This is a genomic window from Pseudohaliea sp., from assembly GCF_054552115.1.
Genome location: NZ_JBTOLW010000002.1, coordinates 57672 through 113272 on the forward strand (window position 1 = coordinate 57672; position 55601 = coordinate 113272).

Below are 55601 nucleotides of genomic sequence, written 5' to 3' on the forward strand. Positions count from 1 at the left end.
CAGAGCGGAAGCCCTGGCTGTACATGGCATAGGTGGAGAGATTCTGCTGTGGCGTGAAGCGCACCCCGGCGCGGTACAGGACATCGTCGACATCCGTTTCGACCGCGGAGGCGTTGCTCAGGAAGGAAAGGAATCCGCCTACGAGGAGCTCCTGCTCCAGCGTGAGATCCTCCTGGAACCAGCGCACACCGCCGATCAGCTCGAGGGTCGGGGTGAGCGCGTAGGTAAAGTCGCCATAGAGTGCGAGCTGCTCGAACCCTTCCTCCGTATCCCGGTAGGACGTGAACGCCGTCCGCGACAGGGGGCAGGGTCTCGCCGCAAACGGCTCTGCACCGATGGCCTCTGCCGCGCCGGGCGCATCGAATTCCCCGCAGGTCGCCGCATCCCGATCGCGATAGAAAGCGCCAAGGATCCAGCTCAGGTCACCGCTCGTCGTGGAGACAAGCCGGAGCTCCTGGGTGAAGGTATCCTGGTCAACTTCGGTGGGAAAGGTCTCCTCCGGCATGCCGAGGAAGAAGAACTTGGGTCTCAGGTAGCGGCTCGAATCAACCAGGGAGCTGACCGAGGTCAGCGTCGCTGCGCCGAACTCGATATTGGCGGTAAGCGCATAAACCTCGAATTCCAGCTCCGCCTCTCGGTCTTCCAGCAGGCTCTGCTGGTAATCGTCCAGCGACTCATCAACGTCGGAATAGCCGTCAACCTGCGAATCGTTGCGGAGATAGAGCAGGTCAATATCCACCCGGTCACTCAGCTGCCACCCGAAGTTGATACGGAGCGCGCTGGAATCCCGGGAATTGACTTCGTCTTCGCCGGTCACGACATTGTCGATGAAGCCGTCGCGCTCACTGTAGGAGCCGACAACACGCAGACCGGCGCGTCCGCCAGCCAGCGGTACGTTGACCACGCCGCGGGTGCGTTGGCGCAGTCCACCGCCCTCAAAGCTGCCGACCATGGCTTCGACACGGCCCGAGAACGCTTCGTAATCGACGGGGTTGGTAAGCAGGCGCACTGCGCCGCCCATGGCACCCTCACCGTAAAGCGTACCCTGCGGGCCCTTGAGCACCTCGACCCGCTGCAGGTCATAGATATCGAGGTCTGGCAACGGTCCCGCGCCGGAGATCGGGACGTCGTTCAGATACAGGCCTACCGTTGCAACCGAGTCGGCCGAGCCGTACTTCCCCCCGGTCAGGTTCGAAACACCGCGGATACCGAGCCGCGAGGCGCCGCTGCCACCGACGGTGGTGAGGCCCACAGCCGGAACGCCGGCGAGGTAGTCCTGGAAATTCTCGGCCCCCGTCTGCTCGAGCATCGCGCCGCCGAGAACATCGATCGTCGACGGCACTTCCAGCACGGAGGACTCGCGCCGCGCCGCGGTCACGATCACTTCTTCCAGAACCCCGGCACGACTCTCGGTCTGCGCCGTGATTGTCTGGGAGAAACAGCCCAGTCCCGCTCCCGCGACAAGCGCGGCAGCGATCGGCGTCATCCTGCCTGTGTTTTCCATGGTTCCCCTCCGGCTATGCCTTTTCCCACTGTTTTCTCGCTATTTTCTCGCCCGCCTTGCAGGCGACCGATCGTGTTAGGGCAGCATAGCAACGCCGCCGGCAGGAAGAATGACGGAAAAACACTGATTCAATGACCTTTCGGCACTGCGCCCGGCACTACGCCCGGCAGTGGGCCCCGCCCATGCGTTGAGGGACGAGTGACAGCGGAAAGGGGGGACGGGCTAGCCGCGGGCGCCGCGATCGCGACCGGGAGACGTGCCCGTGATCCGCTTGTAAGCGCGGCTGAAGCTGCTGGCGTCGCCATAGCCCACCTGCTCCGCCACGGCTGCGACGGAGAGGCCCTCGCCCAGCAGCGCCTGCGCCCGCGCCACCCGCTGCCGCACGAGGTACTCGTGGATAGTGAACCCATAGAGAAGGCGAAAACCCTCGTTAAGCTTGCGCCGGTTGATCGAGGCCCAGGCGCTCAGGCTGCTGATACTGTGTTCTTCGTCCACGTTCTCCTCCAGTCGCCGCTTCAACTCGGAAAGCACCCGGAGCTCGCGGGAACGCAGCCTTATGGAATACTCGTCGGGGTCATCCACAACCACCGGGCTTCGAAGGCATTCTGCGAGCACCTGATAGACAGCGCCCGTCATCATCAGGCGAGCCATCGGCAACGTCACGTCGAGATTCATCAGCTTTCGAAGAACGACCGTCAGCTCCGACGGTGGCTCGAAAGAGGCGAGGTTGACCCGGTCGGCGGCCGACAGATGCTCGCCCTCGTTACCGAACAGGCGCGCAGAGGCGCCACGGGCGCCGAAGCTCTCGAGAAGGGAAGGCTTGAAGTAAATCGCTGCGGCGGACAGCGTGGTTCCCGAGCGGGCGACGAAGCTCACGTCCACGCCATCCGCGAAATCGATCAGCGAACAGTTGATCCCCGTGGCCTTGTGTACCTGCTCGCCGACGCGTTCCTCGACGCTGCCGTCGCAGCGAAGCCGGAGCGCATGCCAGTTGCGTGCGCGGTAATGCATGGAAAAACCCGCCCCGATCACATCCCTTACAACAATCAGAGCACACTCCGGGTGCAGCCGGTAAAAGTCGAGACTGCCCCCCCGGGGGATCAGGTAACGGGCACCGAAGCAATCTCCGCTGCCGACGCCGAGGACCTCGAAGCATTGCATCAACTCGTCGAGATCAAAATGCGAGGCCCTCGGAAAGGGCGCTCCGCTGGCAGCCGGATCCTGCTCCAGCAGCTGGCCGACCTGCCGGTGTGGGGCGCTGCGCAAGAAATCGGCAAGGCTGATCGGCGCCGCTTCCCGCGCGGTCATCGCCCCTGCCCCCCTGTGACTCGCGGCTGCGCGCACAGTGGCAGAACGCACAGTGGCAGAAATAGCAGCGAGAGGTTGCTGCGTGCCGTTTTCACATAGCTTCCGTGCGCAATGGTCATTTACAAACCGTCTCCCCGGCAACAATCTTCCTTGATTTGGATGCGCTTGCCAATACAACGGCGGCGCCCGTCGGAGTCACTATGCGCTACCTCCTGATTGCCGCCACATTCACGATAACAGCGTCCAGTCTCGCCGCCCCGGACCTTGAGGAGCGCTACCTTGCCGCGGCGCGCTTCGAGAGCTGGAACCGCGACCATTACGTGCGCAACGACGCCATCGAGCCACGCTGGACCGGCAACGGTGACGCGTTCTGGTACCGCAGAGAAACGCGGGAGGGCCATGACTTCCTGCTGGTCGACCCGCGGACGGCCACCCGTCGGAAGGCCTTCGACCACGCGCAGGTCGCACACTTCCTCGGCAACGTATTGAAAGAGGACGTGAGCGAAGCGGCACTGCCCTTCGACACCTTTTCCGTGGACGGCGATGGCATCGCCTTCGAGGTCGGTGGCAACCGCTACCGCTGTGCCGGCGATGGCTGCCGCGCCGCCCCGCGCGAGAACACTCCCGACGGCAGCGTGAGATCGCCGGGCGGCGCCTGGTCGGTTTTTTTCCGCGGGCACGATCTCTGGGCCCGGGAAACAGCCAGCGGAAGCGCCTATCCGCTCACCCGGGGAAGCACTGCCGACAGCGCCTTCGGCATTTCGACCGGCACTGACATAAGCACTATCACCCGCCGGCGCCAGGGTTTGGCACCGAAGCCACTTGTCGTCTTCTCGCCCTGCGGTGAACGCTTCGCCGTGCAACACGTGCAGCAGTCGCAGGTCGGTGAACTCAGCCTCATCGACCAGGCACCGGCCGGCAGGAGCCGGCGGCCCACCCGCTACACGATGCGCTATGCCATGGCCGGTGACCGCAACAAGCCGCTGGCGACGCTGGCGGTCTTTGAACTCGCCGAACGCACACGGACAGACGTCGATGCCGAGCCGATGGAGCTGGTCTTCTCCACCCTGACCCATCCGTTGGCAGTGGATCTGCGCTGGGAGAACAACTGCGATTACTTCCAGTACATCCACCGTTATCAGGGCGGCAAGGGCTTCAGCATCCGTCGCGTTCACGCCGCCTCCGGCAGCGTGACAACGCTCGTGGACAGGCCCGGGGCAGCGACCACCTTTCCCGGGCCCACCATGGCGATGGGCGCCGTGTTCCGCCCCGTCGGAGACGGCGGTGTCATCTACTTTTCTGACGACGACGGCTGGGGCCACCTTTATTTCCGCGCAAAAAGCGGTGAGGAACGCCAGCTGACCCGTGGCGCCTGGAGTGTTCACGACATCCTGCACCTGGATGAGGAACGGGGCGAGGTCGTGTATCTCAGGGGACGAGCCGAGGCCGACGGCAACCCCTACGAAACGGTGGCCGCCCGCGTCTCCCTGCGTGGAGGCGACAGCCGGGTACTGACCCCGGAAAGCGGCGTGCATCAGGTCAGCGCGACGGATTTCTCGCCTTCCGGCTCTCACTTCATCGACCGTGTCGGCAGCATGAAAGATGCGGGAGAGACGCTGCTGCGCAATCGCGACGGCACGGTGGTCATGAGCCTCGCGAAAACGGACATCAGCCGCCTCGCGCTGGACGAGAGTACCTATCCCCAGGTATTCACGGTGACGGCGGCCGATGGCGAGACGGCTCTCTGGGGCCACCTGTTCCGCCCCTCGCACTTCGATCCGGACGCTCATTACCCGGTCATCGACTCAATCTACCCCGGGCCACAGCACGGACGTCTTAAACACACCCTCATCGATGCGCTCTACCGGCCCTTCGGCAGCCCCCAGGCCCTCGCAGAGCTTGGTTTCATCGTGCTGACGATCGAGGGGCGCGGCACCCCCGGCCGTTCCCGCGCCTTCAATTACCCGGAGGGCGTGAACCTCCTGGCAAAGGCAGGCTTTCTTGAAGACCATGTGGCGGCAATCAGGCAGCTGGCGGCGAGCCGCCCCTGGCTGGACCTGGACCGCATCGGCATCTATGGCCACTCCGGCGGAGGTTATGCGTCCACCCGAGCGCTGCTGACCTATCCCGACGTCTACCAAGTGGCCGTAGCTTCCGCAGGCAATCACGAGCAACGCTCCTATATCCCTGTCTGGGCCGAGAGCTACCTCGGAACGGCGGACCCGGCGCGCTACGCGGCGGCATCAAACGTCGCGCTGGCGGGGCAGCTGGAGGGGAAACTGCTTCTTGTCATAGGCAACATGGATGACAACGTGCATCCGACGCAGAGCTATCAGCTGGCCCAGGCGCTCATCGATGCCGACAAGGACTTCGACATGCTGGTGCTGCCGAGGGCCAACCATCGTTTCGAGGCGGAAATGCCCTACTTTGTCAAGCGACTCTGGGGCTACTTTGTCGAGCACCTCATGGGAGAAAAGCCACCGGCACACTTCTCTTTCCGCCCCGACCAACCGGCAACTGCCGCTGCAGACGACCAGCCGGAGCCTGCTCCCGGCACAAGCCCTAGCGCGAGGCCAAACCGATGAAACAGTACAGACAAGGCATCCCCTGCGCGTTTACGCGCGCGTTCACGCTGACGATGTTTTTCGCCCTGGCGCTGCTGCCGCCCGCGGTCACTGCCGACGTTCTTCCCGGCGACGAGATGGCCGAACTCATCGGCGGCAAGGACATACTGCCGCGCAAAGCTCCCCCGCGGGACGAGGGCAGCGGCCCCTATGAGCGACTGGTGATCCGGGGCGCCACCGTGATCGATGGCACCGGAGCACCGCCGATCGGTCCGGCGGACATCGTGATAGAAGGCGACCGCATCACGGATGTCCGCCTGGTCGGCTACCCGGGCCTACCGATCGAGGACCGGCGGCGTCCAGAAGGCGGTGATCGGGAGCTGGATGCCAGTGGCATGTACGTGCTCCCGGGCCTCATCGACTCCCACGCGCATATCAGCTCGAGCCAGCAGGCCGCCTACGGTGAAGCGTCCCCCGCGGAATACGTGTACAAACTCTGGCTGGGCCACGGGATCACCACCGTGCGCGAGATCGGCTCCAGCAATGGGCTGGGCTGGACCATCGACCAGCGGCGGAAGAGTGCGCGCAACGAAATTACCGCACCGCGTATCTATGCCTACGCCATGTTTCCGATCAAGGAATACATGGATATTTCCGTCGATGCGGGCGTGGCCTGGGTCCAGGCGGTCAAAGACGCCGGTGCCGATGGCGTGAAGTTCCTGAATGCAGCCCCGGCGGTAATGGAAGCGGCGCTGGCAGAAGCCGAGCGCCAGGGCCTTCGCACCGCTTTCCACCATGCACAGATGGCGGTCACCCGCATGGACGTACTGGACACGGCGCGCTGGGGCCTGACGAGCATGGAGCATTGGTACGGCCTGCCGGAGGCACTCTTCGATGACAGGACCGTGCAGGACTATCCCGGTGACTACAACTATGCCAACGAACAGGACCGCTTCGGCCAGGCCGGCCGACTCTGGGAACAGGCCGCCGAACCGGGCAGTCCTCACTGGAACGCGGTCAGGGATGAGCTCCTCGAGCTCGACTTCACCCTGGTTCCCACGTTCACCATCTACGAGGCAAGCCGCGACCTGATGCGCGCGCGGACTGCCGAGTGGCATGAGGACTACACCTGGCCGACACTATGGCGGTTCTTCCAGCCAAACCGGGCCGCGCACGGCTCTTACTGGTTCTACTGGACCACGGCCGACGAGATCGCCTGGAAGCGCAATTACACCCGCTGGATGACCTTCGTCAACGACTACAAGAACCAGGGGGGCCGCGTTGCCGCGGGCAGCGACGCAGGCTTTATCTACAAGGTTTACGGCTTTGCCTTCATCCGGGAACTCGAGCTGCTGCAGGAGGCCGGTTTTCACCCCCTCGAGGCATTGCGCGCGGCCACGCTGGATGGTGCCGAACTCCTTGGCGCGGCAGACGAACTGGGCACGGTCGAGGTCGGGAAGAAGGCCGACCTGGTGCTCGTCGAGGAGAATCCGCTTGAAAACTTCAAGGTCCTTTACGGGACCGGCACCACCCGTCTCAACGAGCAGAACCAGCCCGAGCGCGTTGGCGGCGTTCGCTGGACCATCAAGGACGGGATCATCTATGACGCGAAACGCCTGTTGAGGGACGTCAGGGACATGGTCGCCGCTGAAAAGGCCCGGGAGCAGCAAGATGGCTAGGCTGACCTATCCCGGGCCCGCGAAGGGGCAGGCACCTCGACGGGGTGCTCTCCGCGGGGCGGAGACCGCAGGTGACCCGGCGGCTCATGCCGCGTTCCACCGGGCGACGCTTCCCGCCCTGTACGTTGCGCAGCTCTTCCTTGTTCTGCTGCTCTTGCCGGCTGCCACTGAAAGCGCCGGCGGTCAGCGGCCGGCGCATGACGTGATTCTGAAAAACGGGCTGATCGTCGATGGCAGCGGCAACCCGCCCTATCGCGCGGACCTCGCCATCCGCGAGGACCGTATCGCCGCTATCGGCGACCTCGACGGGGCAACGGCACCGCTGCAGATAAACGCGGCCGGCAAGGTGATAGCGCCCGGATTCATCAACATGATGAGCCAGGGGGGAACGTCCCTGATCAGGGACGGGAGGGGCCTGTCAGATCTCCACCAGGGTATCACCACCGAAATACTCGGTGAGGGTTTCTCCCTCGGGCCGTTGAGCGAGCCCATGAAACAGATTTTTCCGCGCTACTGGGATGGCATAGAGCCGGAGTGGACGAGCCTGGATGACTATCTCCAGTTCCTCGTACACCGTGGGGTCTCTGCCAACGTGGCGTCCTTCGTGGGTGCTGCCACGGTGCGGGTGCATGTCCTTGGGCTGAGTGGCGCGCAACCGGATGCCTCGCAGCTTGAGGAAATGCAGGCGCTGGTGCGCGATGCCATGCGCGATGGCGCCCTGGGCCTTTCGAGCGCGCTGATCTACACCCCCGGCAAGGAGGCGCGCACGCCGGAACTCGTCGCGCTGGCGCGCGCCGCGGGTGAATACGGGGGAATCTACGCCTCGCACATACGCAACGAGGGCAAAGGCGTGTTCACCGCCCTTGACGAGTTCTTCACCATCCTGCGGGAAGCCGACGTGCCGGGTGAGATCTTTCACCTGAAGCTGGCCCACCCGGAGGTCTGGTCACGGGTGGACGAACTGGAGGCCCGGCTGCGCAAGGCCCGGGACAGCGGCCTGCGCGTCACCGCCGACATGTACCCCTACGCGGCGGGCTCCACGGGGCTGGATGCCATCATGCCCTCCTGGGCCCTTCAAGGTGACATGGAAAGCTGGGTGGAGCGGATGCAGGATCCGGCAAGCCGCAGACGTATCCGCGAAGCCATGCGCGAGGATACCCCGGAACGGGAAAACATGCTCGCGAGTGCTGGCGCCGACGGTATCCTCCTCGTTGGCTTTCGCACCGCTGAACTCAGGAAGTACCGCGGTATGACCCTGGCGGAGGTCGCAAAGCAGCGGGGAACGAGCCCGGAAGATACCGCCATGGATCTGATTGCCGCGGATCGATCGCGGGTCATGGCCGTCTACTTCACCCAGTCCGAAGACGTGGTGGAGCGCATCCTCCAGCTGTCCTACGTCAGCTTCTGTACCGACGGCGCAGCCGTGGCCGCCGAGGAGCCTTTCCTTGCCGGGGCACCCCATCCGCGGAGCTATGGCACCTTCCCGCGAGTCTTCGGCCGTTATGTGCGTGAAAAAAAGACGCTGAACCTGCCGCAGGCCGTGCGCAAAGCCAGCGGTCTGCCCGCAGACACACTCTCGCTGAGCGAGCGTGGCTATCTGAAGCCGGGCTTCTTCGCCGACGTCATTGTGTTCGACCCGGATGAGATTATCGACAAAGCAACCTACGAGCAGCCACACCAGTATGCCCGCGGCGTCAAGCAGGTTTTCGTCAACGGCAAGCAGGTCATCGCGGACGGCGAACACACCGGCGCCACGCCGGGCCGGGTCCTTCGCGGCCCCGGCTGGCAGCGCTGACCCTGGGCTGAGACCCTCGTGCACTGGCGCCCCTACCTGCTGCCCGGGCTAGTTTTCCAGTCGGTGATCATCGGTGGTGGCTACGCCACCGGCCGGGAACTGGTCGAGTTCTTCATGCCGCTGGGGCCGCTCGGCGGTGTCCTCGGTCTGCTCACCGCCGGCGGCGTCTTCGCCGTTGTCATGGGCACGGCTTACGAATTTGCACGCACCACCGGCGCCCACGATTATCGAACGTTCTGCAAGCGCCTGCTCGGCCGGGGCTGGGTGCTGTATGAGCTCGCCTACCTCGCCCTGGTCGTACTCATCCTCGCCGTACTCGGATCAGCCGCGGGCGAACTGGCGAGCGCCGCGTTCGGCCTGCCGTCGGCCGGGGGGACCCTGGTCATGATGACCCTCGTGGGCCTGCTGACCTTCTACGGCTCCAAGCTCATCGGCAATGTGCTGGCCCTGTGGTCCGTGTTGCTCTACGCGGTCTACTGCCTGCTCTTCGTCGACACCTTCACATCCTACGGAGACGATATCACCCGTCACCTGGCCGAAGCGGGTGAACCCGGCGCATGGCCGCTGGCCGGCCTGCGCTATGCCGGCTACAACATCAACCTGCCTGCCGTCCTGTTCTGCATGACGATTCTCACGACACGACGCCAGGCACTGGGGGCGGGGCTGCTGACAGGGGTCATCGCCATCGTGCCGGCCCTGCTCTTCTACCTGGCCATGCTTTCCCAGTACCCCGAGATTGCTCGCGAGCCGGTGCCGGCGCTGTACCTCATGGCGCAGCTGGACCGCCCGTGGCTGGAAAACCTGTTCCAACTGGTAGTTTTCGGTACCTTCGTGGAAACCGGCGCCGGTCTGCTCCACTCCATCAACGAGCGCATCGACGTGCAGGTGCACGAGGGCGGACACTCCCTGCCGCGGTGGGCACGCCCGGCCATCGCCGCGCTGTTATTGACCCTGTCTATCTACGGGGCAACGGCCGTCGGTATCGTCGACCTGATCGCGCGGGGCTATGGCCTGCTCAGCTGGGTCTTCATCATCATTCTCATCCTGCCCCTGCTCACGATTGGCCTGTGGCAGCTCCTGCGTGCCAACGACTGAGGGGCTGCCACGCGGCGCCTGACTCACCGTATCTCCAACCTGGTACGGTGAGTCAGATGTTACCTCCCTGACGCTCCCGCGCGTCCGACCGCCTATCCTCCGGCCCGAGGATCATCTCCCGGTAACTGCCGCCGGCAGGGATCATCGGGTAAACGTTCTCCTCTGCCGCCACGATGACGTCGAGAAGATAGGGCTCGTCCGGGTCAGCCAGCAGCCGTCCCAGCGCGGCGTCGAGGTCTTCAGGACGGCTGACTCGCTCCCCCTTGACGCGGTAGCCAGCAGCAATGGTCGGGAAGTCCGGGTAGATGTCCCCCTCCCCCTCGGCCTTCACCGCCATCGGGTCAGCCAGGCCCGATTCCGCCCGGTGCCCGTCGTAGATCATGTCCTGCCACTGGCGCACCATACCCAGCCACTGGTTGTTGATCACCATCACCTTGACCCCGATGCCGTAGCGCCGGCAGGTGGCCAGCTCGTGCACGGTCATGTTCAGGGAGCCGTCGCCGTCGATGTCGATCACCGTCGCCTCCGGGCAGGCGACCTTGGCGCCGATGGCCGCGGGCAGGCCGTAGCCCATGGTGCCAAAGCCGGAGCTGGAGAGGAAACCCCGCGATCGGCGGCTCCGGTAGTGCTGCATGGCCCACATCTGGTGCTGGCCGACGCCGAGGCTGACGATGGCATTGCCGTCGGTCAGCTCACTGATACGGGCTATCGCCTGCTGCGGGCTGATGCGGTCGGCATGCCGGGGCAGCGGGTACGGGAAGTCCCGGCGCAGGCCGTCGAGATAACCGAGCCAGTCGCCGCGCGCCGCTGTCCGCGCGCAGGCCACCAGCTGCGGCAGGGCCACGGCCAGGTCCGCGCACAGCGGCAGCGTTACCGTCTTGTTCTTGTTGAGCTCGGTGCGGTCGATGTCGATATGGATGATCTTCCCGTCGGCTATAAACGCATCGACGCGGCCGGTCACCCGGTCGTCGAAGCGCACGCCGAGCGCAAGCACCAGGTCGGCCTCGTTGACCGCGACGTTCGCCACCTTCGATCCATGCATGCCGAGGCAGCCCAGCGCCAGCGGATGCTCCGGCGGGAACACGCCGTGCCCCATCACCGTGGTGGTCACCGGGCAGGCGAGCGCCTCCGCCAGCTGCCGGAGCGCCTCACTGCAGCCGGCCGCCACGATGCCGCCGCCGGCGTAGATCACCGGCCGCCTGGCCTCGCCGATCAGTCGGCAGGCCTTGGCGAGCTGGTTCTCGCCCAGCCCGCCTGCTTCCGGTTCCGGCGGCTCGATAACGGCGGGGATCGGTGGCGGTGTGTAGTTGCCCGCGGCGTCCTTGGGGTAGTGCTGCTGGATATCCTTGGGAAGGTCGATGAGTACCGGCCCGGGCCGGTTGCCGCCGGCGAGGGCAAAGGCCTCGCGCACCACCGCCGGGATCTCGCTCACCCGGCGCACCAGTGTGCTCTTCTTGGTGATCGGCCGGGTGATGGCGACGATATCGACTTCCTGGAAGGCGTTCTTGCCGAGCAGCGGCGTCGGTACGTTGCCGGTGATGGCAACCACCGGGGTCGAATCGCTGTTGGCGTCGGCGAGCCCGGTGACCAGGTTGGTGGCGCCGGGGCCGGACGTGGCCAGGCAGACCCCCACCCGCCCGCTCGCGCGGGCGTAGCCCTGGGCGGCGTGCACGGCCCCCTGCTCGTGCTCGGTGCGCACGCAGCGGATGCCGGCACCGGCGAGCACGTCGAAGATCTCGAGGTTGGCCCCGCCGGGGTAACCGAAGAGCAGGTCGACGCCCTCGGCTCTGAGCGCCCGGGCCAGCAGCTCCGCACCGCGGGCTGCACCGGCCCGCTGCCCGGGCTGGATATCGGACAGGCGGCCCCCGGTCACGGACGCCTGGTCCCCGTAGGTGATGTTGTCGACGCCCATGGTGCCCCTGTCCTCCCATCGCAATAAGGCACAGCTTAGCCCGGGAATCGCGTCGGCGTAATTTGTTTGCTGCCCTGCGGGTCACGTTATGAGTATGATTGCTGCATCTTCGAGACCATAAGAGTAATTTTCATGCAGTCAGACCCCGTGAAACTCGACAAGCTCGACCGCCGCATCCTCGCCCTCCTCCAGCGCGATGCGGGCCTCAGCGCCGCCGAGATCGCCGAGCGGGTGGGCCTCACCCAGCCGCCTTGCTGGCGCCGCATCCGCCGCCTGGAGGAGAACGGCATCATCGAGCGCCGCGTCGCCCTCCTCGACCAGCGCAAGCTCGGCCTCTCGGTCACGGTCTTTGCCAGGGTGAAGCTCTCCGCCCACGGCAAGCGCTCCCTGCCCGAGTTCGAGGAGCAGATCCGCGACCTGCCGGAGGTGCTCGAGTGCCACACGATCATGGGCGATTACGACTTCCTGCTGAAGATCGTCACCCGCGATATCGACAGTTACGAGACGCTGTTCCGCAAGAAGCTGTCGCAGATGCCCACAGTGCAGGAAATTCACTCGAATGCGGCGCTTTCAAGGGTGAAGATCACGACGGAACTGCCGATCGATCAGGGAGAGCTGACGATTTAGGGCAACAGCGGCGGTTACAGCGTGCGTTCCTGGCAAAACGCCCGCCGCGACTCATGCGTTGGCATAGGCCTCCCGGCCCGCTCAGCCAGACACCCCGCTGGCTGGCCGCGGCCATCAAAGGAGGCGGCGGGTTGTGATAGCATCACGTCATGGCCACGTCACAAGCAAAGCGCAAGGCATCGCGACGGCAACTGGAAGCGGCCCTGGCGGGCGCAGAGCGCCTCTGCCGTGATTCGGACATCCGCCTTACAAGCAAGCGCAGGCGCCTGCTCGTGTCGCTGGTACAGGCGACAGGACCTCTATCGGCCTACGAACTGGCGCAGGCTTACCGCGACGAGAACGGAGAGGAACTGCCGGTCATGACGGTCTACCGCATGCTGGACGTTTTCATGGAAGCGGGCGTTGTCCACAAGCTGCGCTCAACCAACCAGTACATGCCTTGCAGCCATATTGCCTGTGACCACCCGCATGCCCGGGCCCAGTTCCTGATCTGTGACGGCTGCGGCCTCGTCCGGGAAATGGACTTCGCGGAGAAAGAGCTGCGTCAGCTCGACCGCAAGGCGCGCTCCTCGGGCTTCCACCTTTTCCGCGATCAGCTCGAGCTGCACGGCCTTTGCGACACCTGCCAGGGCGGGGCGAGCTGAAGGCGAAGCAGCGCCAGCCCTACCGCCGCGCCAGCGTTGCCCCCAGCGCCGAGCGGTAGGCACCAAGGGCCGGCGCAAGCGCACACAGCAGTGCCAGCGCCAGCACCACGCCCGCCAGGGTCATTGCGGTTCCGCCCGGCATGTAGATCGGCAGTAGCAGGCCGTAGCTTTCCCTCAGCCAGTCGCGGCTCACGAGGCTGGCGGCACTCACCAGGGCCATACCCCCGGCAAGTCCCAGCACGCAGAGCAGCAGCGCCTCGGCTTCCAGCAGCAGGAAGATGAAGGACGGTGTCGCCCCGATCGTGCGCAGCACAGCGAGCTCACCCCGCCGCTCGCGCAGCGACGCCAGCAGCATCGTGCTCATGCCCAGCAGCGCGGACAGCAGCACGAGGCCGGAGATCACGCGCAACACGTTCTCCACGGAACCGAGCACCCGCCACAGCTGCGACAGGGCTACCCCGGGAAGAATGGCCTGCAGCGGCTCTGCGCCGTAGTCGTTGATCTGGCGCTGCAGGCGAAAGGCCAGCATGCGCGACTTCAGGCCCACGAGCAACGCCGTAATCGTGCGCTCGGAGGCCGCGGCCTGCAGCGACGTTGCGTTGAAGCCCTCGTGGATCAGGTCGATGGCTTCGAGCGACACATGCACCGTATCGTCCACCGGCGTGCCCGTCCGCTCGAGGATGCCGGTGACGGTGAAGGGATGATCGTCGTGCTTGACGAAGCCCACGCCCCCGGTGCCGTGGGCGAGCACGATGGCCCGCCCGACGCCGTAGCCGAGCTTGTCAGCCACGTTGGCGCCGAGCACCGTACCCAGGGTGCCGAGCTCGGCTTCCCCGGCCGCGAGGGCCAGCGCGCGGTCGCTGCCGTAGCGGTAGTGGTCGAAGTAGGCCGCGTTCGTGCCAAGCACGCGAAAGCCCCGGTGGCTGTCGCCCAGGGACAACGGCACTGTCCAGGCGACTGCTGGATCGGCGGCAATCGCCTGGTAACTGTCCCAGCGTATGTTGTTGGTCGGCTCACCGATGCGAAAGACGCTGTAGAGCAGAAGGTTGAGCTGACCGCCGCGGGCACCGACGATGAGGTCGGCCCCCGACAGCGTGCGGCCAAAGGACTCCCGTGCCTCCTGGCGGATGAACTCGACCCCGAGCAGGACGAACACGCTGATCGAGATAGAAAGCACGCACAGCGCCGCGGTGCCACGCCGACTCCAGAGGCTCGTTCGAGCCAGCTTAAGCAGCATCGGGTGCGACCGCAGGCTCCGCCGCATTCAGCTCGGTAAGATCTGCCGTATGCTCGAAGTGCGGCGCGAGCGAGGCATCGTGACTGACGAACAGCACCGTCGTCCGACCCTGCCCTGCCAGCGCCAACAACAGGTCGACAAAGGCATCGCGCGCATCGGCATCCAGCGCCGACGTGGGTTCGTCGGCGATGAGCAGGGCAGGCCGGTTGATAAGGGCCCGCGCGATGGCCACCCGCTGCTGCTGGCCGACGCTCAGGGCCCCCGCCTGCCTGGCCAGCAGCCCTTGCGGCAGCCGCAGCTGGGCGAGGAGCTCTGCGGGGTCCAGCGGGTCGCCGGTGCGACCGAAGCGCACCGCGAGTGCCAGGTTGTCGGCCACCGGCAGGTACGGCAGCAGGTTGAACTGCTGGAACACGACGCCGATGTGCCTGGCGCGGAAGCGATCGCGGCCGTGGCCCCGCAGCGAAGCGAGATCCTGGCCGCAGACCGACAGGCGCCCTGCGCTCGGAACAAGCAGCCCGCAGACGAGGTGCAGGAGCGTCGACTTGCCACTGCCCGACGGGCCGCGCAGGAAGGTCGAGGAGCCCTCCGGGACACACCACTGATCAATGGCGAGAACCGTCGGCCCTCCGCGATAAGCGAAGCGGAGGTCGGCGATGTCAATGGCAGAGCCCTGCATGGCGCACCTGCGTGGGGGTAAAGTGGCGGCGGCAAGGCCGGCCGACTCGATTGGTATGGATAGACGACGTTTGCTACGCTGTAAGATAACAATCGAGACCAGAGATAGAAAGCCATGGCCACGAAGCCTAAATCGGCCCGCAGTACCGGCCGCGAGCGCGCGCAACCCTGGTGGTTGCTGCCTGTCCTGCTCGTGCTCACGGGCCCGGCAGCCGCCTGCGGCATGCACGGTTTCGGCTTCAGCCCGTTTGCTTCCGCTCAGGTCGCCCAGCGCGGGCCGGCGCTCCCCCCGGGCACCCGCCTCGACGTGGAAGGCTTTGTCGCCGTTGTTCCCGGGGCCAGCGCCGAGCTGAAGGTGTCTTTCGCGACCCCGGAGGCGTTCCGTGACCCCGCGCTCACCCTCGACGTCCCGGAGCGCGTCCACTTCGAAGGGTCCCGCGAGCCGCCGTTGCCGCCGATCGAGGGAACGCTCTCCATGCCCTTCGTCGCCGAAGCGGGCTACCACTGGCTGACCCTGACGCTGCACGGCACCGTCGATGGCGAAGCCGTGAGCCTGGTCCGCCGCGTCTACGTCACCGCCCGGTCGCCGGGGGACATCGCCGCCCGATGATCCGCAGCGCTTCCTTCGCAGTGCCGCTGCGCCGCAGCGGCACTCTCGCCCCCTGGCCGGCGCTCACTGCCCTGCTCTGGCTGCTGGCCTGGTGTACAGGCACAACACCGGCGCAGGCCGCGGACGAGTACCGCACCATCGAGTGGATCGACCTCATACCCGAGGCAGACCTGGACGCCCTGATGAATCCGCCCGATGCGCTGGCCGCGATTGCAGACGGCTCGGCGCAGGACCAGCTGCCCGCGGAGGGTGGCGCCGTACCGGGCCTGGGCGACAGCGAAAAGGCGCAGCGCTACCGGGCGGCGCTGGAATCGACCGCGGTCAAGCCGGAATTCGACGGACAGCAGGTGCGCATTCCGGGCTTCATCGTGCCCCTGGCTTTCGACGAGACGCGGATGATCACCGAGTTCTTCCTGGTCCCCTATTTCGGTGCCTGCCTGCACTCGCCGCCGCCGCCACCCAACCAGATCATTCACAGCCGCTTCGGGGGCGGCCTGTCTCTCGACGATATCTACGACCCCTACTGGCTGGAAGGCACGCTCTCGGTCGGCATCGAGGCGACGGACCTCGGCACCGCCGCCTACCGCATCGAGGTCGACCGGGTCACCCTCTTCGACGAAAGCTACTGATTTTAAGACACCTGCTGAGCAGGGTCGTAAAGCTTGTTCAGGGTAACTCCAGCGAGAGTCGTGTCGCCTCGCGGCTCAATGCTGCACTGCCGGCAGCGCTGTCACTGATCCAGGCGGCTTCCACCCGTTCCAGTGCCGGGAAAGCGCTGAAGGCAGTCAGCGTCAGGCTCTCAGGGCCACCCTCCGTACAGGCGAACCCGTAAGCTACCTCCAGGTCCGAATGGCCGCCGTGCTCCGGCGCCCCGGCTTCTTCGTCGTCATCGTGGTGTGCACCGGCATGGTGTTCCTCGTGTTCGTGATGTTCCTCGTGTTCGTGCTCCTCGTGGGCTTCGCCGTGGCTGTCTTCCACAGCCATCGCGTCCCGGGGCAGCTCGGCGGAGAAGGGGGCATCGACAGCCACGCTCTCGAGCTCGCAGGTCGGGGACAGCTGCAGCACCGACGCCTCCGGCGTCCGCAGGGCATCCAGGGCCGCCTGCACGACCTGCGCCTCCTCTTCGGAGGTCGGCGGGTGCTCGAAACCGAAAAAGACCTGGGCGGGCCCACGGAGCACCACCGACAGGCTGGGGCCGGCCAGGCTGACCTCCAGCACGGCCTTGCCGTGGACATGGGCCTCCGCGGCCAGGGCCGGCGTAGCCCCCGCTATCGCGGCAGCGAGGAGCACCTGCGCCGATCGAGCAGTGGCGGCAAGCGGGAGCAGCCGCAAGGGACGTAAAACGGACATCTCAAACCTCCTGCGCAGTGCGCGTGGCGGCGGGAGCCGAGCGCAGCCAATGACGGTTGAGCGCATGCGCGACGAGCATGAACAGCCCGCCCGCGATGGAGAGCGGCGCCTCCAGCTCGTGCCCGAGAACCACGGCGGAGACGAGCAGCGGCAAGCCGACACCCGCCAGCACCAGGGGCTCGATTCTGCCATGCACCCGCCGCGAAGGCAGCAGGCTCCAGAGTGCAATGGCGGGTACCAGCAGCAACAGCAGGTAGTGCAACCACTCCTCACCGAACAGCGCGAGCCCCGCCAGCGAGCTGCCGAAGAATGCCAGCAGCAACGGCGCCGCGCAGTGGATGATACAGAGACCGGAGCAACCGATCCCGAGCCAGTCCCGGCGGGACGGCGCGACGGGCAGCTCACCGCTCACGGCTGAGCCCATCGATGCAGAGCATCAACCGTGGGCCGGCGCCCGGGTCCGGCGAACGGTGCACGAAACCCCGGCCCTCATTTCCCGGCCAGCTTTCGCCCTTGCACAGGAGCACCCCGCCTGCCGGCAGCTGGTGCACCGTCGCCTCCCCGCCACGCACGGGCAGCTGGCGCAGGTCCGTTACCGGCCGCCCGAGCTGGCTGCGATCGACATCCTCATTGGCGAGGTACTCGGTGCCCGGCCCCGCGTAGGTGGTGAGCAGCCGGCAGACCACCCGGTCGACGTGAAAACGCGGACACATGGCACGGTCGAGGGCCCGCAGGCGGATACCGAGGAGGTCGACCTCGAACAGGCAGGCATACATCGCCGCGAGCTCGGCGATGTCATCGCGCAGCGACGGCAGATCGTCGGGGATTTCACTCAGCAGCCACTCCTCCAGCGCTGTCGTCCGCACACTGGCCTCGCTATCGATGGCATCGAGACGCCGCTTCGTCTCGCCGCTCGAAGTGAGCTGGACGGGAGGACGTTCCCATACCGCGGCGTTCACATCCTCATCATAGATGGCGGCGAGCGTCTCCGCGGTCGCACCGGCAACGACCCTCGCCGGCAGGCGCTCCTGGAGAACGGCGGCCTCGGGGCGGCTCATGACGGCACCTCCGAACGCGGGGCACGGTTGCCCCTCGAACTCACCGGGACGTCACTCGAGCGCTGACTTTGAAACACTGGCACCTCCACCGTGGTGATCGCTTCGCAGTATGTTATGTTGTAGCATATAGCCTTGCAAGGAAAGCTGCTTGCGATCATCCCGACGAAGGCAATACGCATGGACCGACGAGACTTTCTTCGCGCCACGGCCACAGCCTTTGCGGCGCTCGCCGCGAGCGGGGCCAGGGCGCGGGGCGCAACTGGGAGGCCCGGCGCTGGCGGCTATGGACCGCTGGTTGAGGACCCCCACGGCCTCCTCTCGCTGCCCCGCGGGTTTCACTACCGTGTGCTGTCCCGTCTCGGCGACGCCATGAGCGACGGCGGTACGGTGCCGGACAAGGCGGACGGCATGGGTTGCTTTACGCTGACGCCCGACGAACTCGTGCTCGTTCGCAACCACGAACTTGTTCCCGAGGATGACGGCGGCGGCGTCCTTGTGGAGGGCTTCGACCACCGGGACGGGAAGGTGCTCCCCGGGGGAACTACCCACGTGGTCCTGGATTCGCGGACCCTGGCGGTCAGACGGCAGTTCCGTTCCCTCGCCGGCACGATACGCAACTGCGCCGGGGGCGCCACCCCGTGGGGCTCATGGCTGAGCTGCGAGGAGGCCCCCACTGGGCCGGGACTGCGCTACGGTGAGGGCCTCGCGCGCAACCACGGCTGGGTCTTCGAGGTGCCGGCGGGCGCGACCGGGCCGGTTCCCGCGGAGCCGCTCAGGTCCATGGGGCGCTTCAACCACGAAGCGGCCTGCGTCGACCCTGCCACGGGTGCTGTCTACCTGACCGAAGATCGCGACGACGGCGTGCTCTACCGTTTCCTGCCGTCAGAGCCGGGCCATCTCTCCGCGGGCGGACGGCTGCAGGCGATGGCTATCGAGGGTCTCGCGGACACGCGCAACTGGTCCTCCAGGGACATGCCCGTCGGCGAAAGCTACCAGGTACGGTGGATCGATCTCGACGGCACCGATGCGCCTGCCGACGACCTTCGGCACCGGGCTGCCGCCGCGGGCGCTGCCCTCCTCGCCCGCGGCGAAGGCATCCACATGGGGCGGGAGGAGGTGTTCGTCTGCAGTACCAGCGGCGGCGTAGCAGGCCTTGGCCAGGTGTTCCGCCTTGCTCCCGGGCGCGGCAACGATCCCGACAGGGTCGAACTCTTCTTCGAGAGCGAGTCCGAAGAGCAGTTCAACTACGGCGACAACCTCACCGTAGCACCGGACGGTCAGCTCATCGTCTGCGAGGACCAGTACACGGAGGTAGTCGACAATCACCTGCGGGGCATCACCCGGGACGGCCGCGCCTATGCCCTGGCCCGGCTCAACCTGCAGACCGAGCTAGCAGGCGCCTGTTTTTCCCCCGACGGCCGCTGGCTGTTCGTCAATGTTTACGCGCCGACCCACACGATCGCCATCACCGGCCCCTGGCACCACGCTCGCCTGGCGCGCCCGGACGAGGGCAGAATTTGAGCGTGACAACGGAGCTTGACCGATCGCCGATCACCGCGGTCCCAACGAATGTCATCACCGGCTTCCTCGGCGCCGGCAAGACTTCCACCATTCTCAACCTGCTCAGCCAAAGGCCCGCCGGCGAACGCTGGGCGGTCCTGGTTAACGAGTTCGGCGAGATTGGCATCGATGGAAGTCTGTTCCGTGGGGAGACGAGCGAGGCCGACGGTGTCTTCGTGGCCGAGGTCCCGGGCGGCTGTATGTGCTGCGCCGCCGGTCTGCCCATGCAGATCGCCCTCAACCGGCTGCTCCGTCGCGCGAGACCCCACCGCCTCCTGATCGAACCCACGGGGCTCGGTCACCCCGCCGAGGTGCTGCAGTCGCTGTCTTCGGCGCACTACCGGGGCGTCCTCCTGCTGCAAAAGACGCTGACCGTGCTTGATGCACGACACCTTTCCATGGAGCGCTACGCTTCGCACCCCACCTTCCGCCAGCAACTGGCCATCGCGGACGTCATCGTCGCCAACAAGCAGGACCTCTATGCGGCGGCAGACTACGAGGCGCTGTCGGATTACCTGAAACAGTGCGGGGAAGCCAACGTCTCGACACGCATCACGCGGGAGGGCCAGGTGGCACTCGAGGACCTTGCGGGCGCAGCCGGGGAAAGCTTCGAGCCGCGTGCACAGCACACGCCGAAGGACAATCCGATACTGGCATCAGAGCTGCCCATCCCCGGCTGCGGCTATGTGACCGCAGTCAATGGCGCCGAGGGCTTTGAGAGCATCGGCTGGCGCTTCAGCCCCCAGCGGGTCTTCAATCACCGGCGACTGCTGCGATTCCTGCAAAGCCTGAAGGCTGAACGGGTAAAGGCCGTGTTTATTACCGATGCAGGGATCTTCGGCTACAACCGCACGGCGGACAGCCTCCTGGAGCATCCGCTCGATGATTGTGTGGAAAGTCGGATTGAAGTCATTGCCGAGCGGGTTGAACTCGACTGGGAGGAGCGGCTTGTGTCCTGCCTGGCGTCCGGCTGATGGGCAGCTGCGCGCCCGACGGCGGCCTCGAGTTGACCCTACTTTGTTATGCTGTAACATTTTAATTAAGAACACAATGAAACCAGCAATGACAAGCGGAGCTATAAACATGCCGATGCGAGCACTAACACTAGTCGCGACGACGGTCGCCTCCCTGGGTACCTGGGCACAGGACACAACACCTGGCGCTGAGGACGGACAGCGGATGATTATCGAGCACGTGTACGTGAGCGCCGGCGCACCCGCGCCCGGCGATAAAATGGTGCAGGCGGCACGGATCGACGTGCTCGAGGGCCTCGAGAAGGAGCTCCGCCAGGCGACAAGCCTCGGACAGACGCTCGAGCACCTCGCCGGTGTTCGCGTACTCGATACCGGTAATAATGCGGGCATCCCCGTGATTCGCGGCCTGACCGGCAACCGGATTCGAATCCTCTCCAATGGCGTGGGCGTCGACCACCAGCAGTTCGGCATCCGCCACCAGCCGAACATCGACCCCTTCCTCAGTGACCGTATCGAGGTCGCCCGCGGTGCCGCCAGCCTGCTCTACGGCTCCGATGCCATCGGCGGCGTGATCGACGTGCACGGCCTGCCCCTCGACTACACCGATGACGGCAGCCGTCACAATACGCTCGACCTTCGCGGAGACTATGCCAGCAATAATGATCAACGCGATCTGGCAGTGCGGGGCAGCAGCAGCGGGGACCGCTTCACGGTCAGCGCGGGCTATGCCTGGCGCGAGGGGGACGACATCGAAGCCCCGGACAGCGCCAGCGCTTTCGAGAGCGGCAACGGCAACGACCCGGCCTTCACGGGCACCTTGCCCTTCACGGACTTCGAGCAGCAGAACGGCCAGGTCGCCCTGGGCTGGCGGGGCGATCGGGCGACGAGCTCCCTGCGGCTGTCCACCTGGAAGACCGAGCAGAACTACCTCCTGCCGGCGCCACCGGCGGGGGCCGGCATCGGTATCGACCTGGAGAACACCGAGCTCCAGCTGCGCACCGACTACTTGCTTGACGCGGGCGACACGCAATGGACCCTCCGTCCAACCCTGGCCTGGCAGAACAACCTGCGCCGGGCGAACGAACCGGGCAATCCGCGCAGCGGTCTCTTCGACGGGGATATCGAGATCGAGTTTGACCAGTACGTGGCCCGTTTCGAGGCCTTGCACGAGGGCGAGGGCCTCTTCGACCGCGGCACCATCGGCTTCGAGTTCCGCCAGCGGGACCAGGAATCCCGCGGCCGCACCGTTCTGTCACCGGGCGGGGAAGTCAGCTCCTTCGGCGTGTTCGCCTACGAAGAGCGCCAGTTCCGGCTGCTGCTGCTGCAGGCCGGCCTGCGCTACGATCACATCGAGACCGAGGGCGACGCGGGCAAGACGACCGCAACGCCGAGCTTCACAGGCACCGTCGGCAACAGTTACGACGTGGTCACCGGCGCCCTTGGCGGCTCCTACCCCCTCGGTGACCATTTCACCCTCGCCGCAAATGCGGCCCGGGGCTTCCGCGCGCCCACGCTCTTCGAGCAGTTTGCCCAGGGCGTGCACGGCGGGGTCGCTGCAGTCCAGCTCGGCAACCCCGACCTAGACCCGGAGGAATCGCTGAACCTGGACCTCTCGCTGCGCTGGCGCTTCGACAGGATCAGCGGCGACCTGACGGCCTACCAGAACCGCATCGACGACTACATCTTCCTCACTGACACAGGGAATCAGGCTGCCAACGGCCTGCCGATCTTCGTGCACGAACAGACCGACGCGACGCTGCAGGGCGTCGAGGCCGAAGTCTCCATCGACCTCGCCACGGACTGGTCCCTGCGCGTGGTGCTCGACTTCATCGACACCGAGAACGATGACACCGGCGAGGACCTTCCCCTGACCCCGGCCAACGAGGTGCTGACGGAATTGACCTGGCAACCTGCCGCCTTCCTGGGCCTTGATCGCCCCTACGCGCGCGCCAGCGTGCGCTACGCCGATGCCAAAGACGCGGCGCCCGGCGAACCGTTTCAGCAGTTCGACCGCAACCCGGTGTTCGGCAGCGCCTCGACCGAGAGCTACTGGCTCGTCAACTTTGCCGCCGGCGCCTTCGTGCCAGGCCCGGGCGAACGGGATATCCGCGTGAATCTCGAGCTGCGCAACGCCTTCGACGAGAGCTACCGGGACTTTCTCAACACCTACAAAGGCTATGCGCTGAACCCCGGCCGCGATCTTCGGCTCACCGTCGAGATCCCGCTTGGATGAGCATCGGAGCGACAGCATGAGAGAAGAATCCGCCGCGGCACGCCTTCCGGTCACGGTCCTTTCCGGCTTTCTTGGAGCCGGCAAGACCACCGTGCTCAATCACATCCTCAGCAACCGCGACCAGCTCCGGGTTGCCGTTATCGTCAACGACATGAGCGAGGTGAACATCGATGCCGCGCTGGTCGGCAACGAGGTGGCGCTCAATCGCAGCGAGGAAAAGCTGGTCGAGATGAGCAACGGGTGTATCTGCTGCACACTGCGCGAAGATCTGCTCGAAGAGGTCGGCAAGCTGGCCCGGGAGGGCCGCTTCGACTACCTCGTGGTGGAATCCACGGGCATTTCCGAGCCCCTGCCGGTTGCCGAGACGTTCACCTTTGCCGACGAGACCGGGAAGTCCCTGTCCGACCTTGCCCGGCTGGATACGATGGTGACCGTGGTCGACGGGGTCAACTTCCTGGAAGACTACGAGCGCGCGCAGGACCTGGCGGAGACAGGCGAATCGCTGGGCGAAGACGACGAGCGCTGCGTCAGCGACCTGCTGGTCGAACAGGTCGAGTTCTGTGACGTCATCCTCGTCAGCAAGACAGACCTCATCGATGAGGAACGGCTCGGTACCCTGACCGCCGTGCTGCACTCACTCAACCCGGAAGCGGAGATCATCCCGACCCGGGAGGGCGCGGTACCCCTGGCGCAGGTGCTCGCCACGGGCCGTTTCAGCTTCGAGCGCGCCCAGCGCGCACCGGGCTGGCTGAAGGAGCTGCGCGGCGAGCACGTGCCGGAAAGCGAAGAGTACGGCATCGGCAGCTTCGTTTACCGGGCGCGGCGGCCCTTCCACCCCCAGCGCTTTCACGATTTCCTCAGCTCGCCGGACCGCAGTGGCCGCCTGCTACGGTCAAAGGGCTTCTTCTGGCTGGCAACGCGCCCGCGCTGGGCGGGCCAGTGGAGCCAGGCTGGCGGTATTGCGCGCCACGGCGTCGCCGGGCTGTTCTGGAAGGCCGTGCCGCCGGAGCAGTGGCCGGAAGACGAAGACTGGCGCGATAGCATCATGGCGCAGTGGGAAGAGCCCTTCGGCGACATGCGCCAGGAACTGGTATTTATCGGGCAGGGGCTGGACGAAGCGGAAATCCGGTCGGGGCTCGATCGCTGCCTGCTAGACGACGAAGAGCTGGCGCTGGGTCACGTGGGGTGGCAACGGTTCCCCGATCCCTTCCCACCCTGGACGACAGAGTGAAGGACTGCTCGGCGGGCAACGTGCCCGCCGGCTCCCCGGCGACGCCCGGCGCTCAGTGGAAGGCGAAGATCACGAAGCGCGCCGTGTCGTCCCCGGTGTTCTCCACCGCATGCGGGCCCGCATCGTGCCAGTGCATCTCGCCGCTCTCGAGTTCCGCTTCCGCGACTTCCCCATCGGCGGTGATGAACGACACGCTGTAATCGTTCAGCGAATAGACCAGCCGCGGCGCTCCAGCGTGCAGAGGCTGGCGGGCGCCTGCGGGCAGGGCGACGCGCAGGACCCGCGCATCCGCCGGCTCCGCGATCAACGTGGCGTAGCCACCGGCCACTGCCGAAGCATCACCATCGCTCTCCACCGCCGGCAGCGGTGTATCCGTGCGGGCGACCACGAGGAAATCGGCAATCGTATTGCCGGTGTTTTCTGCGGCATGCTCGAGGGCCTCGTGGTAGTGGACCTCCCCCTCGCGCCAGCGCTTCGACGTTGTTTCGCCGTCCTCGGTCCAGCGGATCGTATAGTCCGACAGCGAGTAGACGATCCTCTGCGTGCCGGCATGCAGGGGCTGAGCCTCCCCCGGCGCCAGGGTGATGCGGTACGCTTCCACGTAGGGGTTGGAGAAGAGGGTTTCCCTGTGCATCGTTGCATCTTCCGCGGAAGCGCTAACAGAACTCATCGCCACTGCAGAGGCGAGAATGACGGGAATTGTGCATCGCATTGAAACGCTCCTTACGCTGAGGTCATCATGTTACTTTATAGCACATCGTGAAGACTGGTGTGGCATCCTCGGCGAGTTATGCGGTCGTCCTCATCGGCGCCATCAATGCCTTTGCGCCCCATTACCAGGAAGCGCTGATCCGCCGCCTGGCGACGGTCACGACCGGGACGCTCTACGTCACTGGCCTGGAACCTTACGTACCGGTCGTCTCAGATGAAGAAGTCGGCCAGTTCGTTGGCGACCTGGGACGCCTGCGCGATGCCTGCCAGCTGCTCGCACGAGACCGCCCGTACCGGGAGTTCCCGGCCGACTGGGTCGCTGCAACGCTGCGCCGGGCGGGGCTTGCGGTGATACACCGGCAATTCTATCCGATTCGCTATAGAAGACGCTTCCTGGATAGCCAGCTGGAGATCTGCGAAGCACGCGTTCAACAGTTCCGCGATCGGGCACTCGCTGCGGCGATGACGGACCATATCGCTCAGATGCGTCGCCGGGGCGAAGCGCTCATCGAACGCCACGATGGTCTGCCCTACGGCCGCGACTACCTGTTGAAGGCTGTGCGTAACGCACAGGCGGGCTAAAGAAGGTCTGCCTCTAACAGTCAGCCACGCTGGAGCTGAATGAAAAAAAGCCCCACGCCGCACGCTGCGGCCTGGGGCCGGCTTAGGATCAGAACATCAGGCGAATACCCGCCTCGATGCTCTCCCCCGGCTGCGGCGCATAGTTGCGCAGGAAGGAGGTGCTCAGGCGGATCTCCTCGTCGGCGATGTTCTTCCACTTGACGAAGGCCAGCAGCCGGGTGTCACCGGCAAACTCGACGTTGTAATCGATGCCGGCGTCCCAGCGGGTGTAGCCGTCGGTCTCCGTTTCGAAGTCGCCCGGATCCTCCTGGTCATCGGCGTTCAGCACCCTGACATAGGCACCCAGCCGGTCGCTGCGCCAGGCCAGCTCGCTGCCGATGCGCATCGGGGGCAGGCGGGGCACGTCGCCGGCCGAGTCGAACTCGCCGGTGACCATGTCGCCAAAAACACCCAGCGACACATTGCCGCCCGCCAGGCTGGCCAGGTCAATGTTCGACTCGAACTCCACACCGTAGAAGTCGGCATCATCCTGTTCATAGACGTAGACGGGCGTCTCATCGACCTCGGTCCCGGTATTCAACAGAAAGATGTAGTCGCTGAAGGTGTTGTAGAACAGCGTCACCTCGGCATAGGAGCGCTCGCCCTGCCAGTTGAGCGAGAGATCGGCGTTCAGGGACACTTCCTCATCCATGTCCGGGTCGCCGATCTCGATGATCCCCGTGGCCGCGTGGGTCACCAGCTCCTCACCCGAGTTGTTCAGGTTGGAGAACAGCTCCTCGGTGGAGGGCGCGCGCTCGGAACGCGACAGGGAGAGCCCCACGCTCCAGTTGGAGCTGATCGTGTACAGCGCCGACCCCGAGACGCTGAAGCTGGTGAAATCCTCCGAGGAACCCGCGGCCGGATCGCGTTCGACGTAGTCGGCGCGACCGCCGACTTCGAACAGCCAGTCGTTGCTGTGGAAGTCCTGGACGTAGAAGACGCCCCACTCGGTGGAATCCGTCTCGGGCACGTAGGCCTCTTCGCCTACCGCTTCGAATTCATCGGCACGCCACTGCAGGCCGAGAACGCCGTGGTTGTTGCCCTCACGCACCAGTTCCAGACGGCCCTCGTAGGTTTGCCGGTCGAACCGTGTTCCCACTTCGACACCCTCGAGCTCCACGTGCTCGTAATCAGTGTAGGTAAGGAAGCCGCGCGCCACGTCGATCAGCCCGGGCACGACGTCATGCAGGTGCAGTTGCGTGTCGTAGCGCTCCTGCTTGAGGTCGATGCGGATGTTCTCTTCTTCCCCGTGCGCGTGCTCTTCGTGCTCTTCGTGGTCGTGGTCTTCTCCCTCGTGCTCTTCGTGTTCCTCGTGGTCTTCGTGGTCGTGGTCTTCGTCCTCGTGTTCGTCGCCGTGCCCATGGCCGTGGTCGTGCGCGCCCGGCGGGATACCGTAGTTGGTCTCGAAGCTGTTATAGGAAAAGCCGACGAAGTTACGCTCACCGAAGTGGTAGCTGCCGCCGATGGTGTAGACGTCCGCATCGCCATCGGTGTTGGCGATGAAACCATCGGAGTTCTCGAGTTCCTCCTCGTGCTCGTGCTCGTCGTGCTCGTCGTGACCGTGCTCGTCGTGATCCTCGTGCTCTTCATGCTCGTGATCGTGGTCCTCGTCGTGCCCGAGCCCGAGCAGCTCTTCCTGGCGCTCCACCGCCGCCTCGTCGATGGCGAGGCCCGGAATCTCCAGGTCTTCGAATTCGCGGAAGGTGCCGCTGACGTGGAACGCGAAGTTGCCGCCACCGCCCTCCAGCTTGACGACACCGGTGTCCATGTCGGCCGCCTCGTCGTAGCGGTATTCAACGGCGCCCTCGAATCCGTCGATGCGCTGCGCCGGAATGCGGTTATCCCGAGTGTTGATCACGCCACCGATCGCGCCGCCGCCATAGAGCAGCGTCCCCGGGCCACGCAGCACTTCAACCGATTCCGCCAGCATCGGCTCGATGCTGACCGCGTGGTCGGGGCTGAGGCTGGAGACGTCTGCGGCGGCGATGCCGTTGGACAGGTTCACGGTTCTCGGCCCTGCCTGCCCGCGAATCACGGGGCGGCCGACACCCGGGCCGAAGGAGGAATTGGAAATGCCGGGCCGGTCGCCGAGCGTTTCGCCGAGGGTGCTGGTTGCGAGGCGCTGGAGCTCCTCCGCGGTGAGCACGGTTATCGGCAATGCGGTTTCAGCGGCTTTCTTGTGGATGGGCACAGTCACGATGACGTGCTCCATGCGCGATTCCGGTATCTCGGCCATGGCATGGCTGGCGGCGCCTACGCAGACCGCAAGGATAGTGCGTTTCATGACGTTCTCCTGCTAGGGGATAGGGGTTGTGATCTATCAGGAGAGCGCCGGGGGTCCTCGCGCCTGCAGGCGGTAGTGGGTAACGCCGGGAGTGTGTACCAGCGGCTGGTCCGGGGCGCTGCGGCGAGCCGCCGGAAGCGCGACTTCGCCGGCGCTGGTGACGACAGCGGGACTGCTGTAGTGCTGACACTGGGCGCAGTCGCCGAGGGCGTCATCGACAGCGTGCTGGTGCCCCGCCGCATCCACCTGCGCCGCCAGGAACACGACCAGCACGGCGGCCGGCAGTGTTCCGAAGGCGTGGAAAACTTGGCGAAGCCTATCCATCAGGTTGAGAAACTCGAGCCGCTTGTCATCAAGAATGCCGGCGGCCGCACGGGCCCGCTGGCCAAGGCGGCGATTGTTATGCTTACGCTTCCCGTTTGCAACCGTCCATTTTTCGCACGCGCTTCTTCACCATCAGCGCGCTTCCGTGCCCGGAAGACGGCACGCCCCGGAACTGTGAGACGTTACAGGTACTGCCCGCAGCACCAGCCGGAGGCCCAGGCCCACTGGAAGTTGTAGCCGCCCAGCCAGCCGGTAACGTCCAGCGCCTCACCGATCACGTGCACGCCGGGCAGCTTTCTCAGCTCAAAGGTCTTTGACGAGACCTCGCTGGTCGCGATGCCGCCAAGGGTCACCTCTGCCGTGCGATAACCCTCCGTGCCATTGGGCTGGAATGGCCAGGCATTGAGCCGCTCGCCCACCGCTTGCAGCACGGCAGCGGGCACACTGCCGAGCCGGTCATCGGGGAATACGGTCTCACAGAGCACCTCCACCAGCCGGCGCGGCAGCGCGGTCCGGAGTACCGTGGACAGGTACTGCCGGGGCGTTTCCTGCTGCGCCGACCGCAGCCAGGCCGCCGCGTCACGCGCCGGCAGCAGGTTGATCAGGACCGGCTCACCCTCCCGCCAGTAGGAGGATGCCTGCAGGATCGCCGGGCCGCTGAGGCCGCGGTGCGTAAACAGGATGTTCTCCCGGAAGCTCACCCCGCCCACCGTGACCACCGCATCCAGCGAGATGCCGGAAAGCGTCGCGTAACGGGCCTTGTCGTCGGCCCGCCAGGTCAACGGCACCAGGGCCGCCCGGGTCGGCACCCGCGCGAGCCCCTGGCGGTCGGCGACGCGGAAGGCGAGGTCACTGGCGATCTTGGGCATCGACAGCCCGCCGGAGGCGAGCACCACCCGGGGCGCCCGGTGGCGGCCCGTTTCCGTCTCCACGAGGTAGCCGCCCTCCCCCGCGGCGCTGAGGCCGGTCACCCGCTGCCGGAGGCAGATCTCCACCCCCGCCCATTCGCAGTGCTGCAGCAGCATGGCGACGATGTCGCGGGCGCTGTCATTGCAGAACAGCTGCCCGAGCTTTTTCTCGTGGTAGGCAATACCCGCCGCATCCACCATGGCGATGAAATCCTCGGGGGTATAGCGCCTGAGGGCGGAAATGCAGAAGTGGGGGTTTTCGGAGAGGAAATGCTCGCGCGGGTCCGCCCGCCGGTTGGTGAAGTTGCAGCGCCCGCCGCCAGAGACCAGGATCTTGAGGCCCACCTTGGGCCCCATCTCCAGCACCCGCACCGAGCGGCCCCGATAGCCCGCGCTGATGGCACACATGAGGCCGCTGGCGCCGCCGCCGACAACGATGACATCCGGATTATCGTTCATGGCAGGAAACGCGCCGCGAAAAGCCGGTCAGTATACCGTGCCCGGAAACCCGGCAGCGGTGCGCGCTGCGCTCAGGGTGCTTTCTCCGCGAGGTGTTTCGTTTCATCGCTCAGCGCACGCAGGCAGCGCTGGCAGAGGCAGCCTTCCCAGCGAGCAGCGATAGCGGCGCGCTGGGCTGAGTTCAGGGGCACCTCGGCGCAAGGGCACGGCAAACCGGTACCGGCCATGCACTGAAAGCGCCCGCCGCAGCGCGGGCATGTGGTGTTGTTGCCTGCCGTCATCGCGATGAGTTCCCTTCCCGGGCGCCGCCGCAGGCCGCTAGGCGAGAAGCTCCCGCAGGGCGGCGTCGGGCTCGTCACAGGCCGTCTGCCGGGCCTGGATACCATTGCGTCCAAGCCGGGCGACCAGGTTGTCGCACATGCCCGTGGAGACGAGGATGTCGACCCCCCGCAGTGCAGCGGGGATAGCCGGCGACACCTCGTGCAGCGTGTCCGTCTTTGCCAGCTCCAGCAGTTCGCGCTCGCGGATTTCGCCGTCTTCGACATCGTAAACCCAGAAGCGCCGGCAGCGGCCCGCATGGGCGGTGACCGTACGACGATTCTGGCTGGTAATTGCAATTTTCATGGGACTCAGTCCTCGCTTTCAGTTCGATGCATGCCGACCACGAACAGGCCTCGCAGTTCGTTGACGCCGTAGCCGGTCGCCTTGTCCTCCGGATACAACCGTTCAATAAGCGCCAGCGTTGCCGGGCTGACCTGGGTGCCGGCCTCGCCATGACACTGCAGGCACATGCCGTTGGTGACGATGGGGTAGTAGCCGACCACCTGCTCACCGCGCTCCCGGAGCGCCGCTTCCGGCTTCTCCCCCGCCGCGAGGACGGCCTTGAAATCGCGGATGATGGCGAGCTCGACGTCGTCGGCCGCGTTGGCCGGGTTTCGCGGCCGGTCACTGACCCGGCCGATGGCGGCGTCGAGCTTCGCAGACATGTCATCCGCGATGGGTTCTGCCTGCGTGTTGCAGAAGGAGACGGCATGCTCCGGCCCACCCTCCTTCAGGGCTTTTTTCAGGTTGCTGCCGAGGGCCGTCTTGGTCTGCATGGCCAGTTGCTGCCCGTAACGACGGTATTCGTCCTCCGTCACCGGGCCCCTCGCTGACGCGGCATAGCGAGCCTTGTCGCGGGCGTAGCCATCGGCAGCCCAGCCGGGGGCATCCAGCGGCGTGTGGTAGAGGTAATAGGCCACATCGCCAAGGGTCGCGTCGTCGAGGGAAAGCGCCGGCATGACACCGAAGCGCTTCACGGCACCGGGCATGCGCGCGTTGGCAGCGGACGGATCATTCACGAAGCCGACCAGCGCGCCGCGGAAGGCGCCCAGGGACGGATTGTCCATCAGGTAACGGTGACGAATGGCTGCCATGGGCGGTGCAATCCGGTCTGCCGGCGTCGCGTCGGGGCTGTGGCAGGAGAAGCAGGCGCTCTCGAGCGCCTGGAAACCGGACGCCATCGCTGCCTGGTCGAGCGCCTCTGCGGCGATGACCGGGGCAGGTTGCGCGAGCCAGCAAAGCACACCCAGCATTGCCCAGGCCGGGAGCCTCCGCGCTGCGGGTTTCATGGGATTCATCCAGAGGCACTCCTTCCTATTACTTCCTGTTACGGCGGGCGAAGCTGTCACACCCGTTAACTACTATTTTTTATAATAGTTTAATATACTGAAACAAGGCAAGCGCAACCAGGGCGCCGGAGAGGTTCTGATGAGACTGACCAGCTATACAAACTACTCCCTACGCATCCTCATGTACTGTGCCCTGCACCGGGACCGGCTGGTCACCATCCCCGAAGTTGCAACGGCTTTTGACATCTCCCGCGCCCACCTCCTGAAGTCCGCCCGTCACCTCGGCCAGCTCGGCTACCTGCACACGGTGCGGGGTCGCAACGGCGGCATCGAGCTCGCCCGGCCCCCTGAGCGCATCCCCGTCGGCGAAGCCATCCGTGCCCTGGAAGATACCGGTGATTTTGTCGAGTGCTTCAACCCCGAGCGCAACCAGTGCCGTATCGCCGGCACGTGCAAGCTCACAGGGCTCCTGAAGCGGGGGCTGGAAGGCTTCTACCGGGAACTCGACGGCAGCACGCTGGCCGACCTGGTCAGCGACGAGGCCGCCCTGCGGGACCGGCTGGCGCTGGTCGAGGTTGCCTGACATTGAACCGCGGGGCGTGGCACCGCCCCGCCGACAGGAGCATGACCGATCATGACTATCGAACGACTTGTGCTGGCTTTCGCCGGTACCTTCATCCTCCTCTCCCTGGTCCTGGCGCACTTCGTGCACCCCGGGTGGCTCTGGTTTACCGCCTTTGTCGGCGCCAACCTGCTGCAGTCGGCCTTCACCGGGTTCTGCCCGCTCGCAGTTGTTCTGCGCAGGTTGGGCAGGCAGAGCGGACCGGCCTTCCCGTCACCTTGACGCGGCGGGCAGGCGCCGGCGACGCCCGGCGCCCCGCCAGGCGGGGAAGCCTTACCTGGCAAGCTCCTGCCGGTAGACACCCGCATTGCCGGTGCTGTGCTGCAGCGCCTGCAGCTCCAGCGTCAGCGCCCTGCCCTCGGGGCGGGGCAACGTGGCGGCAAAGCGGCTGGTCTCCCCCGTGAAGGCGAGGGGTGCTTCAGCGACAGGCTGCCCTGCGCTGTAGAGCACGGCACGGACGGCATAATCCTCCGCGCGCCAGGGGCCCTCTTCCGAGATCGTGCAGCCGCAGAGCATCGAGACCTCGGCGGTCACCGCCAGGGTGTCCGGGCCGCTCTCGAGCGCGGCCAGGTCCACGAGGAGACCGTTCAGGTGCAGCACCAGCGGCCGGGTTGCCCGGTCCTGGCCGGGTAGCAGCCAGAGCGACGTGGTGAGCTGCTGCCGGCCCTGGGCACTAGCCTGGGGGCCGGTCACGTCCACCGTGACCCTCGTCGGCCGGTCGAGGTCCAGGGTCAGTGCAAGGCTCGCCGCATCCTCGGTCACCACGCTGCGGCCGCGGCGCTGCGGCTCGCTCATCAGGGCCGGGGTATCCCCGGTCCCGCCCTCGATCCGGCCACTGCCCAGCAGCTCACCGCTGTCTGCATTACGAACGGTCACGTAAAGCCCGCCGACGCCACTGCCGATGAACTTCGCGTCATCGGCGCGCACCAGGACCCGGAGCGGCGTCTCCTCACCGTGCGCGGCGGTGACGAGGGACAGGCTCGCCAGCAGCGTGAGCAGAGGCCGGCGGAGGCAACGGGGGAACGACATGAGGAAACTCCTTGCAAGGGATGCGGGCCCGCGAGTCTACCGGAAAGGCCTTGCTGACGCGGTCACCCGCCACTGCCCGGCCGCGCAAATTAAAATCGTTTAAGGCGATCTTTATTAGCTATATAAACGGTTTCACCTTTCTATCGGTGTTCCCTATTCTGAATCCATCGCAACACAGCAGGCCAGAGGAGACAGGCAATGAACAATGCCAGTGACAACACCCTGAAACCGGTCGTCACGCACTTTTTCGATGAACCGACCAACACCTTCAGCTACGTGGTCGAGGACCCCACCAGCGGCGCCTGCGCCATCGTGGATTCCGTCCTCGACTTCGACTACGCCGCCGGCCGCATCGGCTACGAAGGCGCCGACCGCATCATCGCCTTCATCCGCGAGCGCGGGCTCACGGTGGAGTGGATCGTGGAAACCCACGTGCACGCCGACCACCTGTCCGCCGCGCCCTACCTCCAGGCTGCCCTGGGCGGCCGCACGGGCATCGGCGAGCACATCGACACGGTGCAGGAGACCTTCGGCAAGATCTTCAACGAGAGCACGGCATTCCAGCGCGACGGCTCGCAGTTCGACCGGCTCTTCGCCGATGGCGACCGCTACCGGATCGGCAACCTCGAAGCCAAGGTGCTGCATACGCCGGGCCACACACCCGCCTGCACGACCCACGTGATCGGCGACGCCGCCTTCGTGGGTGACACGATCTTCATGCCCGATGCCGGCTCCGCCCGCGCCGACTTCCCCGGCGGCGATGCGGCCACCCTGTACCGCTCGATCCGCAAGGTGCTGAGCCTGCCCGGCGACACGCGGCTCTTCATGTGCCACGACTACGCCCCCGGCGGTCGCGAGCTCCAGTTCATGAGCACCGTCGCCGAGCAGCGCGCGGAGAACATCCACGCCCGCGACGGCATCGACGAAGAGACCTTCACCCGCCTGCGCGAGGAGCGTGACCGGACCCTGGCCATGCCGCGGCTGATCATCCCGTCGCTGCAGGTAAACATGAAAGCCGGCGAGCTGCCGGCAGAAGAGAGCAACGGCACCCGGTACCTGCGCGTGCCCCTGAACACTCTGTGATCCGGTGGCCGCCGGCCACCTTCGACAACCGCGCCCGCAAGCGCAGCCAACCCAAGCAAGGAGCAAGACCATGGAAGCAAACACTGTGACGATCGGCCTCCCCCGCCTCAACGAGCCGGCGCCGGCCTTCAACGCCCCGACCACAGACGGCCCGCGAAGCCTCGCGGACTACGAGGGCAAATGGCTGGTGCTGTTCTCGCACCCGGCGGATTTCACTCCGGTGTGCACCACCGAGTTCATCGCCTTTGCGCGGCGCGCCGGGGACTTCAGGGCCCGCGGCGCCGAGCTGCTCGGCCTGTCCATCGACAGCACGCACTCGCACATCGCCTGGATGCGCAACATCGAGGAGAAGTTCGGGGTCGAGATCCCCTTCCCGATCATCGCGGACCTGAAGATGGACGTGGCCCGCGCCTACGGGATGATTCACCCCGGGGCCGCCGACACCTCCGCTGTGCGCGCGACCTTCCTCATCGACCCGAAGGGCATCCTGCGCGCCATGGTCTACTACCCCATGAGCAACGGCCGCTCCATCGACGAGTTCCTGCGCCTGCTGGACGCGCTGAAGACCTCGGACGAGCACGGCGTAGCCACCCCGGAGAACTGGCAGCCGGGCGACAAGGTCATCGTCCCGCCGGCGAAGACGGCAGCCGAAGCCGCCGAGCGCATGGCGAGCGGCGAGTACGAGTGCACGGACTTCTACTTCTGCCAGAAGGCAATCTGAGCCCTCGCCAGAAACCCTGCTTCTGCCCCGGCCCCGCGCCGGGGCTTTTTTCGTTCCGGCTGAAGTTGAAGCTTGCGCTCCCCGGACCCGAGGAGCCTGCCCACCAGTGAGCGGTACCGGAACAGCCCGCTCAGCAGCCGGCCGACAGGTTCCGTTGGCCCGGCTGAAAGCAGGCCTCAGTCGAGCGTCTGCCGCAGGAAGTCGAGGAAAGACGCCCAGCTGCGCGCGTCCGCGCCGGCACGGTAACGGTCGCTGCCGAACACGGTGAACGCGTGGGGCGCGCCGCCATAGGTGGTCATCTCGTGGGGAATGCCGTTGTCCTCGAGCGCCCCGGCGAGGGCCACGAAGTCGTCGAGCGTCACAGCGGCGTCGGCGCTGCCGTGATACACGGCCACCGGGCCGGCCACGGCGCGGTAGTCCTGCCCCGGCGGCGTGCCCAGGCCGCCGTGGAAGGTGGCGAAGCCCTTCAGCGCCGCCCCCGAGCGGGCGAACTCCAGCACCGCGGCGCCGCCAAAGCAGTAGCCCATGGCGACCGCATTGCCGACATCGCCGCCCTGCCGCTGCGCCTCCGCCAGCGCACCGCGGATCAGCGCCCGCATGCGCTCGCGGTCCTTGTACAGTTCGCCCGTGTGCTGGCGCTTGTCCTCCACCTTCGTCGGACGAACGCCCGCGCCGAACAGGTCGGCGGCAAACACGTCGTAACCGAGCCCGGCCAGCATGTCGGCGCGCTTGCGCTCATAGTCGGTGAGGCCGTCCCAGTCGTGAATGAGCAGGACCAGGCCCCTCGCCTCTCCGGCAGGCGCGAAGTAGCCTTCGAAGTCTTCCCCATCGACGCCATAGGTGACGTCCTGACCGGCAGCATGGAGTCCCGGGGCGATAAGCAGGCAAACTAGCGGTACGATTGAAAACAGGCGAACCATGGAAGAGGCCCTCGCTGTGGCGGAATGTGTCACCACCTTAGGTCAGCGCCGCGCGCCCCTGCAACCAGGGTACGGCAGGCGATGACCACCATCGACTGGTGGGTCATCGGTTCCTACCTCGCGGGCATGCTGCTCCTCGCGGTCGGCCTCGGCCGGCACCAGCACTCGCGGGAGGATTACTACCTCGCGGGCCACGGCCTGCCGAACTGGGCCCTCGCCACCTCCATCATCGCCACCCAGTGCTCCACCAACAGCCTGCTCGGAGCGCCGGCTTTCGTGGGCTTTGCCGCCGCCGGCGGGCTGCTCTGGCTGCAGTACGAGCTCGCGGTGCCCCTGGCGATGCTGGCGCTCTGTTTTCTTTTTGCGCCGGTGCACGCCAGCGGCGTCATCTCGATCTACGCATTCCTCGAGGAACGGCTCGGCCCGGCGGCCCGCCGCCTCGCCAGCGGCTGCTTCCTGGTCTTCCGCGGTGTGGCCACCGGGGTCACCGTCTACGGCGTCGCCTCGGTGCTCGGGCTCATCACCGGGCTCAGCTATCCGGTGGCGGTCTGTCTGCTGATGGGCATCACCATCGCCTACGACGTGCTCGGCGGTATGCGCGCTGTGGTCATCTCCGACGTGGTGCAGATGCTGCTGCTGGTCGCCGCCGTGCTCTTTGCGGTCGCCTGGCTGGCCGAGCCGCTGCTCGCGGACCTTCCCGGCCTCGCCCCCCGCCTCGGCCCGCTGGTCGATGACTGGGGGCTCACCACCGGGAACGACTACGGCTTCTGGCCCATGCTGTTCGGCGGTTTCTTTCTCTACGTGGCCTACTACGGCTGTGACCAGAGCCAGGCCCAGCGCCTGCTGGCGGCGCGGGACCGGCGCGGCCTCGAGCGGGTGCTGGTGCTCAACGGCCTGCTGCGCTTCCCGCTCGTGCTGGCCTACTGCCTCCTCGGTCTCGGCCTCGCCGCCTACGCCGCCCGGCAGCCGGAATTCATCGCCTCCCTGCCGCGCACGGCGGATGGCAGCGCCAACATCAATCTCGTGTTCCCCGCCTTCGTCTCCCGTGAGTTCGCCCCGGGCTTTGCGGGCCTGGCGATCGTCGGGCTGTTCGCGGCCGCCATGTCCTCCATCGACTCGGCGCTGAACAGCCTGTCGGCGGCCACGCTGGAGGACTTCATCGACCGCGACCGAAAGCGCGGCGAAGAGCAGCTGTTCCGCCTCTCCCGCCGGGTTACGCTCGCCTGGGGTGCGGCGGCGGTGGCCTTTTCTTTCACCGTGGAACATATTGCACCCACGGTGCTCGAGGCGATCAACAAGGTCGGCTCAATGGCCAACGGGCCGCTGCTCGCGCTGTTTCTCCTCGCCCTGTTCGCACCCGCGGCCCGCGGTGCACCGGCGATCCTCGGCTTCCTCGCCGGCATCGCGGGCAACGCGGTCATCGCGCTGGCCCTGCCCAGCGTCTCCTGGCTGTGGTGGAACGTTTCAGGGCTGGTGGCCGCACTGCTCGTTGCCCTCCTGCTCGCCGCGGCCACCGGGAGCCGCGGACAGGTCCGCAGCCTGGCGCCGCCCGCCGGCCGCAGCATCGCCTGGCTTGCCGGGGGTGCCGGTGCGATCCTGGCGGGGCTCGGCGCTGTCCAGCTCCTGTCGCGAGGGCTCGGCTGAGGACGCCGATCACCCTTGCAAAGCGCCCCGCAGCCCCCATACTGTTCGCTAATGGCGGGGAACCGATAGCGGGTTTCCCGGTCCTACTACAGCACGTGTCCCAACGGAGTTAACGATGGAGAACAGAAGCCTTTATAACGTTGCCAGCAGCGGCATGGAGCAGGTGGCGAGCACCAACAAGGTGCTGCGTAACACCTATATGCTGCTGGGGATGACCCTGCTCTTCAGCGCCGGTACCGCGGGGCTGTCCATGGCGCTGGGCCTTGGTCACGGCGCCGCCCTCGTGCTGACCCTGGTCGGTTTCGGCCTCCTCTTCGTGGTCAACCGCCTGGCGGACAGCGCAAAAGGCCTGCCGGCGATCTTCGCCTTTACGGGCGTGATGGGTGCCTCCCTCGGCCCGCTGCTCAGCTACTACCTGTCGATGCCGGGCGGGTCTTCGCTCGTGCTGCAGGCGCTCGGCGGCACCGCGATCGTGTTCTTCGGCCTGTCCGCCTATGCGCTGACCACCCGCAAGGATTTCTCGTTCCTCGGCGGCTTCCTGATGGTGGGCCTGCTGGTTGCCGTGGTGGCCATGATCGCCAACATCTTCCTGGCGATCCCGGCGCTGTCGCTGACGATCTCCTCGGCCGTGGTGTTCATCATGTCGGGGCTGATCCTGTTCGACACCAGCCGCATCATCCACGGCGGCGAGACCAACTATATCCGCGCCACGGTGGGCCTGTACCTGAACATCTACAACCTGTTCATCCACCTCCTGAGCCTGCTCACGGCGCTCGGCGGCGACGACTGACGGCGGTCCCCGCCACCCCCGAAACCCCGGCCCCGCCGGGGTTTTTTGTTTATAATCCGCGCCCATGCGTTACGCCCTCCTCGTGCTCGCCCCGCCCCAGGCCACCGCCGTCCACCGCGCCGCCATCGGTCTCTGCGAGGCCGCCCTCGCGGCGGGCCACGCGCTGCCGCGCGTGTTCTTTTCGGATGCGGGCACGCAGGTGGCCCTCGCCAGCGCAGTCCCGCCCGGCGACGAGCCGTCGCCCCTGGAGGGATGGCAGGCCCTCGCCCGCGACCACGGAGTCGAACTGGTCGCGTGCATCGGCTCCGCCGTGCGCCACGGCGTGCTCGATGCGGACGAGGCCGCCCGTTTCGAGCGCCCGGCGGCCACCCTGGCAGAGGGCTTCACCCTTGGTGGGCTCGGCCTGCTGGTCGAGGCCACAGCGGCCGCAGACCGCGCCCTGACCTTCGGCGGCGGTGCGCCATGAAAGCGACGCTGCTGGTCATGAACCGGGCGCCCTATGCGGGTTCCCTCGCGCGGGCGGGGCTGGATGCGGCGCTGGCCTACGCCGCCTTCGACCAACCGACGAGCGTGCTCTTCGCCGGCCCCGGGGTATTGCAGCTCGCGCCCGCGCAGGCGCCGGCGGCCATCGGCCGCAAGAGCCTGCGCCGGCTCATCGACTCCATGCCGCTCTACGACCTCGAAGCGGTCTACGCCGATGGCGAAGCACTCGCGTGCCACGGCCTGGCCGCCGATGACCTGCCCGCCTTCGTCACGGTGCTCGACCTGGCCGGGCAGCGCGATGTGCAGGACCGGCACGAACACGTGCTGAGCTTCTGATGGCGCTGCACACGGTCAACCTGCTCCCCGGCGCCCGGGCCACCGAGGCGGCCCTGGCGCAGCTCCGGGACGGCGATGCGGTCCTGTTCCATGGCGACGGGGCCTGGCACGCCGCGGCACCGGGCCTGGACGCGTGGGCGCGAAGCGGCGCGACGCTCCACGTCCTCGCCGCCGACCTCGCAGCCTGCGGCCTGGCGGAACGCTGCGACCCGCGCGTAGCGGTGGTAGATTCCGCGGGCTTTGTCGCCCTGACCGAGCAGCACGCGGCGCAGCGTGCCTGGTTCTGAGCCGGCGATGGCCCTGCCCCCGCTGGACAAGGACGGGTTCCTGCGCGACAGCGCCGACTGGGACCGCGACGTGGCCACGGCGCTGGCCGCGGAGGAAGGTATCGCGCTCGAAGATGCGCACTGGGAGGTCCTCGAGCTCCTGCGGCGCTACTACCACACCTTCGACAGCTCGCCGGCCATGCGGGCGCTGGTGAAGTACTGCCGGCAGGAGCTCGGCCCCGACAAGGGCACGAGCCTCTACCTGCTCAAGCTCTTTCCCGGCTCGCCGGCGAAAGTCGGCGCCCGCCTCGCGGGCCTGCCGCGGCCGGCGAACTGCCTGTGAGCCCGCCCCGGTTCCAGCCCGAGCGCTACGACGCACTGCTCGCCGAAAAGGCCGCCCGGGTGAGCGCTCTCCTCGCGCCTTTCGACCCGCCGGCCCCGACCGTGGCGCCCTCCCCGCCGGAAGCGTTCCGCATGCGCGCCGAATTCCGCTTCTGGCACGAGGGCGACGACAGCTTTTATGCCATGTTCGATCCTGCCGCACCGAAGGAACCTCTGCGGGTCGACGACTTTCCCATTGCCTGCATGCCGATCCGCGAGCGCATGGAGCCGCTGCGCCGGGCGCTCCGCGACGACCACGATCTGCGGCACAAGCTGTTCCAGGTGGAATTCCTGGCAACGACGACGGCTGAGGTCCTGGTCACGCTGGCCTATCACCGGCGCCTCGATGACGCGTGGGAAGCGGCGGCGAACGCCCTTGCAGAAGCGCTGGGCATGGCCATTGTCGGGCGCAGCCGGGGCCAGAAGGTCGTCATCGGCAGGGACTGGGTCACGGAGGAGCTCACCGTCAACGGCCGAGCCTGCCGCTACCGGCAGCGCGAGCAGGCCTTCACCCAGCCCAACGCCGCCGTCAACGTGGCCATGCTCGAGTGGGCCTGCGCAGCCGCGACCGAGCTGCCGGGCGACCTCCTGGAGCTCTACTGCGGCAACGGCAATTTCACCGTGCCGCTGGCCCGCCATTTCCCGCGGGTGCTCGCCACGGAGCTGTCCAAGGTCTCGGTACGCGATGCCCGGCACAACCTCGCCGACAACGGCGTCGACAACGCCGCCGTGGTGCGGCTGTCAGCAGAGGAGATGAGCAGCGCCCTGCGCGGCGAACGGGCTTTCCGCCGCCTCGCCGAGCTGCCAATAGCGCTCGAAGACCACGACCTGCGCACGGCCTTCGTGGACCCGCCACGGGCCGGCCTCGACCCGGCGACCCTCGCGAGCCTGCGCCGCTTCGACCACCTGCTCTACGTTTCCTGCAACCCGGTAACGCTCGCAGACAACCTCGCCGCGCTGCACGACGACTACCGCATCACGCGCTTTGGGCTGTTCGACCAGTTCCCCTACACTGACCACATGGAATGCGCCGTCGCCCTGGCGCGACGCTGACGCAAGTGCCCAGACCCACAGCACACACTGACGCATGACGGAGGTTCCCATGGAACGGCTCGACGACGCTGCTGTCGCAGCGGCCCTCGACAAGCTCCCCGGCTGGCAGCGGGACGGCGATCACCTGCGCCGGGACTTCAGGTTCGGTGACTTCAACGCGGCCTGGGGCTTCATGAGCCGGGTAGCGCTCTGCGCCGAGGCCATGAACCACCACCCGGAGTGGAGCAACGTCTACAACTCGGTGAGCATCGGGCTGTCGACCCACGACGCCGGCGGCCTGACAGAGCTCGACCTGAAGCTGGCCGAGGCGATAAACCGCTGCGCCGGCGACGCATGAGCGCCCGGCGCAGCCCGGCTAGAAGCGCAGCCCGAACTCGAGCAGCCGGCGGCCGAGCACGTCGTCCAGGCGGCTCTCGTCCCGCGCATTGATCTCGATACTGCGCAGGCCCAGCCGCTCGTAGATGTCGCGCTTGCGCAACCGCCCGCTCAGCTCACCGGCGGGCACCTCGGCTTCCCAGCAGTCGATGTAGATGCGCCCTGCCGGCAGGTAGAAGTCCGCGCACAGGGCCTCGTCCACCGGCAGACTCCGGGCGTGGGCGTGCGGCAGCTGGGCAAGATAGAGCCAGTTGCAGACATGCATCTGCAGCGGGCTGCGCAGCACGTGGCCATCGATGCCGGCGTAGCCTTCGACGGAGACCTGGCCGGAGCTGGCGAAGAGATCCGGCTCGGCGCTGTCGTCCACCCGGGGGGCGCCGTGCTCGGAGAAACGCCCGAGCTCCCGGTGCACCACCGCCTCGTCGATGATCTCATGCGGCCAGCTGACATAAAGCGCGCCGGAGTCGTCGCTTTCCTCCTGCTGGCCGCCGAAGCGGCGGCCGAGGTCGGTCAGCTCCCAGCCGAGGAGTGTGTGCTCCTGCAGGCCGAGCTCGGCCAGCGCCCGGTTGATGGTCTGCGGGTGGAGCTGCGGGTAGTAGCGGCGCAGGCCGCGTGCGGTGATGCGCTGCCGCGACTCGATGGCCGCCAGCAGGGGATGGGTGGCGAGCGTCTCCGGCCAGACCACGTAGCGGCCGAAACGCTTGCTGTTCTGGTAGGCGCCGCCCTCGAACTCGCCTTTCGGCGTCAGCAGCCAGTGGTCACCGCTGCGCTCGATCCAGCCATAGTCACGGAGCGTGGCAAAGAGCTGCTGGATCGGCAGGTGCAGCCTCTTGGCCAGGGCGGAGGTGGAGAGCAGGCTGCCCTCCCCGCGATCGTCAGCCCCCGGCGCCATAGCGCTCGCCGAGAGCGGCATAGAGCCGCTCGGGGAAATCCGCGGCGCCGCCGTCGAGGCTGCCGAGGAGTTCGTGCAGGTGCTCGTTGTCCTCGCGCCCGCTCCAGGTCTTGCGGTAACTGCCGTCCTGGTAGCCGTTGTCCTGGCGGAAGAAGTTGAGCACGTTCTTGCCGACGTAGGCAGTGTAGAGGTCCTCGAAGGCAAGGTCCGCCGTGTTCATGAGGTCGCGGAAGGCCGTCACGGAAAAACGCCGGGTCGCCAGGGCCGCGGCCGCCAGGGCCTCGGTGGCCAGGCGCAGGTCGTCCGTAGCCGGGGCTGCCTGCTCCAGCTCCCGTGCAATGCGCGCGGCGAGGGCCGCGTGGTCCTCATCCTCGAGCAGCAGCATCGACAGCCCGAAGTGCCAGATATCGACAATCTCGAGGCGCACCTGTTCCATGGCCGGCTCCTGGCGCTTCCACCACTTGTAGCCGTAGTGCTCGAGGAGCTCCGCGCATTCGATCCAGGTCGCGCGGTACCAGGCGAAACCCTGGGCCTGCCACTCGGGATGGACCCGGGTATTCATGCGGTCCTGCATGGCGAGCATGGTCTCGAGTTGTTGCTGCACGGCCGGTCTCCAGTCGACGGAAGAGCGCAGTGTAGCAGCGGGTGCGGGGGCCTCCCAGCCTGCCGGTCAGCCCGATTGCTCCGCCGCCTCTGCCGTTGTCCCGGCCGGCCATTTCGCCTGCACGATGCGGAAGCGGCCGGCAACGAAGGCGAGATCGGCGAGACAGGCGTTGCCCGCGGGGTTGAGGCCGGTGACGTGATAATCGGAGTACGCCGCCGCGAAGTTGATCGGCATGCCGTGCAGGTTGCAGGCGACGGAAGCGCCGGCGTCGTGATAGGCGTCGATGGCACGGTCGAGGAAGGCCGTGTCCGTGCTGTAGACGTGCGCCGTGATCGCGCCGCACTCGCGGGCATTGCGCGTGGCGTCCGCCAGCGCCTCGTCAGCGGTGCCGTGGCGGATCACGAAGGACACCGGGCCGAAGACCTCCTGCCGGTACCAGTCCGCATCGTCCGGCGCCGCGGCGATCACCAGCGGCGTCGCCGTGCGCGACGCGGGAAACTCCGGGTGCGCGTAGGCAGCCGAGTCGCGAAGGATCGTGCCGGCAGCCGCCGCGCGCTCGCGGCAGGCGTCCACGGTTTCCTGCACCGAGTCGTCGAAGAGCGTGCCGCAGAGGGTCGCCGCCCGGCGCGGGTCGGCGAGCCAGCCGTCCACGGCCTCACAGAGCGCCCGCTCAACGGCTTCCACCGGGACCGTTTCACCGCCCACGCGCACGCCGCCGGCCGGCACGTGGATGTTCTGCACGCTGGTGCACATCTGCGCCGAGGCCTGGCACAGGGACTGGGCGATGGCGCGGGCGGTGGCGGCGAGATCATCCGTGGACTCGAGCACCACGGAGTTGCAGCCGGCGGTCTCGGTGAAGACAAGCCTGCCCGGGCAGTTCTGTTCCAGCCAGCTGCCGAAGGCGGGGCTCCCGGTGTAATCGACAATCGCGGTCTGCGGCTGCGCGAGCAGCGCCTGCGTCGCCGGCTCGGCGCGGGTGTCCGCCACCAGGGTCACCAGGTTAGGGTCGAAGCCGGCCTCCTTGAGCACGGCGCGGCAGGCGGAGACCACCAGGGCCACCGGCAGCACCGCGCGCGGGTGCGGCTTGAGCACCACCGGGTTGCCGGTGGCCAGGGACGCACAGAGGGCCGGGTAGGCGTTCCACAGCGGGAAGGTCGCGCAGCAGATCACGATGCCCACGCCGCGTGGCCGCAGCCGGTACTGCTTGGCGAGATCCGCCACGCCGTCGCGTCCGAACTGCCGTTGCCAACGGCCCGTGCGCGGCACGTCGGCCATGGCCTTGTGCGCGTAGGCGAGCGCTTCCAGGCCCCGGTCCAGCGCATTGGCGCCGCTGCCCGCGAAGGCCATGACATAGGACTGGCCGGAGGTGTGCATGGTGGCGTGGGCATTCTCGAACAGCTGTTCGCCGCAGCGCGCCAGCATCTCAAGGCAGAGGCCGACGCGCGTCTCGGGCGCCGCGGCGGCCCACGGGCCGCGCGCCGCATCGATAGCCTCGTAGAGCGCGGGCACATCGACCTTCGGGTAGCTGATACCCAGGGGCTCTCGCGTGTAGGGTGAAACCTCTTCGCCGATACGGCCGACCTCCGCTGGCTGCTCGAGCGGGAAAGGCTTGCCGAGCAGTGCCTCGAACCGGGCCCTGCCGGCAGCCGGCGGTTCCTCCCCGTGGAGCTTGCTGCTCGGGTTCTCCGGCCAGCCGCTGAAGTGGCGGCGATCCGCGCAGGCGGCCAGCGCCTCGTCGAGCAGGGCCCGGTGCCGGGCAAGGTAATCGGTGCTCATGGTGCTAATCCTCCTGCGTGTGCTGCTGCGCGATCTTCATTCGGCCGCTGCCGGGCTTTCCGCTCCTGCCACCGCCGGCACCCGCTCCCCGGCGAAGCTCAGGGCGACGTCCCAGGCCGCCAGGGGCTCGCCGCACTGGTCGCAGCGCACGCGGCTGTAAAGGCGCTGACCGCAGGGGTCGTGGCGGAGCACCATGGGCGGGCCCAGCCCATCCCGGTCACACCAGCGGTCACCCCAGTGGAGCAGCGTCTGAAAGAAGGGGAACAGGTCCCAGCCCTTGTCGGTGAGCCGGTATTCGAAGCGCCGGGGCCGGCGCTGGTAGGCCTGGGCAGCGAGCACGCCGGCGTCCTCGAGCAGGCGCAGGCGGTCCGCCAGTGTATTCGTTGCCACCGGCAGTTCCCGGTGAAAATCGTCGAAGCGGGCGATGCCGTGGAAGGCCAGCGCAATCACGTTCGCTGTCCAGCGGTCGCCCACCAGGGTAACGAGGTGGCGATAGACATTGCGGGAGCCCGGCACCGCGCTGGCGGGCAGCGTGGAGCGACGGCGCGTCTTGACCGGCCGCTCATCGGTGGTCGCGCCCGGGCCGGGGCTGTAGGAAACGGCGCGGCCGTCCACCGGGCCCGCGCAGCTATCGCAGGCCAGCACCGGGGAAAAAGGCTGGCCGCAGCGGCGGTGGCGCAGCGTGAAGTCCCGCGCGGCGTGGACCGGGTAGTAGCGGCGCTCCCAGGCCATAGCCATGAGTGCGGTGTCGTAGAGGTCGAGGGCTTTGCGGGTAAGCCGGTAGCGGCCGTCGCGACGGCGCAGGCAATCGATACCCTGCAGCCACTTCAGCCGATCCGAGAGCACGCCGCGCGACGCACCGGTCGCCGCGAGCAGTTCACCGAAGGTGGAGCCTCCCCAGAAGGCTTCCTGCAGGATCAGGAGGCACCAGCGATCACCGATCTCGTCCAGCGCCCGGTTGATCGAGCTGGCTCGGGTGAGGAGCACGCTCACGGCTCAGGCGCGATACAGGTCCTCGCCGCGCGCCCAGGTGGCGTGAAAGCCGTAGGGCACGCGCCGCGGCAGATGTACCCTGGCCACCGGGCCCTGCTCGATGTCCCGGGCATCGAAGACCAGGCAATCGGACTGCCAGCTGTTCGAGTCGGTCACGAGGGTGATCACGTAGCCGTCGTCCTCGGCCCGATCGCGACCCGCGCCCCGGCGCGGCGCAAACACCGCCTCGCTGCCGAAGACGCCCTCGCCATAGGGATACTGCCAGCGACAGCCACTGTCGTTATCGTACTTCACGAGCCCCGTGAAACGCAGCGTGTGCCCCCCCTCATGGGACAGGGGGATGCGCTGGTGATAGGCGTAGCGGCTCTTCTCCCCGTGGAAGAGCGGATTGGTCTTGTTGAACTCCGTGTTCAGATCGTCGATATCGCCCTCCCGCACTTCACCGGTACGCAGGTTGAAGCGCCAGCGGTAGTTGTTCGCCTCCAGGCGCATGTAGGCGAGCATGTGGGCCAGTTCCCCCTCGCCCGGCCGGGCCTGCGGCATGGGGTTGACCGAGCGGCAGCCGTCCATGACCACCCAGTCCCCCTCTTCCCAGCAGTTGCTCACGTGGAGGATGTAGCAGGGCTCGCACTCGAACCAGCGCACGTCGCCGCCATCGCCGTAGCGCGGCACGATACCGAAGCGCGTCGGGATATCGCGGTGAAAAGTCAGCACCCGCAGGTGGTGCTTGCGCAGCACGTCCATGTCGTGGAAGAACGGCAGGTCGTGGACGATGGCATAGTGGCGCGTGAAACCGATGTCGTGCGGCAGGCGCGGCCCGGGCAGATCGATGGCGGTCTCGTGCACCAGGCGCCCCTCGCGGTCGGCGATGCCATAGGTCATGTAGGGTGGCTCGTCGCCGTAGTCGAAGAAGATGAGCTCCCCCGTGGCCCAGTCGACCTTGGAGTGGGCGGACATGCGCGCATGCCGGCGCCCGGGGAGGACGAAGCCGCCCTCCGTTTCAAGGGTCCGGCCGTCGAGGCGGCAGGGGTTACCGGCGTTGTACCACAGCGAGACGAGGTCACCGTGGTAGAAGACCAGGTCGGTGTTGGAGGTATCCTTGATACCGAAGGGCGAGACGTCGTAATCGAAGGGGCCCATGACACCCGGCGACACGGAACGGCCCCGGGCCTGCTCCTCGGCCAGCGCATCGGTCCCGACCCAGCGATTGCGGTAGCTCACCGCGCCGTCACGGAAGTAGACCCCGTGCACCATGCCGTCGCCATCGAAGGGGTGGTAACGGTTCTTCGGTGGCAGCAGCGGGTTCGGGCCGTTGCGCAGGTATGCGCCCTCGAGGTCTGCGGGCAACTCGCCGCTCACCCGCAGGCCATCGGCGGCCAGTTCCTCCGTGACCGGCGCGTAGGGGCCGTGCAGGTAGGGGTTGTCGAGGCTGTAGATCCACGCCGGTGCGTCATCGAAGCGGGTGACGCCCCCGATGCAGTGCGTCACGGTGGGGTATTCGGCATCCTGTGCGGGAAGGCCCATGGCGAAGTCCCTCTGGCTTGCGAGTTGTCGTTCCGAGTATAGGGCGGCAGTTCTTTTATGCAAGTCGCATTATCTTTCTGCCATGACGGCTCATCTCTCATCAGTTGCCGTGCGGCACGACCTGCCCTAGACTGCAGGTCTAATTAAACAAGTGACTATGGTCGACCGATGCCAGACTGCCTTTCCCGCCTCCGCCTGCCCGTTTTCCAGGCCCCCATGTTCCTGCAGTCGGGGCCCGCGATGGTCATCGCCAGCTGCCGCGCGGGTATCGTCGGCTGTTTTCCCTCGGTGAACGCCCGCTCCGGGGAGGACCTGGAGCGGTGGCTCGAGGAGATCAGCGGCGCAGTCAGCCCGAAGGAGGATGCCCCCTGGGCCGTCAACCTGATGATGCACCGCTCCAACAGCCGCCGCCACGCGGACCTCGAGCTGGCCGTACGCTACGAAGCGCCGCTCGTGATCACGGCCCTGGGCAGCCCCCGGGAGGCCGTGGAGGCGGTGCACGGCTACGGCGGCCTGGTTTTCGCCGACGTGATCGATCCACGCTTTGCCGCCAAGGCCCTCGAGGCCGGTGTGGACGGCCTGGTGCTGGTCGCCGCCGGCGCCGGTGGCCACACGGGCCAGATCGCCGGCTTTGCCTTCGTCGAGGAGGTGCGGCGCTTCTGGGACGGCCCGATCGTCCTCGGCGGCGGCATCAGCAGCGGCCGTGCCGTACGCGCCGCCGAAGTGCTCGGCGCGAACTATGCTTACCTGGGAACGCGTTTCATTGCCAGCGAGGAAAGCATGGCAGACCCCGACTACAAGGCCATGGTCGTCGCCGCCTCCAGCGCCGACATCGTCTGTTCCGACGCCCTCACCGGGGTGCGTGCCAACTGGCTGCGCCAGAGCCTGGCGCAGGCCGGCTACGACCCGGATGCCATGCCGAGCCCCGGGGACATCGATGTGCTTGCCGCCGCCGGGGACGCGAAGCGCTGGCGCGATGTCTGGTCCGCCGGCCAGGGTGTCGGCGCCATCGATGCCGTGCAGCCGATCAGCGCGATCGTGGAGGAACTCGCCCGCGACTACGCCGCTGCCAGGGGAGCGGCCTGAGATGAAAACGAGCAGCAGCGCACGCATCGCCGCCCAGCGTGAAGCCGGCTATTGGGGTGACGACACGTTGCACAGCCTTCTCGCAGGCCTCGCCCGTGAGCACGGCGAACGCACCGCGGTAGTCGATCCGCCGAACAGCGCGGCACTCGGCGCCGGACCGCCGCGGCGCCTCACGTTCGCGGAGCTCGACCGGGAGAGCAGCGCCCTGGCCCGGGAGCTGGCGGCGCGCGGCATCGAGCGGGGCGATGCCCTCCTCGTGCAGTTACCGAACACCCACGCCCTTGTTCTGCTCTACGCCGCGGCCAGCAAGCTGGGCGCCGTGCTCTCGCCGCTCGCGGTGCAGTACGGGCGCCACGAGATCGCCGGCTTCGCCGCGACGCTCGCGCCACGCGCCTTTATCAGCCAGCGCGTGCTCGGGGAACGGGCACTCCTGGATGAGGGAGCCGGTGCCATGGACGGTGTGCCCGCGTGGGCCATCGACGACCTGCTCGCCGACGCCGCGGAACGGACGGACGCAAACGCGGACTGGGGCGGTGACGCGGACGACATCCTCACCGTTTGCTGGACCTCCGGTACCACCGGCACGCCCAAGGGCGTGCCGCGCTCGCACAACATGTGGCTGGTCCAGGGCCGCACCACGCAGGCCGCCGGCGCTTACCGTCCCGGCGAGGTGCTGCTGGCACCCTTCCCCTTCGTGAACATGGCTGCCCTGGGCGGGTTCCTCTTTCCCATGGCGCTGCTCGGCTGCACCGTGGTCCTGCACCAGCCGATGGACCCGGCGCTCTACCTGAAGCAGCTGCAGGAGGAGGCGGTCAATTTCACCATCGCCCCACCGGCGCTGCTCAACCGGCTGGCGCAGCAGCCCGCCCTCTGGGAACAGTTTGATTTCAGCGCCCTGCGCGCCATCGGCTCCGGCTCCGTGCCGCTGTCGCCGGCGATGATCGAGGTCTTCGAACGCCGCTACGGCAAGCCGATCGTGAACTTCTATGGCTCCAACGAGGGAATCGCCCTCTTCGCCACACCGGAAAGCGCTCCCGCCCCCGCGCAGCGCGCGCAACTGTTTCCCCGGCTCGGCGTGGCCGGCATGCCCTTCAGCGGCTACGGCGCCGAGGTGCTCGCGACCCGCGTGGTCGACCCGCAGACCGGCGGTGCCATCGATGCCCCGGGACAGCCCGGCGAGCTCTGCATCGCGGGGCCCGGCGTCTTCGACGGTTACCTGGGGCACGACAACCGGAGGCTGTTCAGCGACGACGGTTTCTTCCGCACCGGGGACCTCGTGGAGATCAGCGGTGACCCGCCCCACTTCTACCGCATCGTCGGGCGCTGCAAGGACATCATCAACCGCGGCGGCATGAAGCTCTCGCCGAGCGAGCTGGACACGCTGCTCGAGGGCCACCCGGACCTTGCCGAGGCCGCCGTCTGCGCCTATGCGGACCCGGACCTCGGCGAACGCGTCTGCGCCTGTCTCGTACTCGCCGAGGGCGCCAGCGCACCCGCCGTGGAGGCCCTGGGCGACTGGCTGGGTGAGCGGGGCCTTGCGCGCTTCAAGCGTCCGGAACGCATCGAGCTTTTCGACGCCCTGCCGCGCAACCCACTCGGCAAGGTCGTCCGCAACGAACTGGTGGCTGCGGTGGCAGCCCGGGGAGGATCCGCGTGAACCACGTCTACATCCTGGGCGGCGCCCAGAGCGATTTCGCCCGCAACTGGGCCCGGGAGGGCCTGGACCTGTATGCGATGTTCCAGGAGACGCTGGAAGCCGGCGTCGCCGATGCGGGCATCGAGCCGGCGCAGATCGAGGTCGGCCACGTCGGCAACTTCGTGGGCGACCTGTTCGCCCGCCAGGGGATCATCGGTGGCTTCTTCGCCCACGTCTACCCGGAGCTCGCGGGCATTCCCACGGCCCGCCACGAGGCCGCCTGCGCCTCCGGCTCCATGGCGATGCTCGCGGCCATGCGCGACATTGAGGCCGGGCACTACAGCGTGGCCTGCGTGCTCGGCCTGGAACTCATGCGCAATGTCGACGGGCGCACGGGGGCGGAATACCTCGGGGCGGCGGCGTGGCAGGGCGAGGAAGCGCAGAACGCCGAATTTCCCTGGCCGCACCTCTTCGACCGCATCACAGCGGAGTACGAGCAGCGCTACGGCATCCGTGAGGAACACCTGGCGGGCATCGCCGAGGTCAACTTCGGCAACGCCCGCGACAACCCCAACGCGCAGACCCGGCACTGGCGCTTTCCCGAGGGCTGCTTCGGCCCCGACGACCAGCTGAACCCCGTCGTCGATGGCCGCATCCGCAAGCTCGACTGCGGCCAGATCACCGACGGCGCCGCCTGCGTGGTGCTGGCCAGCGAGAACGTGGCGCGCGCTCACGCCCAGCGCCAGGGCCTTGCGCTCGCGGATATTCCCCGCATCAAGGGCTGGGGCCACCGCAGCGCCCCGCTGCTCCTCGAGCGCAAGCTCGCCATGAGTGCCGGCGAGCCGCTGATCTTCCCCCATGCCGCGCGGACCATCGAGGATGCCCTGCACCGGGCCGGCTACGCCGAGGTGACCGAGGTCGACGGCCTCGAGACCCACGACTGCTTCACGATCACCGAGTACCTCGCCCTGGACCACAGTGGCCTCACGCCCCCGGGACAGGGCTGGCAGGCCGTGGAGGACGGGCGCATTACCCGGGACGGCGGCTTCCCGGTGAATGCCAGCGGCGGCCTCATCGGCCTCGGCCACCCGGTCGGCGCCACCGGGGTGCGCATGGTGCTCGACGGTGCGCGCCAGGTCAGCGGCCGAGCCGGCGCCTGCCAGATCCGGGACGCCGAGAATCTCCTTACCTTCAACGTCGGCGGCTCCACGACCACCTGCGCAAGCTTCGTGGTGGGGGTGGGCGAATGAGCGACGCCTGCCTTTACCACTGGGTCCGCAGCCCGCGCGCGAGGGCCAGGGACACGGGCGCCCTCCACGGTGTGACCCCGCAGGCGCTTCTCGGCCAGCTCTACGCTGCCCTCGCGAGCCGCGCGCGCCTCGACCCGGCGCAGGTCGACGATGTCATCCTCGGCTGTGTCACCCAGCACGGCGAGCAGGCCGGCAATGTCGCCCGCGCGTCAGTGCTCCACGCCGGCTGGCCCGACCATGTACCGGGGCTGACGGTGAACCGCTACTGCTCTTCCGGGATCGACGCGCTCGGCCTCGCGGCGCTGAAGGTGCGCGGCGGGGAGGCGAGCGCCGTGCTTGCCGGCGGCGTCGAGATGATGTCCCGGGTACCGATGCTGGCCGACCAGGCACGCGTGTTCACGGACCGGGCATTCGCGGCCGAGTGCCGCATGCTGATGATGGGCAGCGGCGCGGACCTGATCGCCAGCCTCAACGGGGTGAGCCGGGAGGTCGCCGACGCGGTCGCCCTGGCCAGCCAGCAGCGGGCGGCCCGGGCCAGGGACGCGGGTTACTTCGCCCCCTCCATCGTGCCGATCGAGACCCCGGGGGGCACGGCGGCCGTGGACGAATGCATCCGCGAGGGGCTGAGCGCGGGGCAGCTCGCCGCCCTTCCCCCGGCCTTTGCGGAAGCCGGCGCGGCCGGGGTCGATGCCTACCAGCTCGCCCACAATCCGCAGCTCGCGGCAATCGAGCACATTCACACGGCGGGCAACTCACCCGCCATGGCCGACGGGGCAGCCGTCCTGCTGGTGGGCGACGCCGCCCTCGGCGAGCGCCTGGGGCAGGCGCCGCGCGCCCGCATCCGCGCTGCCTGCACCGTGGCGGCAGATCCGCTGCAGGTGCTGACCGGGTGCCTGGCCGCCACGGAAACGCTGCTGGCACGAACGGGCCTCGCCGTCGACGACGTCGACCTGTTCGAGATCCACGAGGCCTTTGCGGCCGTGTCGGTGGTTGCCCGGGAGCGCCTCGGTATTCCCGACGACAGGCTCAACGTCAACGGCGGCGTCATTGCCCTGGGCCACCCCATGGGCGCCACCGGCGCGATCATGGCGATCACGCTCCTCGACGAACTCGAGCGTCGCGGCCTGTCGCGCGGGCTGGTCGCCGCCGCCGGGGCGGCGGGCAGCGGCAGCGCCCTGTTGATCGAGCGCGTGACGGACGCTTAGAAAACTAATCGATATTCTCCGGGCGATGCCGTCATTGCCTTGTCATAAAGGTAGTGTATGCACCGGTACTCGGTAAGCTGCGGGTAAAAAAATGTTCTAAATCGGCAACTTACTTGCATTTTTCTGTGGCTCCTGTATCATTCACGGGAAACCTTATTTGGGACGGAATCATTACACCCGAAAATATTGACGGGCCCCGGAAGACCGCAAGCCTCCGGGTTCCGACAACCGACGATGGCCCGGCTGTTCATCGACTGATCAGCGAGTGCCCCCCGCTCGACGAGAACTCCCTCTACTGCAACCTCCTCCAGTGCGACCACTTCGCGGCGACGACCGTCGTCGCGGAGCAGGACGGCGACCTGGTGGGCTGCATCTCGGGTTACCTGGTGCCGGCGCGGCCGGACACGCTGTTCATCTGGCAGGTCGCCGTCGGCAGCGCCGCCCGCGGCCAGGGCCTGGCCCTGCGCATGCTCCTGCACCTCCTGGAGCGCCCCGCCTGCCGGGCCGTGCGCTTCATGGAGACCAGCATCACGCCCGACAATGACGCCTCCTGGGGGCTCTTCCGCAAGCTCGCGGACTCCCGCGACGCGCCGCTGACCGACAGCGACTGGTTCGACCGGGAGCGGCATTTCGAGGGCGCCCACGACAGCGAGCGGCTGGTCCGCATCGGTCCCTTCGCGGCGGCCGGGGACAGCGAATCCGGCCATCATGACGATCACAACGACGAGAGGAACACGGCATGAACATCTTCAAGGAAACGGAATCGGAAGTTCAGAGTTATGCACGCTCCTTCCCGCGCGTGTTCCACCGCGCCCAGGGCGAGCACATCTACGACGATGACGGCAATGCCTACCTCGATTTCCTGGCCGGTGCCGGTGCCCTGAACTACGGCCACAACAACGCGGTACTGAAGGAGAAACTCCTCGCCTACATCGCCGAGGACGGCATCACTCACGGCCTCGACATGCACAGCCGTGCGAAAGCGGACTTCCTGGAAGCACTTCGCGACAAGATCCTGAAGCCCCGCGGCCTCGACTACCGCGTGCAGTTCACGGGGCCGACGGGTACCAACGCCGTGGAAGCGGCGATGAAGCTCGCGCGCAAGGTCAAGGGCCGGGAGACGATCGTCTCCTTCACCAACGGCTTCCACGGCGTCAGCCTTGGGCCGCTGGCTGCGACCGGCAACGCCCATCATCGCGGTGGCGCGGGCACGCAGCTCGCCGGCATCGCCCGGGTGCCCTATGACGGCTACCTCGGCAAGGGCGTCGATACCACCGCGTATCTCGACAAGCTGCTTTGCGACGGCAGTTCCGGCATCGATCACCCGGCGGCGGTACTCGTGGAGCCCGTGCAGGGCGAAGGCGGCGTGAACGCCGCCTCGGCCCAGTGGCTGCGCAACCTCGAGAAGGTCTGTCGCAAGCACGATATGCTGCTGATCGTGGACGACATCCAGGCCGGCTGCGGCCGCACCGGCACCTACTTCAGCTTTGAAGGTGCCGGGGTCAAGCCGGACATCGTCACCCTGTCGAAGTCCATCAGCGGCTACGGCCTGCCCATGGCGGTCGTGCTGCTGCACCCGGAGCTGGACCAGTGGAAGCCCGGTGAGCACAACGGCACCTTCCGCGGCAACAACATGGCGTTCCTGACGGCGAAGGCGACCATCGACGAGTTCTGGTCCGACAACGCCTTCAGCGACAGTGTGAAGCGCAAGGGAGCCTACGTGGCCAAGCGCCTCCAGCGCATGGCCGATGAATACGGCGAGGGTCACTTCTCCGTCCGCGGCCGCGGCATGTTCCAGGGCCTCAACTGCGTCTGTGGCGAGCTCGCCGGCAAGATCGCCGCGCGCTGCTTTGAAGAGCGCATGATCATCGAGACCTGCGGCGCAGAGGACGAGGTCATCAAGATCTTCTGCCCGCTGACGATCTCGGACGCCAACCTTACCAAGGGCCTCGACATTCTGGAGAAGGCCGTGGCCGAGGTCTGCGCCGAGACCGACGAGATGCCCGAAGCCACGGAGGTGTTCGAGCTGCGCCGCGCCTCCTGAGCCGGCACAGCCTTCGAAACCGGAAACGCAAGGAGCAAGCAATGATTGTAAGGACTCTCGCGGAGGCGAAAGCCTCCGGCCGGCGCATCGTCTCGCCGGACAACAACTGGGAAAGCACGCGCATGTTGCTCAAGAACGACAACATGGGCTTTTCCTTTCACATCACCACGATCTACGCCGGTGCCGACTTCCGCATGCACTACAAGAACCACCTGGAATCGGTGTACTGTGTCAGTGGTGAAGGCGAGGTGGAGACGCTGGCGGACGGCAAGAAGTACCCGATCGCCCCCGGCACACTCTACATTCTCGACAAGCACGACGAACACATCCTGCGGGCCTTCAGCGAGATGACCATGGCCTGCGTGTTCAACCCGCCCCTCTCGGGCAAGGAAGTGCATAACGCAGAAGGCGCCTACGAGCTCGAGGCGGAGGAGATCGACGCGTGAATACCCATACGGTAGAAAAGATCGGCGGGACGTCGATGCTCGACTACCGCGCGATCCGCGACAATATCTTTCTGCGCGGCGGGGACAGCGACAACCTCTACGGCCGGGTCTTCGTGGTGTCCGCCTATGGCGGCATCACGAACCGCCTGCTCGAGCACAAGAAGAGCGGTCGCCCGGGCGTCTATGCGCTGTTTTCCGGCAGCCAGCAGGACTCGGCCTGGCGCGAGGAGTTCGAGACGCTGCGCGAGGAGATGCACGCGCTGAACGCCGAACTGTTCGGGGACGCCGCCGACACCAAGCGCGCCAACGCCTTTATCGACGAGCGGCTGTACTCCGCGGAAGCCTGCCTGCACAACCTGGCCAAGCTCTGTGACCACGGCCACTTCAGCCTCGAGGCGCATCTCGACACCGTGCGCGAGATGCTCGCCAGCCTCGGCGAGGCGCACAGCGCCTGGAACACCGCGCAGCTGCTGCAGCGCGACGGCGTCAATGCCCGCTTCGTCGACCTGACGGCCTGGCGCAGCGAGGAGCACCTGCCGCTGGACGACCGCATCCGCGAAGCCATGGCGGAAATCGACGTGAGCACGACCATGCCCATCGTCACCGGCTATGCGCACAGCGACGACGGCCTCATGGCGAGCTTCGACCGCGGCTACAGCGAGATGACCTTCAGCCGCCTGGCCGTGATCACCGGTGCCAGCGAGGCGGTGGTGCACAAGGAGTTCCACCTCTCCAGCGCCGACCCGAAGATCGTCGGCGAGGACAACGTGGTGCCCATCGGTCGCACCAATTATGACGTGGCCGACCAGCTCGCCAACCTCGGCATGGAGGCGATCCACCCGAAGGCCGCCAAGGGGCTGCGCCAGAGCGGCATCCCCCTGCGCGTGAAGAACACTTTCGAGCCGGAACACACAGGCACGCTGATCACTTCCGAGTACGTGAGCAGCAAACCCTGCGTCGAGATCATCGCCGGCCGCCGGGGTGTGTACGCCCTCGAGGTCTTCGACCAGGAAATGGCCGGCCAGGTGGGCCGCCACGACCAGGAAATCCTCTCGATCATCCGCCGCTACAAGGCAGGCATCGTGTCGAAGGACATGAACGCGAACACGATCACGCATTACCTGGCCTGCAACCTGAAGACCGTGAAGCGGATCCGCCGCGAGATCGAGGCGTTGTTCCCGAGCGCAGAGCTGGACCAGCAGCGCGTCGCGATCGTCTCGGCCATCGGCAGCGACATGCAGATCCCGGGAATCCTCGCACGGACGGTGACGGCGCTGGCCGACGACACGGTCTCCGTGCTGGCCATGCACCAGTCCCGCCGCCAGGTGGACATGCAGTTCGTGGTCAGCGAGAGCGACTACGAGCGCGCTGTCGTTGCCCTGCACCGCAAGCTGGTGGAGCCGATCGACCACGGCCGCGCGATCTGTCTCGCCTCCTGATGGCGCGCTGAAGCGAGCACTCGCGCGTGG

The 55601-nt window shown here is 67.0% G+C and carries 56 protein-coding genes (2 of these 56 cut by a window edge); 34 read left to right on the plus strand and 22 right to left on the minus strand.

The window, feature by feature from the left end; translation table 11 throughout:
• Nucleotides 1-1504, minus strand: partial view of a TonB-dependent receptor gene (locus tag ACX93N_RS01495; protein ID WP_459426616.1) — the 5' portion only. Its footprint begins 710 nt before the window's first position; the window shows 1504 of its 2214 coding nt (coding positions 1-1504); it begins with the start codon at nt 1502-1504; its stop codon lies beyond the left edge, outside the window.
• A 222-nt stretch (nt 1505-1726) separates the two neighbouring features.
• A complete protein-coding gene (locus tag ACX93N_RS01500) occupies nt 1727-2812 on the minus strand; it encodes a helix-turn-helix domain-containing protein (protein WP_459426617.1) in 1086 nt (361 codons plus the stop codon).
• Between the two features lie 200 nt (nt 2813-3012).
• Here ACX93N_RS01500 and ACX93N_RS01505 point away from each other — a divergent pair, with 200 nt between their 5' ends.
• The 4 genes from ACX93N_RS01505 to ACX93N_RS01520 all read left to right on the plus strand — a co-directional run bounded on the left by ACX93N_RS01505 (nt 3013) and on the right by ACX93N_RS01520 (nt 9945).
• A complete protein-coding gene (locus ACX93N_RS01505) occupies nt 3013-5397 on the plus strand; it encodes a S9 family peptidase (RefSeq protein ID WP_459426618.1) in 2385 nt (794 codons plus the stop codon).
• Complete coding sequence (locus tag ACX93N_RS01510; protein WP_459426619.1) at nt 5394-7055, plus strand: amidohydrolase family protein; 1662 nt, start codon at nt 5394-5396, stop codon at nt 7053-7055. The genes ACX93N_RS01505 and ACX93N_RS01510 overlap by 4 nt, the downstream gene beginning before the upstream one ends.
• Before the next feature lie 202 nt (nt 7056-7257).
• Nucleotides 7258-8850: an N-acyl-D-amino-acid deacylase family protein gene (locus ACX93N_RS01515; protein ID WP_459426620.1), complete on the plus strand. Its 1593-nt coding sequence runs from the start codon at nt 7258-7260 to the stop codon at nt 8848-8850.
• Between the two features lie 18 nt (nt 8851-8868).
• The gene (locus ACX93N_RS01520) at nt 8869-9945 is read left to right on the plus strand and encodes a YkvI family membrane protein (RefSeq protein WP_459426621.1); all 1077 of its coding nucleotides are present in this window, start codon (nt 8869-8871) and stop codon (nt 9943-9945) included.
• A 52-nt stretch (nt 9946-9997) separates the two neighbouring features.
• Here ACX93N_RS01520 and ilvB read toward each other — a convergent pair whose 3' ends face one another.
• Nucleotides 9998-11857, minus strand: a complete 1860-nt coding sequence (gene ilvB / locus ACX93N_RS01525; RefSeq protein ID WP_459426622.1) for a biosynthetic-type acetolactate synthase large subunit — start codon at nt 11855-11857, stop codon at nt 9998-10000.
• 132 nt (nt 11858-11989) lie between these two features.
• Here ilvB and ACX93N_RS01530 point away from each other — a divergent pair, with 132 nt between their 5' ends.
• The gene (locus ACX93N_RS01530; RefSeq protein ID WP_459426623.1) at nt 11990-12484 is read left to right on the plus strand and encodes an Lrp/AsnC family transcriptional regulator; all 495 of its coding nucleotides are present in this window, start codon (nt 11990-11992) and stop codon (nt 12482-12484) included.
• A 149-nt stretch (nt 12485-12633) separates the two neighbouring features.
• A complete protein-coding gene (locus ACX93N_RS01535) occupies nt 12634-13128 on the plus strand; it encodes a transcriptional repressor (RefSeq protein ID WP_459426624.1) in 495 nt (164 codons plus the stop codon).
• A gap of 19 nt (nt 13129-13147) precedes the next feature.
• On the opposite strand, the gene ACX93N_RS01540 is transcribed toward ACX93N_RS01535, so the two are convergent.
• Both ACX93N_RS01540 and ACX93N_RS01545 read right to left on the minus strand, forming a co-directional pair.
• Complete coding sequence (locus ACX93N_RS01540; protein ID WP_459426625.1) at nt 13148-14305, minus strand: ABC transporter permease; 1158 nt, start codon at nt 14303-14305, stop codon at nt 13148-13150.
• A gap of 49 nt (nt 14306-14354) precedes the next feature.
• Nucleotides 14355-15041 carry an ABC transporter ATP-binding protein gene (locus ACX93N_RS01545; RefSeq protein ID WP_459426626.1) on the minus strand — a complete coding sequence of 229 codons (687 nt, stop codon included), beginning with the start codon at nt 15039-15041 and terminating at the stop codon, nt 14355-14357.
• A 114-nt stretch (nt 15042-15155) separates the two neighbouring features.
• On the opposite strand from ACX93N_RS01545, the gene ACX93N_RS01550 reads away from it, so the two are divergent.
• Entirely contained in the window at nt 15156-15650 is a 495-nt protein-coding gene (locus ACX93N_RS01550; protein WP_459426627.1) for a hypothetical protein, read from the plus strand.
• On the plus strand, nt 15647-16279 hold the full coding sequence (locus ACX93N_RS01555; RefSeq protein ID WP_459426628.1) for a DUF3299 domain-containing protein: 633 nt from the start codon (nt 15647-15649) through the stop codon (nt 16277-16279). Before ACX93N_RS01550 ends, ACX93N_RS01555 begins: the two co-directional genes overlap by 4 nt.
• Before the next feature lie 37 nt (nt 16280-16316).
• Here the strand turns inward: ACX93N_RS01555 and ACX93N_RS01560 are convergent, their stop codons facing one another.
• From ACX93N_RS01560 to ACX93N_RS01570, 3 genes are read right to left on the minus strand one after another with little or no spacing between them, the layout of a single operon-like run.
• Entirely contained in the window at nt 16317-17000 is a 684-nt protein-coding gene (locus ACX93N_RS01560; protein ID WP_459426629.1) for a ZrgA family zinc uptake protein, read from the minus strand.
• Between the two features lies 1 nt (nt 17001).
• On the minus strand, nt 17002-17412 hold the full coding sequence (locus ACX93N_RS01565) for a MerC domain-containing protein (RefSeq protein WP_459426630.1): 411 nt from the start codon (nt 17410-17412) through the stop codon (nt 17002-17004).
• Complete coding sequence (locus tag ACX93N_RS01570) at nt 17402-18058, minus strand: DUF1826 domain-containing protein (protein WP_459426631.1); 657 nt, start codon at nt 18056-18058, stop codon at nt 17402-17404. The genes ACX93N_RS01565 and ACX93N_RS01570 overlap by 11 nt, the downstream gene beginning before the upstream one ends.
• A 177-nt stretch (nt 18059-18235) precedes the next feature.
• Here ACX93N_RS01570 and ACX93N_RS01575 point away from each other — a divergent pair, with 177 nt between their 5' ends.
• From ACX93N_RS01575 to zigA, 4 genes are all read left to right on the plus strand, one after another.
• Nucleotides 18236-19579, plus strand: coding sequence for an alkaline phosphatase PhoX (locus tag ACX93N_RS01575; RefSeq protein ID WP_459426632.1), 1344 nt, complete (start codon nt 18236-18238; stop codon nt 19577-19579).
• Between the two features lie 2 nt (nt 19580-19581).
• On the plus strand, nt 19582-20592 hold the full coding sequence (locus tag ACX93N_RS01580; RefSeq protein WP_459426794.1) for a CobW family GTP-binding protein: 1011 nt from the start codon (nt 19582-19584) through the stop codon (nt 20590-20592).
• Between the two features lie 205 nt (nt 20593-20797).
• The gene (locus tag ACX93N_RS01585) at nt 20798-22825 is read left to right on the plus strand and encodes a TonB-dependent receptor (RefSeq protein WP_459426633.1); all 2028 of its coding nucleotides are present in this window, start codon (nt 20798-20800) and stop codon (nt 22823-22825) included.
• 16 nt (nt 22826-22841) lie between these two features.
• The gene (gene zigA, locus ACX93N_RS01590; protein ID WP_459426634.1) at nt 22842-24056 is read left to right on the plus strand and encodes a zinc metallochaperone GTPase ZigA; all 1215 of its coding nucleotides are present in this window, start codon (nt 22842-22844) and stop codon (nt 24054-24056) included.
• Nucleotides 24057-24108: 52 nt separating this feature from the next.
• On the opposite strand, the gene ACX93N_RS01595 is transcribed toward zigA, so the two are convergent.
• A complete protein-coding gene (locus ACX93N_RS01595; RefSeq protein ID WP_459426635.1) occupies nt 24109-24690 on the minus strand; it encodes a cupin domain-containing protein in 582 nt (193 codons plus the stop codon).
• Between the two features lie 137 nt (nt 24691-24827).
• On the opposite strand from ACX93N_RS01595, the gene ACX93N_RS01600 reads away from it, so the two are divergent.
• Complete coding sequence (locus ACX93N_RS01600; protein ID WP_459426636.1) at nt 24828-25349, plus strand: hypothetical protein; 522 nt, start codon at nt 24828-24830, stop codon at nt 25347-25349.
• 88 nt (nt 25350-25437) lie between these two features.
• On the opposite strand, the gene ACX93N_RS01605 is transcribed toward ACX93N_RS01600, so the two are convergent.
• From ACX93N_RS01605 to ACX93N_RS01630, 6 genes are all read right to left on the minus strand, one after another.
• On the minus strand, nt 25438-27672 hold the full coding sequence (locus ACX93N_RS01605) for a TonB-dependent receptor (protein ID WP_459426637.1): 2235 nt from the start codon (nt 27670-27672) through the stop codon (nt 25438-25440).
• A gap of 36 nt (nt 27673-27708) precedes the next feature.
• Nucleotides 27709-27996 carry a hypothetical protein gene (locus ACX93N_RS01610; protein WP_459426638.1) on the minus strand — a complete coding sequence of 96 codons (288 nt, stop codon included), beginning with the start codon at nt 27994-27996 and terminating at the stop codon, nt 27709-27711.
• Between the two features lie 182 nt (nt 27997-28178).
• The gene (locus ACX93N_RS01615) at nt 28179-29363 is read right to left on the minus strand and encodes a BaiN/RdsA family NAD(P)/FAD-dependent oxidoreductase (protein ID WP_459426639.1); all 1185 of its coding nucleotides are present in this window, start codon (nt 29361-29363) and stop codon (nt 28179-28181) included.
• A gap of 71 nt (nt 29364-29434) precedes the next feature.
• A complete protein-coding gene (locus ACX93N_RS01620; protein WP_459426640.1) occupies nt 29435-29749 on the minus strand; it encodes a cysteine-rich CWC family protein in 315 nt (104 codons plus the stop codon).
• Complete coding sequence (locus ACX93N_RS01625) at nt 29682-29987, minus strand: NifB/NifX family molybdenum-iron cluster-binding protein (protein ID WP_459426641.1); 306 nt, start codon at nt 29985-29987, stop codon at nt 29682-29684. Before ACX93N_RS01625 ends, ACX93N_RS01620 begins: the two co-directional genes overlap by 68 nt.
• Before the next feature lie 5 nt (nt 29988-29992).
• The gene (locus ACX93N_RS01630) at nt 29993-30973 is read right to left on the minus strand and encodes a c-type heme family protein (protein WP_459426642.1); all 981 of its coding nucleotides are present in this window, start codon (nt 30971-30973) and stop codon (nt 29993-29995) included.
• Between the two features lie 139 nt (nt 30974-31112).
• On the opposite strand from ACX93N_RS01630, the gene ACX93N_RS01635 reads away from it, so the two are divergent.
• Both ACX93N_RS01635 and ACX93N_RS01640 read left to right on the plus strand, forming a co-directional pair.
• Nucleotides 31113-31556 carry an RrF2 family transcriptional regulator gene (locus tag ACX93N_RS01635; RefSeq protein WP_459426643.1) on the plus strand — a complete coding sequence of 148 codons (444 nt, stop codon included), beginning with the start codon at nt 31113-31115 and terminating at the stop codon, nt 31554-31556.
• Between the two features lie 51 nt (nt 31557-31607).
• Nucleotides 31608-31817: a YgaP family membrane protein gene (locus tag ACX93N_RS01640; protein WP_459426644.1), complete on the plus strand. Its 210-nt coding sequence runs from the start codon at nt 31608-31610 to the stop codon at nt 31815-31817.
• 51 nt (nt 31818-31868) lie between these two features.
• On the opposite strand, the gene ACX93N_RS01645 is transcribed toward ACX93N_RS01640, so the two are convergent.
• Entirely contained in the window at nt 31869-32624 is a 756-nt protein-coding gene (locus tag ACX93N_RS01645) for a hypothetical protein (protein WP_459426645.1), read from the minus strand.
• Between the two features lie 198 nt (nt 32625-32822).
• Here ACX93N_RS01645 and ACX93N_RS01650 point away from each other — a divergent pair, with 198 nt between their 5' ends.
• On the plus strand, nt 32823-33707 hold the full coding sequence (locus tag ACX93N_RS01650) for an MBL fold metallo-hydrolase (protein WP_459426646.1): 885 nt from the start codon (nt 32823-32825) through the stop codon (nt 33705-33707).
• 70 nt (nt 33708-33777) lie between these two features.
• Entirely contained in the window at nt 33778-34428 is a 651-nt protein-coding gene (locus tag ACX93N_RS01655; protein ID WP_459426647.1) for a peroxiredoxin, read from the plus strand.
• A 176-nt stretch (nt 34429-34604) separates the two neighbouring features.
• Here the strand turns inward: ACX93N_RS01655 and ACX93N_RS01660 are convergent, their stop codons facing one another.
• The gene (locus ACX93N_RS01660) at nt 34605-35348 is read right to left on the minus strand and encodes a dienelactone hydrolase family protein (RefSeq protein WP_459426648.1); all 744 of its coding nucleotides are present in this window, start codon (nt 35346-35348) and stop codon (nt 34605-34607) included.
• Nucleotides 35349-35429: 81 nt separating this feature from the next.
• Between ACX93N_RS01660 and ACX93N_RS01665 the strand changes: the two genes are divergently transcribed.
• The 8 genes from ACX93N_RS01665 to ACX93N_RS01700 all read left to right on the plus strand — a co-directional run bounded on the left by ACX93N_RS01665 (nt 35430) and on the right by ACX93N_RS01700 (nt 40638).
• Complete coding sequence (locus tag ACX93N_RS01665) at nt 35430-36992, plus strand: sodium:solute symporter family transporter (RefSeq protein WP_459426649.1); 1563 nt, start codon at nt 35430-35432, stop codon at nt 36990-36992.
• Nucleotides 36993-37107: 115 nt separating this feature from the next.
• The gene (locus ACX93N_RS01670) at nt 37108-37782 is read left to right on the plus strand and encodes a Bax inhibitor-1/YccA family protein (protein ID WP_459426650.1); all 675 of its coding nucleotides are present in this window, start codon (nt 37108-37110) and stop codon (nt 37780-37782) included.
• 64 nt (nt 37783-37846) lie between these two features.
• Nucleotides 37847-38248: a sulfurtransferase complex subunit TusD gene (gene tusD / locus ACX93N_RS01675; RefSeq protein ID WP_459426651.1), complete on the plus strand. Its 402-nt coding sequence runs from the start codon at nt 37847-37849 to the stop codon at nt 38246-38248.
• Nucleotides 38245-38601: a DsrE family protein gene (locus ACX93N_RS01680; RefSeq protein ID WP_459426652.1), complete on the plus strand. Its 357-nt coding sequence runs from the start codon at nt 38245-38247 to the stop codon at nt 38599-38601. The genes tusD and ACX93N_RS01680 overlap by 4 nt, the downstream gene beginning before the upstream one ends.
• Nucleotides 38601-38888 carry a sulfurtransferase complex subunit TusB gene (gene tusB, locus ACX93N_RS01685; RefSeq protein ID WP_459426653.1) on the plus strand — a complete coding sequence of 96 codons (288 nt, stop codon included), beginning with the start codon at nt 38601-38603 and terminating at the stop codon, nt 38886-38888. Before ACX93N_RS01680 ends, tusB begins: the two co-directional genes overlap by 1 nt.
• 7 nt (nt 38889-38895) lie before the next feature.
• Nucleotides 38896-39210 (plus strand): TusE/DsrC/DsvC family sulfur relay protein, encoded by a 315-nt coding sequence (locus tag ACX93N_RS01690; RefSeq protein ID WP_459426654.1) that lies wholly within the window; start codon nt 38896-38898, stop codon nt 39208-39210.
• The gene (trmA, locus tag ACX93N_RS01695; protein WP_459426655.1) at nt 39207-40301 is read left to right on the plus strand and encodes a tRNA (uridine(54)-C5)-methyltransferase TrmA; all 1095 of its coding nucleotides are present in this window, start codon (nt 39207-39209) and stop codon (nt 40299-40301) included. Before ACX93N_RS01690 ends, trmA begins: the two co-directional genes overlap by 4 nt.
• Before the next feature lie 49 nt (nt 40302-40350).
• Nucleotides 40351-40638: a 4a-hydroxytetrahydrobiopterin dehydratase gene (locus ACX93N_RS01700; protein WP_459426656.1), complete on the plus strand. Its 288-nt coding sequence runs from the start codon at nt 40351-40353 to the stop codon at nt 40636-40638.
• A gap of 18 nt (nt 40639-40656) precedes the next feature.
• Here the strand turns inward: ACX93N_RS01700 and ACX93N_RS01705 are convergent, their stop codons facing one another.
• The 5 genes from ACX93N_RS01705 to ACX93N_RS01725 form a co-directional block, all read right to left on the minus strand.
• Nucleotides 40657-41568 (minus strand): hypothetical protein, encoded by a 912-nt coding sequence (locus ACX93N_RS01705; protein WP_459426657.1) that lies wholly within the window; start codon nt 41566-41568, stop codon nt 40657-40659.
• Nucleotides 41552-42172, minus strand: coding sequence for a dUTP diphosphatase (locus ACX93N_RS01710; protein ID WP_459426658.1), 621 nt, complete (start codon nt 42170-42172; stop codon nt 41552-41554). Before ACX93N_RS01710 ends, ACX93N_RS01705 begins: the two co-directional genes overlap by 17 nt.
• Nucleotides 42173-42238: 66 nt before the next feature.
• Nucleotides 42239-43948 (minus strand): phenylacetic acid degradation protein PaaN, encoded by a 1710-nt coding sequence (gene paaN, locus ACX93N_RS01715; protein ID WP_459426659.1) that lies wholly within the window; start codon nt 43946-43948, stop codon nt 42239-42241.
• 36 nt (nt 43949-43984) lie between these two features.
• Entirely contained in the window at nt 43985-44935 is a 951-nt protein-coding gene (locus ACX93N_RS01720; protein WP_459426660.1) for a winged helix-turn-helix transcriptional regulator, read from the minus strand.
• 9 nt (nt 44936-44944) lie between these two features.
• Nucleotides 44945-46465, minus strand: coding sequence for a carotenoid oxygenase family protein (locus ACX93N_RS01725; protein ID WP_459426661.1), 1521 nt, complete (start codon nt 46463-46465; stop codon nt 44945-44947).
• 168 nt (nt 46466-46633) lie between these two features.
• On the opposite strand from ACX93N_RS01725, the gene ACX93N_RS01730 reads away from it, so the two are divergent.
• The 9 genes from ACX93N_RS01730 to ACX93N_RS01770 form a co-directional block, all read left to right on the plus strand.
• On the plus strand, nt 46634-47551 hold the full coding sequence (locus ACX93N_RS01730) for an NAD(P)H-dependent flavin oxidoreductase (protein WP_459426662.1): 918 nt from the start codon (nt 46634-46636) through the stop codon (nt 47549-47551).
• Nucleotide 47552: 1 nt separating this feature from the next.
• The gene (locus ACX93N_RS01735) at nt 47553-49208 is read left to right on the plus strand and encodes a class I adenylate-forming enzyme family protein (protein WP_459426663.1); all 1656 of its coding nucleotides are present in this window, start codon (nt 47553-47555) and stop codon (nt 49206-49208) included.
• Nucleotides 49205-50437 carry an acetyl-CoA acetyltransferase gene (locus ACX93N_RS01740; RefSeq protein WP_459426664.1) on the plus strand — a complete coding sequence of 411 codons (1233 nt, stop codon included), beginning with the start codon at nt 49205-49207 and terminating at the stop codon, nt 50435-50437. The genes ACX93N_RS01735 and ACX93N_RS01740 overlap by 4 nt, the downstream gene beginning before the upstream one ends.
• A complete protein-coding gene (locus tag ACX93N_RS01745) occupies nt 50434-51642 on the plus strand; it encodes an acetyl-CoA C-acyltransferase (protein ID WP_459426665.1) in 1209 nt (402 codons plus the stop codon). Before ACX93N_RS01740 ends, ACX93N_RS01745 begins: the two co-directional genes overlap by 4 nt.
• Nucleotides 51643-51767: 125 nt before the next feature.
• A complete protein-coding gene (ectA, locus tag ACX93N_RS01750) occupies nt 51768-52385 on the plus strand; it encodes a diaminobutyrate acetyltransferase (RefSeq protein WP_459426666.1) in 618 nt (205 codons plus the stop codon).
• Nucleotides 52382-53686, plus strand: coding sequence for a diaminobutyrate--2-oxoglutarate transaminase (ectB, locus tag ACX93N_RS01755; RefSeq protein WP_459426667.1), 1305 nt, complete (start codon nt 52382-52384; stop codon nt 53684-53686). The genes ectA and ectB overlap by 4 nt, the downstream gene beginning before the upstream one ends.
• A 41-nt stretch (nt 53687-53727) precedes the next feature.
• Nucleotides 53728-54132, plus strand: a complete 405-nt coding sequence (locus ACX93N_RS01760) for an ectoine synthase (RefSeq protein ID WP_459426668.1) — start codon at nt 53728-53730, stop codon at nt 54130-54132.
• Nucleotides 54129-55571, plus strand: coding sequence for an aspartate kinase (locus ACX93N_RS01765; protein WP_459426669.1), 1443 nt, complete (start codon nt 54129-54131; stop codon nt 55569-55571). Before ACX93N_RS01760 ends, ACX93N_RS01765 begins: the two co-directional genes overlap by 4 nt.
• A gap of 26 nt (nt 55572-55597) precedes the next feature.
• Nucleotides 55598-55601 carry the start of a sodium/proline symporter gene (locus ACX93N_RS01770; protein WP_459426670.1) on the plus strand. 1418 nt of this gene lie beyond the right edge of the window, so the window shows 4 of its 1422 coding nt (coding positions 1-4); its start codon is at nt 55598-55600; its stop codon lies beyond the right edge, outside the window.

Excerpts from the sequence above, each read along its gene's own strand:
- zigA (WP_459426634.1), top strand. The coding sequence starts at position 22,842 with ATGAGAGAAGAATCCGCCGCGGCACGCCTTCCGGTCACGGTCCTTTCC.
- ACX93N_RS01585 (WP_459426633.1), top strand. The coding sequence starts at position 20,798 with ATGATTATCGAGCACGTGTACGTGAGCGCCGGCGCACCCGCGCCCGGC.
- ACX93N_RS01730 (WP_459426662.1), top strand. The coding sequence starts at position 46,634 with ATGCCAGACTGCCTTTCCCGCCTCCGCCTGCCCGTTTTCCAGGCCCCC.
- ACX93N_RS01610 (WP_459426638.1), bottom strand. The coding sequence starts at position 27,996 with ATGGATAGGCTTCGCCAAGTTTTCCACGCCTTCGGAACACTGCCGGCC.
- ACX93N_RS01595 (WP_459426635.1), bottom strand. The coding sequence starts at position 24,690 with ATGCACAGGGAAACCCTCTTCTCCAACCCCTACGTGGAAGCGTACCGC.
- ACX93N_RS01510 (WP_459426619.1), top strand. The coding sequence starts at position 5,394 with ATGAAACAGTACAGACAAGGCATCCCCTGCGCGTTTACGCGCGCGTTC.
- ACX93N_RS01550 (WP_459426627.1), top strand. The coding sequence starts at position 15,156 with ATGGCCACGAAGCCTAAATCGGCCCGCAGTACCGGCCGCGAGCGCGCG.
- ACX93N_RS01660 (WP_459426648.1), bottom strand. The coding sequence starts at position 35,348 with ATGGTTCGCCTGTTTTCAATCGTACCGCTAGTTTGCCTGCTTATCGCC.
- ACX93N_RS01605 (WP_459426637.1), bottom strand. The coding sequence starts at position 27,672 with ATGAAACGCACTATCCTTGCGGTCTGCGTAGGCGCCGCCAGCCATGCC.
- ACX93N_RS01530 (WP_459426623.1), top strand. The coding sequence starts at position 11,990 with ATGCAGTCAGACCCCGTGAAACTCGACAAGCTCGACCGCCGCATCCTC.
- ectB (WP_459426667.1), top strand. The coding sequence starts at position 52,382 with ATGAACATCTTCAAGGAAACGGAATCGGAAGTTCAGAGTTATGCACGC.
- ACX93N_RS01640 (WP_459426644.1), top strand. The coding sequence starts at position 31,608 with ATGACTATCGAACGACTTGTGCTGGCTTTCGCCGGTACCTTCATCCTC.
- ilvB (WP_459426622.1), bottom strand. The coding sequence starts at position 11,857 with ATGGGCGTCGACAACATCACCTACGGGGACCAGGCGTCCGTGACCGGG.
- ACX93N_RS01745 (WP_459426665.1), top strand. The coding sequence starts at position 50,434 with ATGAGCGACGCCTGCCTTTACCACTGGGTCCGCAGCCCGCGCGCGAGG.
- ACX93N_RS01650 (WP_459426646.1), top strand. The coding sequence starts at position 32,823 with ATGAACAATGCCAGTGACAACACCCTGAAACCGGTCGTCACGCACTTT.
- tusD (WP_459426651.1), top strand. The coding sequence starts at position 37,847 with ATGCGTTACGCCCTCCTCGTGCTCGCCCCGCCCCAGGCCACCGCCGTC.
- ACX93N_RS01535 (WP_459426624.1), top strand. The coding sequence starts at position 12,634 with ATGGCCACGTCACAAGCAAAGCGCAAGGCATCGCGACGGCAACTGGAA.
- ACX93N_RS01690 (WP_459426654.1), top strand. The coding sequence starts at position 38,896 with ATGGCCCTGCCCCCGCTGGACAAGGACGGGTTCCTGCGCGACAGCGCC.
- ACX93N_RS01555 (WP_459426628.1), top strand. The coding sequence starts at position 15,647 with ATGATCCGCAGCGCTTCCTTCGCAGTGCCGCTGCGCCGCAGCGGCACT.
- paaN (WP_459426659.1), bottom strand. The coding sequence starts at position 43,948 with ATGAGCACCGATTACCTTGCCCGGCACCGGGCCCTGCTCGACGAGGCG.
- tusB (WP_459426653.1), top strand. The coding sequence starts at position 38,601 with ATGGCGCTGCACACGGTCAACCTGCTCCCCGGCGCCCGGGCCACCGAG.
- ACX93N_RS01665 (WP_459426649.1), top strand. The coding sequence starts at position 35,430 with ATGACCACCATCGACTGGTGGGTCATCGGTTCCTACCTCGCGGGCATG.
- ACX93N_RS01630 (WP_459426642.1), bottom strand. The coding sequence starts at position 30,973 with ATGAAACCCGCAGCGCGGAGGCTCCCGGCCTGGGCAATGCTGGGTGTG.
- ACX93N_RS01570 (WP_459426631.1), bottom strand. The coding sequence starts at position 18,058 with ATGAGCCGCCCCGAGGCCGCCGTTCTCCAGGAGCGCCTGCCGGCGAGG.
- ACX93N_RS01620 (WP_459426640.1), bottom strand. The coding sequence starts at position 29,749 with ATGGTATCCAGGCCCGGCAGACGGCCTGTGACGAGCCCGACGCCGCCC.
- ACX93N_RS01760 (WP_459426668.1), top strand. The coding sequence starts at position 53,728 with ATGATTGTAAGGACTCTCGCGGAGGCGAAAGCCTCCGGCCGGCGCATC.
- ACX93N_RS01560 (WP_459426629.1), bottom strand. The coding sequence starts at position 17,000 with ATGTCCGTTTTACGTCCCTTGCGGCTGCTCCCGCTTGCCGCCACTGCT.
- ACX93N_RS01545 (WP_459426626.1), bottom strand. The coding sequence starts at position 15,041 with ATGCAGGGCTCTGCCATTGACATCGCCGACCTCCGCTTCGCTTATCGC.
- ACX93N_RS01655 (WP_459426647.1), top strand. The coding sequence starts at position 33,778 with ATGGAAGCAAACACTGTGACGATCGGCCTCCCCCGCCTCAACGAGCCG.
- ACX93N_RS01725 (WP_459426661.1), bottom strand. The coding sequence starts at position 46,465 with ATGGGCCTTCCCGCACAGGATGCCGAATACCCCACCGTGACGCACTGC.
- ACX93N_RS01575 (WP_459426632.1), top strand. The coding sequence starts at position 18,236 with ATGGACCGACGAGACTTTCTTCGCGCCACGGCCACAGCCTTTGCGGCG.
- ACX93N_RS01615 (WP_459426639.1), bottom strand. The coding sequence starts at position 29,363 with ATGAACGATAATCCGGATGTCATCGTTGTCGGCGGCGGCGCCAGCGGC.
- ACX93N_RS01645 (WP_459426645.1), bottom strand. The coding sequence starts at position 32,624 with ATGTCGTTCCCCCGTTGCCTCCGCCGGCCTCTGCTCACGCTGCTGGCG.
- ACX93N_RS01670 (WP_459426650.1), top strand. The coding sequence starts at position 37,108 with ATGGAGAACAGAAGCCTTTATAACGTTGCCAGCAGCGGCATGGAGCAG.
- ACX93N_RS01625 (WP_459426641.1), bottom strand. The coding sequence starts at position 29,987 with ATGAAAATTGCAATTACCAGCCAGAATCGTCGTACGGTCACCGCCCAT.
- ACX93N_RS01735 (WP_459426663.1), top strand. The coding sequence starts at position 47,553 with ATGAAAACGAGCAGCAGCGCACGCATCGCCGCCCAGCGTGAAGCCGGC.
- ACX93N_RS01705 (WP_459426657.1), bottom strand. The coding sequence starts at position 41,568 with ATGGCGCCGGGGGCTGACGATCGCGGGGAGGGCAGCCTGCTCTCCACC.
- ACX93N_RS01505 (WP_459426618.1), top strand. The coding sequence starts at position 3,013 with ATGCGCTACCTCCTGATTGCCGCCACATTCACGATAACAGCGTCCAGT.
- ACX93N_RS01500 (WP_459426617.1), bottom strand. The coding sequence starts at position 2,812 with ATGACCGCGCGGGAAGCGGCGCCGATCAGCCTTGCCGATTTCTTGCGC.
- ACX93N_RS01680 (WP_459426652.1), top strand. The coding sequence starts at position 38,245 with ATGAAAGCGACGCTGCTGGTCATGAACCGGGCGCCCTATGCGGGTTCC.
- ACX93N_RS01700 (WP_459426656.1), top strand. The coding sequence starts at position 40,351 with ATGGAACGGCTCGACGACGCTGCTGTCGCAGCGGCCCTCGACAAGCTC.
- ACX93N_RS01635 (WP_459426643.1), top strand. The coding sequence starts at position 31,113 with ATGAGACTGACCAGCTATACAAACTACTCCCTACGCATCCTCATGTAC.